Annotated in this window: 72 protein-coding genes (2 of these 72 only partly in view); 61 read left to right on the forward strand and 11 right to left on the reverse strand. The window is 45.4% G+C overall.

The genetic code is table 11. The features are described 5' to 3' along the window. From rpsJ to ICN35_RS00770, 32 genes are all read left to right on the forward strand, one after another. A protein-coding gene (gene rpsJ / locus ICN35_RS00615) for a 30S ribosomal protein S10 (protein WP_011901899.1) crosses the window boundary here: on the forward strand, positions 1-194 show its 3' portion. Its footprint begins 118 nt before the window's first position; the window shows 194 of its 312 coding nt (coding positions 119-312); the start codon falls outside the window, past its left edge; its stop codon occupies positions 192-194. A 197-nt stretch (positions 195-391) separates the two neighbouring features. After that, positions 392-1,048: a 50S ribosomal protein L3 gene (gene rplC / locus ICN35_RS00620; RefSeq protein WP_215320696.1), complete on the forward strand. Its 657-nt coding sequence runs from the start codon at positions 392-394 to the stop codon at positions 1,046-1,048. Between the two features lie 11 nt (positions 1,049-1,059). After that, positions 1,060-1,680 (forward strand): 50S ribosomal protein L4, encoded by a 621-nt coding sequence (gene rplD, locus ICN35_RS00625; protein ID WP_087908798.1) that lies wholly within the window; start codon positions 1,060-1,062, stop codon positions 1,678-1,680. Beyond that, complete coding sequence (rplW, locus tag ICN35_RS00630) at positions 1,677-1,991, forward strand: 50S ribosomal protein L23 (RefSeq protein ID WP_068947693.1); 315 nt, start codon at positions 1,677-1,679, stop codon at positions 1,989-1,991. The genes rplD and rplW overlap by 4 nt, the downstream gene beginning before the upstream one ends. Positions 1,992-1,993: 2 nt before the next feature. Beyond that, on the forward strand, positions 1,994-2,824 hold the full coding sequence (rplB, locus tag ICN35_RS00635) for a 50S ribosomal protein L2 (protein WP_087908799.1): 831 nt from the start codon (positions 1,994-1,996) through the stop codon (positions 2,822-2,824). A 19-nt stretch (positions 2,825-2,843) separates the two neighbouring features. Further along, positions 2,844-3,122: a 30S ribosomal protein S19 gene (gene rpsS, locus ICN35_RS00640; RefSeq protein WP_087908800.1), complete on the forward strand. Its 279-nt coding sequence runs from the start codon at positions 2,844-2,846 to the stop codon at positions 3,120-3,122. 7 nt (positions 3,123-3,129) lie between these two features. Next, complete coding sequence (rplV, locus tag ICN35_RS00645; RefSeq protein ID WP_197712017.1) at positions 3,130-3,462, forward strand: 50S ribosomal protein L22; 333 nt, start codon at positions 3,130-3,132, stop codon at positions 3,460-3,462. 8 nt (positions 3,463-3,470) lie between these two features. Further along, the gene (rpsC, locus tag ICN35_RS00650) at positions 3,471-4,298 is read left to right on the forward strand and encodes a 30S ribosomal protein S3 (protein ID WP_215296100.1); all 828 of its coding nucleotides are present in this window, start codon (positions 3,471-3,473) and stop codon (positions 4,296-4,298) included. 2 nt (positions 4,299-4,300) lie between these two features. Then, positions 4,301-4,714 carry a 50S ribosomal protein L16 gene (gene rplP, locus ICN35_RS00655; RefSeq protein ID WP_071464443.1) on the forward strand — a complete coding sequence of 138 codons (414 nt, stop codon included), beginning with the start codon at positions 4,301-4,303 and terminating at the stop codon, positions 4,712-4,714. A gap of 14 nt (positions 4,715-4,728) precedes the next feature. Next, a complete protein-coding gene (gene rpmC / locus ICN35_RS00660) occupies positions 4,729-4,923 on the forward strand; it encodes a 50S ribosomal protein L29 (protein WP_215296101.1) in 195 nt (64 codons plus the stop codon). 12 nt (positions 4,924-4,935) lie between these two features. Next, positions 4,936-5,205, forward strand: a complete 270-nt coding sequence (gene rpsQ / locus ICN35_RS00665) for a 30S ribosomal protein S17 (RefSeq protein ID WP_215296102.1) — start codon at positions 4,936-4,938, stop codon at positions 5,203-5,205. 184 nt (positions 5,206-5,389) lie between these two features. Beyond that, positions 5,390-5,758 carry a 50S ribosomal protein L14 gene (rplN, locus tag ICN35_RS00670; protein WP_087908804.1) on the forward strand — a complete coding sequence of 123 codons (369 nt, stop codon included), beginning with the start codon at positions 5,390-5,392 and terminating at the stop codon, positions 5,756-5,758. A 9-nt stretch (positions 5,759-5,767) separates the two neighbouring features. Next, positions 5,768-6,076, forward strand: a complete 309-nt coding sequence (rplX, locus tag ICN35_RS00675) for a 50S ribosomal protein L24 (RefSeq protein ID WP_215296103.1) — start codon at positions 5,768-5,770, stop codon at positions 6,074-6,076. 16 nt (positions 6,077-6,092) lie between these two features. Then, complete coding sequence (gene rplE / locus ICN35_RS00680) at positions 6,093-6,635, forward strand: 50S ribosomal protein L5 (protein WP_216123457.1); 543 nt, start codon at positions 6,093-6,095, stop codon at positions 6,633-6,635. 9 nt (positions 6,636-6,644) lie between these two features. Then, positions 6,645-6,950 (forward strand): 30S ribosomal protein S14, encoded by a 306-nt coding sequence (rpsN, locus tag ICN35_RS00685; protein ID WP_011901913.1) that lies wholly within the window; start codon positions 6,645-6,647, stop codon positions 6,948-6,950. A 24-nt stretch (positions 6,951-6,974) separates the two neighbouring features. Next, a complete protein-coding gene (gene rpsH, locus ICN35_RS00690; RefSeq protein WP_215296105.1) occupies positions 6,975-7,370 on the forward strand; it encodes a 30S ribosomal protein S8 in 396 nt (131 codons plus the stop codon). Between the two features lie 10 nt (positions 7,371-7,380). After that, positions 7,381-7,914 (forward strand): 50S ribosomal protein L6, encoded by a 534-nt coding sequence (rplF, locus tag ICN35_RS00695; RefSeq protein WP_215296106.1) that lies wholly within the window; start codon positions 7,381-7,383, stop codon positions 7,912-7,914. Between the two features lie 13 nt (positions 7,915-7,927). Then, positions 7,928-8,281, forward strand: coding sequence for a 50S ribosomal protein L18 (rplR, locus tag ICN35_RS00700; protein WP_216123460.1), 354 nt, complete (start codon positions 7,928-7,930; stop codon positions 8,279-8,281). 18 nt (positions 8,282-8,299) lie between these two features. After that, a complete protein-coding gene (rpsE, locus tag ICN35_RS00705; RefSeq protein ID WP_068947703.1) occupies positions 8,300-8,818 on the forward strand; it encodes a 30S ribosomal protein S5 in 519 nt (172 codons plus the stop codon). Between the two features lie 24 nt (positions 8,819-8,842). Further along, positions 8,843-9,031, forward strand: a complete 189-nt coding sequence (gene rpmD / locus ICN35_RS00710; RefSeq protein WP_216123461.1) for a 50S ribosomal protein L30 — start codon at positions 8,843-8,845, stop codon at positions 9,029-9,031. 27 nt (positions 9,032-9,058) lie between these two features. Beyond that, positions 9,059-9,499, forward strand: a complete 441-nt coding sequence (gene rplO, locus ICN35_RS00715) for a 50S ribosomal protein L15 (RefSeq protein ID WP_216123464.1) — start codon at positions 9,059-9,061, stop codon at positions 9,497-9,499. A gap of 18 nt (positions 9,500-9,517) precedes the next feature. Then, positions 9,518-10,855: a preprotein translocase subunit SecY gene (secY, locus tag ICN35_RS00720; RefSeq protein WP_216123465.1), complete on the forward strand. Its 1,338-nt coding sequence runs from the start codon at positions 9,518-9,520 to the stop codon at positions 10,853-10,855. Between the two features lie 4 nt (positions 10,856-10,859). After that, positions 10,860-11,078, forward strand: coding sequence for a translation initiation factor IF-1 (gene infA / locus ICN35_RS00725; protein ID WP_015420252.1), 219 nt, complete (start codon positions 10,860-10,862; stop codon positions 11,076-11,078). Between the two features lie 34 nt (positions 11,079-11,112). Continuing rightward, positions 11,113-11,229, forward strand: a complete 117-nt coding sequence (gene rpmJ, locus ICN35_RS00730) for a 50S ribosomal protein L36 (protein ID WP_012357167.1) — start codon at positions 11,113-11,115, stop codon at positions 11,227-11,229. 24 nt (positions 11,230-11,253) lie between these two features. Continuing rightward, complete coding sequence (gene rpsM, locus ICN35_RS00735) at positions 11,254-11,619, forward strand: 30S ribosomal protein S13 (RefSeq protein WP_215296111.1); 366 nt, start codon at positions 11,254-11,256, stop codon at positions 11,617-11,619. Between the two features lie 18 nt (positions 11,620-11,637). Continuing rightward, positions 11,638-12,045 carry a 30S ribosomal protein S11 gene (gene rpsK / locus ICN35_RS00740; RefSeq protein ID WP_088525623.1) on the forward strand — a complete coding sequence of 136 codons (408 nt, stop codon included), beginning with the start codon at positions 11,638-11,640 and terminating at the stop codon, positions 12,043-12,045. Positions 12,046-12,161: 116 nt separating this feature from the next. Next, complete coding sequence (gene rpsD / locus ICN35_RS00745; protein WP_173954863.1) at positions 12,162-12,785, forward strand: 30S ribosomal protein S4; 624 nt, start codon at positions 12,162-12,164, stop codon at positions 12,783-12,785. A gap of 23 nt (positions 12,786-12,808) precedes the next feature. After that, positions 12,809-13,789 carry a DNA-directed RNA polymerase subunit alpha gene (gene rpoA, locus ICN35_RS00750; RefSeq protein WP_215319470.1) on the forward strand — a complete coding sequence of 327 codons (981 nt, stop codon included), beginning with the start codon at positions 12,809-12,811 and terminating at the stop codon, positions 13,787-13,789. A gap of 16 nt (positions 13,790-13,805) precedes the next feature. Further along, positions 13,806-14,201, forward strand: coding sequence for a 50S ribosomal protein L17 (gene rplQ / locus ICN35_RS00755; RefSeq protein WP_087908811.1), 396 nt, complete (start codon positions 13,806-13,808; stop codon positions 14,199-14,201). Positions 14,202-14,269: 68 nt separating this feature from the next. After that, on the forward strand, positions 14,270-14,632 hold the full coding sequence (cutA, locus tag ICN35_RS00760) for a divalent-cation tolerance protein CutA (RefSeq protein ID WP_216123466.1): 363 nt from the start codon (positions 14,270-14,272) through the stop codon (positions 14,630-14,632). A gap of 2 nt (positions 14,633-14,634) precedes the next feature. Continuing rightward, positions 14,635-16,302 (forward strand): protein-disulfide reductase DsbD, encoded by a 1,668-nt coding sequence (dsbD, locus tag ICN35_RS00765; RefSeq protein WP_255535650.1) that lies wholly within the window; start codon positions 14,635-14,637, stop codon positions 16,300-16,302. Between the two features lie 5 nt (positions 16,303-16,307). After that, positions 16,308-16,688: a hypothetical protein gene (locus ICN35_RS00770; RefSeq protein WP_255535651.1), complete on the forward strand. Its 381-nt coding sequence runs from the start codon at positions 16,308-16,310 to the stop codon at positions 16,686-16,688. A gap of 104 nt (positions 16,689-16,792) precedes the next feature. On the opposite strand, the gene hemB is transcribed toward ICN35_RS00770, so the two are convergent. Together hemB and yihA are read right to left on the reverse strand one after the other, a co-directional pair. Continuing rightward, complete coding sequence (gene hemB / locus ICN35_RS00775; protein WP_216123535.1) at positions 16,793-17,812, reverse strand: porphobilinogen synthase; 1,020 nt, start codon at positions 17,810-17,812, stop codon at positions 16,793-16,795. After that, positions 17,796-18,461 carry a ribosome biogenesis GTP-binding protein YihA/YsxC gene (yihA, locus tag ICN35_RS00780; protein WP_216123468.1) on the reverse strand — a complete coding sequence of 222 codons (666 nt, stop codon included), beginning with the start codon at positions 18,459-18,461 and terminating at the stop codon, positions 17,796-17,798. Before yihA ends, hemB begins: the two co-directional genes overlap by 17 nt. A 115-nt stretch (positions 18,462-18,576) precedes the next feature. Here yihA and ICN35_RS00785 point away from each other — a divergent pair, with 115 nt between their 5' ends. Beyond that, on the forward strand, positions 18,577-19,302 hold the full coding sequence (locus tag ICN35_RS00785; RefSeq protein ID WP_216123470.1) for a cytochrome c: 726 nt from the start codon (positions 18,577-18,579) through the stop codon (positions 19,300-19,302). 93 nt (positions 19,303-19,395) lie between these two features. Here ICN35_RS00785 and lysA read toward each other — a convergent pair whose 3' ends face one another. Both lysA and ICN35_RS11460 read right to left on the reverse strand, forming a co-directional pair. Beyond that, complete coding sequence (gene lysA / locus ICN35_RS00790; protein WP_216860784.1) at positions 19,396-20,694, reverse strand: diaminopimelate decarboxylase; 1,299 nt, start codon at positions 20,692-20,694, stop codon at positions 19,396-19,398. Continuing rightward, a complete protein-coding gene (locus ICN35_RS11460; protein WP_223146553.1) occupies positions 20,691-20,870 on the reverse strand; it encodes a lipoprotein in 180 nt (59 codons plus the stop codon). Before ICN35_RS11460 ends, lysA begins: the two co-directional genes overlap by 4 nt. A 47-nt stretch (positions 20,871-20,917) precedes the next feature. Between ICN35_RS11460 and cyaY the strand changes: the two genes are divergently transcribed. Beyond that, the gene (cyaY, locus tag ICN35_RS00795) at positions 20,918-21,301 is read left to right on the forward strand and encodes an iron donor protein CyaY (RefSeq protein WP_215296118.1); all 384 of its coding nucleotides are present in this window, start codon (positions 20,918-20,920) and stop codon (positions 21,299-21,301) included. Here cyaY and aroB read toward each other — a convergent pair. From aroB to ICN35_RS00815, 4 genes are read right to left on the reverse strand one after another with little or no spacing between them, the layout of a single operon-like run. Continuing rightward, positions 21,298-22,380, reverse strand: coding sequence for a 3-dehydroquinate synthase (gene aroB, locus ICN35_RS00800; RefSeq protein ID WP_255535654.1), 1,083 nt, complete (start codon positions 22,378-22,380; stop codon positions 21,298-21,300). The genes cyaY and aroB overlap by 4 nt on opposite strands. Before the next feature lie 8 nt (positions 22,381-22,388). Beyond that, on the reverse strand, positions 22,389-22,913 hold the full coding sequence (locus tag ICN35_RS00805) for a shikimate kinase (RefSeq protein ID WP_216123474.1): 525 nt from the start codon (positions 22,911-22,913) through the stop codon (positions 22,389-22,391). A 12-nt stretch (positions 22,914-22,925) separates the two neighbouring features. Beyond that, positions 22,926-24,026: a secretin and TonB N-terminal domain-containing protein gene (locus tag ICN35_RS00810; protein ID WP_255535656.1), complete on the reverse strand. Its 1,101-nt coding sequence runs from the start codon at positions 24,024-24,026 to the stop codon at positions 22,926-22,928. Beyond that, positions 24,023-24,682, reverse strand: a complete 660-nt coding sequence (locus tag ICN35_RS00815; protein WP_216123476.1) for a hypothetical protein — start codon at positions 24,680-24,682, stop codon at positions 24,023-24,025. The genes ICN35_RS00810 and ICN35_RS00815 overlap by 4 nt, the downstream gene beginning before the upstream one ends. A gap of 119 nt (positions 24,683-24,801) precedes the next feature. Here ICN35_RS00815 and ICN35_RS00820 point away from each other — a divergent pair, with 119 nt between their 5' ends. The 16 genes from ICN35_RS00820 (at position 24,802) to hisD (ending at position 43,384) form a co-directional block, all read left to right on the forward strand. Beyond that, positions 24,802-27,138 carry a penicillin-binding protein 1A gene (locus ICN35_RS00820; protein ID WP_216123478.1) on the forward strand — a complete coding sequence of 779 codons (2,337 nt, stop codon included), beginning with the start codon at positions 24,802-24,804 and terminating at the stop codon, positions 27,136-27,138. A 12-nt stretch (positions 27,139-27,150) separates the two neighbouring features. Next, positions 27,151-27,855 (forward strand): transposase, encoded by a 705-nt coding sequence (locus tag ICN35_RS00825; protein WP_216123481.1) that lies wholly within the window; start codon positions 27,151-27,153, stop codon positions 27,853-27,855. A gap of 183 nt (positions 27,856-28,038) precedes the next feature. Further along, positions 28,039-32,784 (forward strand): glutamate synthase-related protein, encoded by a 4,746-nt coding sequence (locus tag ICN35_RS00830; RefSeq protein WP_216123482.1) that lies wholly within the window; start codon positions 28,039-28,041, stop codon positions 32,782-32,784. 54 nt (positions 32,785-32,838) lie between these two features. After that, positions 32,839-34,302 carry a glutamate synthase subunit beta gene (locus ICN35_RS00835; RefSeq protein WP_216123484.1) on the forward strand — a complete coding sequence of 488 codons (1,464 nt, stop codon included), beginning with the start codon at positions 32,839-32,841 and terminating at the stop codon, positions 34,300-34,302. Positions 34,303-34,312: 10 nt separating this feature from the next. Continuing rightward, entirely contained in the window at positions 34,313-35,161 is an 849-nt protein-coding gene (locus ICN35_RS00840; protein ID WP_216123486.1) for an ABC transporter ATP-binding protein, read from the forward strand. Then, on the forward strand, positions 35,161-35,949 hold the full coding sequence (mlaE, locus tag ICN35_RS00845) for a lipid asymmetry maintenance ABC transporter permease subunit MlaE (RefSeq protein WP_215319484.1): 789 nt from the start codon (positions 35,161-35,163) through the stop codon (positions 35,947-35,949). The genes ICN35_RS00840 and mlaE overlap by 1 nt, the downstream gene beginning before the upstream one ends. Positions 35,950-35,970: 21 nt before the next feature. Next, entirely contained in the window at positions 35,971-36,453 is a 483-nt protein-coding gene (mlaD, locus tag ICN35_RS00850) for an outer membrane lipid asymmetry maintenance protein MlaD (protein ID WP_215296128.1), read from the forward strand. A gap of 53 nt (positions 36,454-36,506) precedes the next feature. Further along, on the forward strand, positions 36,507-37,211 hold the full coding sequence (locus tag ICN35_RS00855) for a VacJ family lipoprotein (RefSeq protein ID WP_255535658.1): 705 nt from the start codon (positions 36,507-36,509) through the stop codon (positions 37,209-37,211). Between the two features lie 86 nt (positions 37,212-37,297). Then, positions 37,298-37,939 carry a phospholipid-binding protein MlaC gene (locus tag ICN35_RS00860; protein ID WP_216123490.1) on the forward strand — a complete coding sequence of 214 codons (642 nt, stop codon included), beginning with the start codon at positions 37,298-37,300 and terminating at the stop codon, positions 37,937-37,939. A gap of 16 nt (positions 37,940-37,955) precedes the next feature. Further along, positions 37,956-38,213 (forward strand): lipid asymmetry maintenance protein MlaB, encoded by a 258-nt coding sequence (locus ICN35_RS00865; RefSeq protein ID WP_216123492.1) that lies wholly within the window; start codon positions 37,956-37,958, stop codon positions 38,211-38,213. A gap of 4 nt (positions 38,214-38,217) precedes the next feature. Further along, on the forward strand, positions 38,218-38,970 hold the full coding sequence (locus tag ICN35_RS00870; RefSeq protein WP_216123493.1) for an ABC transporter ATP-binding protein: 753 nt from the start codon (positions 38,218-38,220) through the stop codon (positions 38,968-38,970). Then, on the forward strand, positions 38,967-39,767 hold the full coding sequence (locus tag ICN35_RS00875) for an ABC transporter permease (RefSeq protein WP_216123494.1): 801 nt from the start codon (positions 38,967-38,969) through the stop codon (positions 39,765-39,767). The genes ICN35_RS00870 and ICN35_RS00875 overlap by 4 nt, the downstream gene beginning before the upstream one ends. A gap of 34 nt (positions 39,768-39,801) precedes the next feature. Then, positions 39,802-40,050 (forward strand): BolA family protein, encoded by a 249-nt coding sequence (locus ICN35_RS00880; protein ID WP_215296134.1) that lies wholly within the window; start codon positions 39,802-39,804, stop codon positions 40,048-40,050. Between the two features lie 62 nt (positions 40,051-40,112). Further along, on the forward strand, positions 40,113-41,387 hold the full coding sequence (gene murA / locus ICN35_RS00885) for a UDP-N-acetylglucosamine 1-carboxyvinyltransferase (protein WP_216123497.1): 1,275 nt from the start codon (positions 40,113-40,115) through the stop codon (positions 41,385-41,387). 31 nt (positions 41,388-41,418) lie between these two features. Then, complete coding sequence (gene hisG, locus ICN35_RS00890) at positions 41,419-42,045, forward strand: ATP phosphoribosyltransferase (protein ID WP_216123498.1); 627 nt, start codon at positions 41,419-41,421, stop codon at positions 42,043-42,045. 16 nt (positions 42,046-42,061) lie between these two features. Continuing rightward, on the forward strand, positions 42,062-43,384 hold the full coding sequence (gene hisD / locus ICN35_RS00895) for a histidinol dehydrogenase (RefSeq protein WP_216123499.1): 1,323 nt from the start codon (positions 42,062-42,064) through the stop codon (positions 43,382-43,384). A gap of 8 nt (positions 43,385-43,392) precedes the next feature. On the opposite strand, the gene hisC is transcribed toward hisD, so the two are convergent. Then, entirely contained in the window at positions 43,393-44,460 is a 1,068-nt protein-coding gene (gene hisC / locus ICN35_RS00900) for a histidinol-phosphate transaminase (protein ID WP_216123500.1), read from the reverse strand. A 116-nt stretch (positions 44,461-44,576) separates the two neighbouring features. Between hisC and hisB the strand changes: the two genes are divergently transcribed. From hisB to tatC, 10 genes are read left to right on the forward strand one after another with little or no spacing between them, the layout of a single operon-like run. Next, entirely contained in the window at positions 44,577-45,164 is a 588-nt protein-coding gene (gene hisB / locus ICN35_RS00905) for an imidazoleglycerol-phosphate dehydratase HisB (protein ID WP_215296139.1), read from the forward strand. A gap of 50 nt (positions 45,165-45,214) precedes the next feature. Further along, entirely contained in the window at positions 45,215-45,871 is a 657-nt protein-coding gene (hisH, locus tag ICN35_RS00910; RefSeq protein ID WP_216123501.1) for an imidazole glycerol phosphate synthase subunit HisH, read from the forward strand. A 21-nt stretch (positions 45,872-45,892) separates the two neighbouring features. Further along, a complete protein-coding gene (hisA, locus tag ICN35_RS00915) occupies positions 45,893-46,654 on the forward strand; it encodes a 1-(5-phosphoribosyl)-5-[(5-phosphoribosylamino)methylideneamino]imidazole-4-carboxamide isomerase (protein ID WP_216123503.1) in 762 nt (253 codons plus the stop codon). Beyond that, a complete protein-coding gene (gene hisF, locus ICN35_RS00920; protein ID WP_215319493.1) occupies positions 46,654-47,412 on the forward strand; it encodes an imidazole glycerol phosphate synthase subunit HisF in 759 nt (252 codons plus the stop codon). Before hisA ends, hisF begins: the two co-directional genes overlap by 1 nt. Positions 47,413-47,453: 41 nt before the next feature. Beyond that, entirely contained in the window at positions 47,454-47,864 is a 411-nt protein-coding gene (gene hisI, locus ICN35_RS00925) for a phosphoribosyl-AMP cyclohydrolase (RefSeq protein ID WP_216123504.1), read from the forward strand. 31 nt (positions 47,865-47,895) lie between these two features. Further along, positions 47,896-48,297: a phosphoribosyl-ATP diphosphatase gene (locus tag ICN35_RS00930; protein ID WP_216123505.1), complete on the forward strand. Its 402-nt coding sequence runs from the start codon at positions 47,896-47,898 to the stop codon at positions 48,295-48,297. Positions 48,298-48,313: 16 nt separating this feature from the next. Beyond that, a complete protein-coding gene (locus ICN35_RS00935) occupies positions 48,314-48,670 on the forward strand; it encodes a histidine triad nucleotide-binding protein (RefSeq protein WP_216123506.1) in 357 nt (118 codons plus the stop codon). 38 nt (positions 48,671-48,708) lie between these two features. Then, the gene (gene tatA, locus ICN35_RS00940) at positions 48,709-48,930 is read left to right on the forward strand and encodes a Sec-independent protein translocase subunit TatA (RefSeq protein WP_215296145.1); all 222 of its coding nucleotides are present in this window, start codon (positions 48,709-48,711) and stop codon (positions 48,928-48,930) included. 60 nt (positions 48,931-48,990) lie between these two features. Continuing rightward, positions 48,991-49,467, forward strand: a complete 477-nt coding sequence (gene tatB, locus ICN35_RS00945) for a Sec-independent protein translocase protein TatB (protein WP_215319497.1) — start codon at positions 48,991-48,993, stop codon at positions 49,465-49,467. Between the two features lie 13 nt (positions 49,468-49,480). Then, entirely contained in the window at positions 49,481-50,260 is a 780-nt protein-coding gene (gene tatC / locus ICN35_RS00950) for a twin-arginine translocase subunit TatC (protein ID WP_216123508.1), read from the forward strand. Here the strand turns inward: tatC and ICN35_RS00955 are convergent. After that, positions 50,257-51,720, reverse strand: coding sequence for a tetratricopeptide repeat protein (locus tag ICN35_RS00955; protein ID WP_216123511.1), 1,464 nt, complete (start codon positions 51,718-51,720; stop codon positions 50,257-50,259). The two genes, tatC and ICN35_RS00955, sit on opposite strands and share 4 nt — an antisense overlap. 208 nt (positions 51,721-51,928) lie before the next feature. Here ICN35_RS00955 and ICN35_RS00960 point away from each other — a divergent pair, with 208 nt between their 5' ends. Continuing rightward, entirely contained in the window at positions 51,929-53,275 is a 1,347-nt protein-coding gene (locus ICN35_RS00960; protein WP_216123513.1) for a porin, read from the forward strand. A gap of 40 nt (positions 53,276-53,315) precedes the next feature. On the opposite strand, the gene ICN35_RS00965 is transcribed toward ICN35_RS00960, so the two are convergent. Then, positions 53,316-54,205, reverse strand: partial view of a tetratricopeptide repeat protein gene (locus ICN35_RS00965; protein ID WP_216123515.1) — the 3' portion only. The gene runs 628 nt beyond the window's last position; the window shows 890 of its 1,518 coding nt (coding positions 629-1,518); its start codon lies off the right edge, out of view; its stop codon occupies positions 53,316-53,318.

Genomic DNA, 54,205 nt, shown 5'->3' on the forward strand with positions numbered 1-54,205 from the left:
TTCCTTTGCCAACTCGTATTGAGCGTTTTGATATCTTGCGTTCACCACACGTGAACAAGACATCTCGTGATCAGTTAGAGATCCGTACCCATCTCCGTTTAATGGATATTGTTGATCCTACAGAGAAAACGGTAGATGCTTTGATGAAATTAGACCTTCCAGCAGGTGTGGACGTCGAAATTAAGTTGCAGTAATTTGTAGTTTCCGGTCTTTTTGCTTGTCAAGATCGGCATTTCAGGATAGAATCTAAGTCTTCGCTCAATTATTTGGGTGAATTTTTAGGCTGTATCAGCATTAAAAATGTTGTAAGTTATTGATTTAGAAGTACTTTTACTTGTAAATCACTTAAATTAATTTTGCCGACCAATCGTAGTCGGCGTGGAGCATGAATATGAGCTTAGGCTTAATCGGCCGCAAGGTCGGCATGACCCGTCTATTTACGGACGAAGGGGATTCAATTCCTGTGACCGTAATCGACGTGAGCGACAACAGAATCGCTCAAATCAAGACCCAGGCAACTGATGGCTATGATGCTATCCAGTTGGCACATGGCACACGTAGAGCTACTCGCGTTACCAAAGCAATGGCTGGTCACTTCGCTAAAGCAGGGGTGATGGCTGGTAATGGTCTCAACGAATTCCAATTAGACGCAGCAAAAATTGCAGAAATGACACCAGGACAAGTAATTCCTGCTGACGCTGCATTTACGGCTGGTCAAAAAGTGGACGTGCAAGGCGTATCGATCGGTAAAGGTTACGCCGGTACCATCAAGCGTTATCACTTTGCTTCTGGTCGCGCATCCCACGGTAACTCACGTTCACATAACGTACCAGGTTCAATCGGTATGGCGCAAGATCCAGGTCGTGTTTTCCCAGGTAAGCGCATGACTGGTCACCTTGGTGACGTTACCCGTACCGTACAAAATTTAGTCATCGCACGCATTGATGCAGAACGCAATCTCATCATGGTTAAAGGCGCTATTCCAGGTGCCCCAGGCGGTAAAGTGATTGTTACTCCAGCGGTGAAGACACCGTTGAAGAAGAAATAAGGAGAGCGAATATGGAACTTAAGCTTCTCCAAGACAACGGTACTTTAGGTGCAGGCGTACAAGCTTCACCAGAAGTATTCGAACGCGAATATAACGAAGCATTGGTACACCAAGTTGTAGTGGCTTATCAAGCAAATGCACGTAGCGGTAACCGTGCACAAAAAGACCGTGAGCAAGTTAAGCACACCACCAAGAAACCTTGGCGTCAAAAAGGTACTGGTCGTGCACGTGCTGGTATGAGCTCTTCCCCGCTGTGGCGTGGAGGTGGTCGTATATTCCCGAATTCTCCAGAAGAGAATTTCAGCCAAAAAGTAAATAAGAAAATGTACCGCGCTGGTATGAGATCTATCTTGTCTCAGTTAGCTCGCGAAGGTCGTTTGAATGTCGTTGATCAATTTAATCTTGATGCTCCAAAGACTAAAGTTTTGGCTGACAAAGTTAAGGCAATGGGCTTGGATTCAGTCTTGATTATTGTTGATCAGGTTAGCGAGAATTTGTACTTGGCATCACGTAACTTGCATAAAGTTGCCGTGGTTGAGCCACAGCACGCTGATCCATTAGCTTTGGTTCAATACAAAAAAGTATTGGTCAGCAAAGCAGCGATCGCAAAAATTGAGGAGTTGCTGAAATGAGCCAAGTCCGTAAAAACGATCACAACCTGATGAAGGTTCTGCTTGGTCCTGTTATCTCTGAGAAAGCCACTATGGTTGCAGAGAAAAACGAACAAGTAGTTTTCCAAGTAGCTCGCGATGCAAACAAGAGCGATGTAAAACAAGCAGTTGAATTGCTCTTCAAAGTGCAAGTTGACTCAGTTCAAATCGTGAATCAAAAGGGTAAGCCTAAGCGGTATGGCCGTTTTGAAGGTCGTCGTGACCACACTAAGAAGGCCTATGTGAATTTGAAGCCAGGTCAAGAAATTAACTTTGAAGCGGAGGCGAATTAATCATGCCTTTGATGAAGACAAAACCGACCTCACCAGGTCGTCGTTCAATGGTCAAGGTGGTCAATCCTGACCTGCATAAAGGTAAGCCTTTTGCAGCGTTGGTAGAGCCACAATTCCAAAAAGCGGGTCGCAACAATAATGGTCATATCACTACCCGTCATAAAGGTGGTGGTCATAAGCATCACTATCGTGTTGTTGATTTCAAACGCAACGACAAAGATGGCATTCCAGCAAAAGTTGAACGCTTGGAATACGATCCAAACCGCAGTGCAAATATTGCATTGATCGTGTTTGCTGATGGTGAGCGTCGCTACATTCCTGCTGCTAAAGGCATGACTGTTGGTCAAGCAATCATGAATGGCTCTGAGGCACCAATCAAATCTGGTAATAATTTGCCAATTCGCAACATTCCAGTTGGTAGCACTATTCACTGTGTTGAAATCCTCCCAGGCAAAGGTGCTCAAGTAGCGCGCTCTGCTGGTGGTTCAGCAGTATTGCTGGCTCGTGAAGGCGTATACGCTCAAGTGCGTTTGCGCTCCGGTGAAGTTCGCCGTGTTCTGATTGAGTGCCGTGCCACTATTGGTGAAGTTGGTAACGAAGAGCACAGCTTGCGTCAAATTGGTAAAGCAGGTGCAAATCGCTGGCGTGGTATTCGCCCAACCGTTCGCGGTGTGGCAATGAACCCAGTAGATCACCCACACGGTGGTGGTGAAGGTAGAACTGGCGAAGGCCGTGTACCTGTATCTCCATGGGGCACTCCAACCAAAGGTTATCGCACACGTCGCAATAAGCGCACAACTTCGATGATCGTTCAACGTCGTCAAAAACGTTAAGCGATAAGGATAAATAGATATGACACGTTCAGCTAAAAAAGGCCCATTCTGCGACGCCAGCTTAGTAAAAAAAGTTGAAGTTGCACAAGCCAACAAAGACAAAAAGCCGATCAAAACTTGGTCTCGCCGTTCAACAATTCTTCCAGACTTTATCGGTCTGACAATTGCTGTTCATAACGGTCGTCAACACGTTCCGGTTTATGTATCAGAAAACATGGTGGGTCATAAGTTAGGCGAATTTGCCTTGACCCGTACTTTCAAAGGTCACGCTGCTGACAAGAAAGTTGTGAAGAAGTAAGGGGATGATGATGGAAGTTAAAGCTATTCACAAGGGCGCCCGCATTTCTGCGCAAAAGACACGTTTGGTTGCAGACCAAATTCGTGGTTTGCCAATTGCACGCGCATTGAACATTTTGAATTTCAGCCCCAAAAAAGCTGCCTTCATTGTGAAGAAAGTAGTTGAATCAGCGATTGCAAATGCTGAACACAATAAAGGTGCCGACATTGATGAGCTCAAGGTATCGGCGGTAATCGTTGATAAAGGAACTTCCTTGAAGCGCTTCACTGCACGTGCTAAGGGTCGTGGCAATCAAATCGAAAAACAAACTTGTCACATTAGCGTGACCTTGAGTAACTAAGGAAAGATATGGGCCAAAAGATTAATCCCACCGGATTCCGACTCGCGGTAACGAAGAATTGGACATCACGTTGGTATGCAAATAACACTGACTTCGCAAAGATGCTGAAAGAGGACGTAGATGTCCGCAGCTATTTGAAGAAGAAGTTGAAGAATGCATCCGTTAGTAAAGTGGTAATCGAGCGTCCTGCTAAGAACGCCCGCATCACTATCTATAGCTCACGTCCAGGTGTTGTGATTGGTAAAAAAGGCGAAGATATTGAAGTTCTCCGTCGTGAATTACAAAAACGTATGGGTGTTCCAGTTCACGTGAACATTGAAGAAATTCGTAAGCCTGAAGTAGATGCACAATTGATTGCTGACTCTATTACTCAGCAGTTAGAAAAGCGCATCATGTTCCGTCGCGCTATGAAGCGTGCAATGCAAAGCGCAATGCGTCTTGGCGCACAAGGCATCAAGATCATGTCGTCTGGTCGTTTGAACGGTGCAGAAATTGCTCGTCGCGAATGGTACCGTGAAGGTCGTGTTCCACTTCATACATTGAAGGCTGATATTGATTACGCAACATCAGAGGCTGAAACAACCTACGGCATCATCGGTGTAAAAGTTTGGGTATACAAAGGCGATACATTGGGTCGCGGTGCAGAAGCTCAAGTGGCTGCTCCATCTGCTGAACCAGCTGCCGAAGAAAAGAAAACTCGTCGTGCTCCAAGCAAAACAGCTGCTCGTAAACCAGCTGCAGGTGCTGACAAGCCATTAGTTGCTGCTAAACCAGCAGTAAAGCGTGTGCGTAAGGTTGAAGCACCTGCCGCAGATACGCAGAAGTCAGGAGAGTAAGCATGCTACAACCAAAGCGTCGTAAGTATCGTAAGGAACAAAAAGGCCGTAACACTGGCGTGGCAACACGCGGTAGTTCTGTAGCCTTTGGTGACTTTGGCTTGAAGGCCGTTGGCCGTGGCCGTCTGACTGCTCGTCAAATCGAGTCAGCACGTCGCGCAATGACCCGCCACATTAAACGTGGTGGTCGTATCTGGATTCGTATTTTCCCAGATAAGCCAATTTCACAAAAACCTGCTGAAGTACGTATGGGTAACGGTAAAGGTAATCCAGAGTACTACGTAGCTGAAATTCAACCAGGCAAAGTGCTTTACGAAATGGATGGTGTGGATGAGACTTTGGCGCGCGAAGCTTTCAAGCTTGCTGCCGCTAAGTTGCCTTTGCAGACCACTTTCGTGATTCGCCACTTAGGTTGATCGGGATAGAGATTATGAAAAATAAAGAATTAGCAACCAAAGATCTGACTGGCTTGAACGCAGAATTGACAGAGCTCTTAAAGACTAACTTTAAGCTCCGTATGCAAAAAGGCACTCAGCAACTCACCAATACCAGCCAATTGGGTAAAACGAAGCGCGACATTGCTCGTGTTAAGACTTTTATTGCCCAAAAGACTGCGCAGAAATAAGGAAAAAGGGATATGACTGAATTATCTAAACCCTTACGCCGCACCCTCGTGGGCCGCGTTGTTAGCGACAAAATGCAAAAAACTGTGACCGTGTTGGTTGAGCGTCAAGTCAAGCATCCCGTGATTGGTAAGTATGTTGGCCAGTCCAAAAAGTACCACGCTCATGACGAAACTAGCACCTACAAGATGGGTGATACGGTTGAAATTGCTGAATCTAAGCCAATTTCACGCACCAAATCTTGGGTTGTAACCCGTTTGGTTGAGGCTTCAAAGGGTATTTAAGGTATTTTTAAGGGATTTTGGCGAAGTTTCTTACCAAATCCCTGTTTTACGTAGTAGAATAGATGGCTTCTCTGGTTTTATTGGAGAAGCAGTGTTTTTCATTAATTCCGGGTTTTAATTTTCGTTAAAGCCCATAGACGGAACCAAGACTGTTTGCCTTTGGCCAATAAGTTGGGGATTAGAAATGATACAAACCGAAAGTAGATTGCAGGTCGCCGATAACACTGGCGCCAGTGAAGTTTTGTGCATCAAGGTATTGGGCGGCTCTAAGCGTCGTTACGCCAGTATTGGTGATGTCATTAAGGTGACTGTTAAGTCAGCCGCTCCACGTGGCCGTGTAAAAAAAGGTGATATTTATAACGCTGTTGTAGTGAGAACAGCTAAGGGTGTTCGCCGTCCAGACGGTTCATTGATTAAGTTCGATGCAAACGCTGCGGTATTGCTCAACGCTAAGTTAGAGCCAATTGGCACACGTATCTTTGGACCAGTTACACGCGAATTGCGTACTGAAAAGTTCATGAAGATCGTTTCTCTCGCCCCCGAAGTGATTTAAGAGGCTGATATGAAAAAGATTCGTAAAGGTGATTCCGTAGTTCTGTTGACTGGCCGTGATAAAGGCAAGCAAGGAACTGTTACAGCCATTCTCGATGAGAAGTTAGTCATCGAAGGCGTGAATATTTATAAAAAGAGCGTTAAGCCAAACCCAGCTGCTGGTGTAACCGGCGGCATGATTGACAAGACTATGCCTGTTCACATTTCTAATGTGGCTTTGGTTGACGGTAACGGCAAACCATCACGTGTTGGTATCAAACTCGTTGACGGTAAAAAACAGCGTTTCCTCAAAACCACTGGCGCGACATTAAGCGCATAAGGGGCACGGAGAAATTATGAGCACACGTTTTCAAGAACACTATCAACAAAAAGTTGTTGCTGATTTGATTACCAAGTTTGGTTACAAGTCTGTAATGGAAGTTCCACGTATCACCAAAGTGACCCTGAATATGGGCTTGGGCGATGCAGTGAACGACAAGAAAATTATCGAAAATGCAGTTGGCGATTTAACTAAAGTTGCAGGCCAAAAGCCAGTGGTAACTAAAGCTAAAAAAGCGATTGCTGGTTTCAAAATTCGTCAAGGCTACCCAATTGGTTCCATGGTGACATTGCGTGGTCAACGCATGTACGAATTCTTGGATCGTTTCGTGACTGTTGCATTACCACGCGTACGTGACTTCCGCGGCATCTCCGGCAAAGCATTTGATGGTCGTGGCAACTACAACATCGGCGTTAAAGAACAAATCATTTTCCCTGAAATCGAATACGACAAGATTGATGCTCTGCGTGGTCTCAATATCAGTATTACGACGACTGCTAAAACCGACGAAGAAGCAAAAGCTTTGTTGGCAGCATTCAAATTCCCTTTCCGCAATTAAGAGGCTAACGTGGCAAAACTATCCCTGATTGAGCGCGAGAATAAGCGCGCAAAAACTGTAGAGAAGTACGCTGTTAAGCGTGCTGAACTCAAAGCGATCATTGCTGATCAATCGCGCAGCGATGAAGAGCGCTATGAAGCTCGCTTGAAGCTACAGGCACTTCCACGTAACGCAAGCCCGATTCGTCAAAGAAATCGTTGTTCATTAACCGGTCGCCCACGCGGCACATTCCGTAAGTTCGGTTTGGCTCGTAGCAAGATTCGTGAAATCGCCTTCCGTGGCGAAATCCCCGGTTTAACCAAGGCCAGCTGGTAAGCGGCGAAAGAATTAGGAGAACTCATGAGTATCAGCGATCCAATCGCCGACATGTTGACCCGGATCCGCAATGCGCAAGCAGTGCAGAAGCCTTTGGTCGCAATGCCGTCGTCAAAAGTTAAAGTAGCTATTGCAAAAGTTTTGCAAGATGAAGGCTATATCGAAAGTTTCGAAATCAAAGGTGAAGCAGCTAAACCAGTGCTCCACATTGATCTCAAATACTATGCAGGCCGTCCTGTTATCGAGCGTATTGACCGTGTATCTACACCAAGTCTACGTATCTATAAAGGACGTCATGACATTCCAGAAGTAATGAATGGCTTGGGCATTGCAATTATTTCAACCCCTCAAGGCGTAATGACAGACCGTAAAGCACGTGCAACAGGCGTGGGCGGCGAAGTTATTTGCTACGTAGCTTAAGGAGCGAAATATGTCACGCGTAGGTAAATCACCAATTACAGTTCCTAAGGGCGCTGAAATCAGCATCAACGGTGCAAACATTACTGTTAAAGGTCCTTTGGGCACATTGACACACAACTTGCATCCTGCTGTTGGTTTGAAACAAGCAGATGGCGTATTGACAGTGGTTGTCAACAACGACTCACCAGAAGCTGGTGCACAGTCAGGTACGGCACGTGCTTTGGTCAATAACATGGTTGTTGGCGTTACTGCTGGCTTTGAGCGCAAACTCAGCTTGGTAGGAGTTGGTTACCGTGCTCAAGCCCAAGGCGAAACATTGAAGTTGCAGCTTGGTTTCTCACACGACATTATTTACAACCTGCCAAAGGGCGTAAAAGCTGAGACTCCATCGCAAACTGAAATCATTATTAAAGGCTCCAACAAGCAGCAAGTTGGCCAGGTCGCAGCGGAAGTTCGCGCATACCGTTCACCAGAGCCATACAAAGGCAAAGGTGTTCGCTACGTGGATGAGGTTGTGCATCTGAAAGAAACTAAGAAGAAGTAAGCGAGATTAGAAAATGAATAAAGACGAATCCAGACAAAGACGTGCTCGGCAGACTCGTATTCGCATTGCCGAAGCAAAGGCAAATCGCTTAACAGTCATCCGTAGCAATACTCATATTTCTGCTCAGGTATATAGCCCATGCGGAACCAAAGTTGTGGCAGCTGCTTCAACAATGGAAAAAGAATTGCGCCAAGCGATCAAAAACGGCGGCAACGCTGATGCAGCGAAACAAATCGGCAAGTTAGTTGCTGAGCGTGCTGTTAAGGCAGGCATTGTTGATGTTGCTTTTGATCGTTCCGGTCATCGTTACCACGGCCGTATTAAGGCCTTAGCTGAAGCTGCGCGTGAAGCCGGCCTGAAGTTCTAATAGGGTTTAGGAAAAAACATGGCAAAAATGCAAACTAAGATGCAAAACGAAGAGCGTGATGATGGTCTTCGCGAGAAGATGATCGCTGTTAATCGTGTAACTAAAGTGGTTAAGGGTGGTCGTATTCTTGGCTTTGCCGCACTCACTGTAGTTGGCGATGGCGATGGCCGCATCGGCATGGGTAAAGGCAAATCAAAAGAAGTTCCAGTGGCTGTTCAAAAAGCAATGGATGAAGCTCGTCGCAAGATGATCAAAGTTTCCTTACGTAAAGGTACTTTGCAGCATACCGTTACTGGTCAACATGGCGCCTCACGCGTTTTGATTTCTCCAGCTAAAGACGGTACTGGAATTATTGCTGGCGGCCCAATGCGCGCAATTTTCGACGTAATGGGTGTAACCAACGTAGTTGCTAAGTCCCTGGGCTCTACAAACCCGTACAACTTGGTTCGCGCAACGATTGATGGTTTGAGCAAGATGAGTACTCCTGCTGAGATTGCTGCTAAGCGCGGTAAGTCAGTTGAAGAGATTCTCGGCTAAGACCAAAAGATTAGGACTCTACAAATGACAAAATCAAACTCCAAAGTCAAACTGCAATTAGTGCGCAGCTTGATCGGTACTCGTGAAAGCCACCGTGCAACTGTGCGTGGCTTAGGCCTTGGTCGTATTAATTCAGTTTCTGAATTGGAAGATACGCCAGCTGTTCGCGGCATGATTAATAAAGTTTCTTATCTAGTTAAAGTCGTTAGCTGATAACTAGCAAGTAAATAGGCGAAGAATATGGAACTCAATACACTCAAGCCCGCAGAGGGCTCCAAGAAAAACCGTCGTCGCGTAGGTCGCGGCATTGGTTCTGGCCTTGGTAAAACTGCTGGCCGTGGTCACAAAGGTCAAAAATCTCGTTCCGGCGGATTCCACAAGGTTGGATTCGAAGGCGGCCAGATGCCTATGTATCGTCGTTTGCCAAAACGCGGTTTCGTGTCTTTGACACGTCGTCATGTTGGCCAAATTACTTTGAACGACTTAGCAAAAATCAACTTGCCAGAAGTGGACTTGTTGACATTGAAGGCTCATGGCTTTGCTGGCGAACAAATTAATGCTGTGAAGGTAATTAAGACTGGTGAAATCAACATTGCTGTAACCCTTAAGGGTATTACAGCAACTGCTGGCGCAAAAGCAGCCATTGAAGCGGCTGGCGGCAAATTGGTTGAAGCAGCGTAATAGGTCTTTTTATTCAAAATGGCATTAGCACCTACCAATAACCCAGGGACTGCAACAGCAGGAGGCAAGTTTGGCGAATTACGTCAACGCTTGATTTTCTTGGTGTTGGCTTTGCTCGTGTTCCGTTTAGGTGCCCATATTCCAGTTCCGGGTATTGATCCAGACCAGCTCGCGCAGTTATTTGCTGGCCAAAAAGACGGCATCTTGGGAATGTTTAACTTGTTCTCAGGCGGTGCGTTATCTCGCTTTACTGTATTTGCCCTGGGAATCATGCCTTATATTTCTGCATCGATCATCATGCAGTTAATGACTATTGTTGTGCCATCATTAGAGTCTTTGAAAAAAGAAGGCCAAGCTGGTCAGCGCAAGATCACTCAGTACACCCGTTACGGCACTGTGCTTTTAGCAACCTTCCAGGCATTAGGAATCTCTGTTGCTTTGCAAGCTCAGCCAGGACTAGTGGTTAATCCAGGTTTGATGTTTGAAATCAATACTGTAGTAACTCTGGTAACTGGCACGATGTTCTTGATGTGGCTTGGTGAGCAAATCACTGAGCGTGGTTTGGGTAACGGTATTTCCATCATTATTTTTGGCGGCATCGTCTCTGGTTTGCCAAACGCTTTAGCTAGCTTATTAGAGTTAGTTCGTACTGGCTCGATGAATATTATTTCTGCATTACTCATCGTTGTCATTTGCGTAGCAGTGACTTATTTTGTGGTATTCGTAGAGCGCGGTCAGCGTCGTATCTTAGTGAGCTACGCTAAGCGCCAGGTTGGCAATAAGGTTTACGGTGGCCAATCTTCTTACTTCCCATTGAAGTTAAACATGGCAGGCGTTATTCCTCCAATTTTTGCGTCTTCAATTATTTTGTTCCCTGCAACGATTGCTGGCTGGTTTACTTCAGGTGAGCCAACCAACATGTTTAGCAGAATCATTAAAGACTTGGCAGCAACATTAGCTCCTGGCCAGCCTGTATACACAATTTTGTATGCTGCAGCGATCATCTTCTTCTGTTTCTTCTACACCGCATTGGTATTTAACAGTCGTGAGACAGCAGATAACTTGAAGAAGAGCGGTGCATTTGTTCCGGGTATTCGTCCAGGCGATCAAACAGCACGATATATTGATAAGATCCTGGTGCGCTTAACTTTGGCTGGTGCAATTTACATGGTCTTGGTTTGTTTATTACCAGAATTTTTAGTGTTGAAGTACAACGTGCCGTTCTATTTTGGCGGTACTTCATTGTTGATTATTGTGGTTGTTGCAATGGATTTCATGGCTCAAGTTCAGTCATACGTGATGCAACAGCAGTACGGCTCTTTGATGAAAAAAGCCAATTTTAAGATGGGCGCTTAACTGAATGTCTAAAGACGATGTTATTCAGATGGCGGGAGAGATTATTGAGAATTTGCCGAACGCGATGTTTCGCGTGAAGCTAGAAAACGGACATGTGGTTCTAGGGCACATTTCTGGAAAGATGCGGATGCACTACATTCGTATTTTGCCGGGAGATAAGGTAACGGTGGAGATGACTCCTTACGACCTGACGCGCGCCAGAATCATTTTCCGAGCGAAGTAAAGATTAAGTAGTACCTATTTTTAAGAGGTGAGTTATGAAAGTTTTAGCATCCGTTAAGTGTATTTGCAGAAATTGCAAGATCATTAAGCGCAAACGCGTTGTGCGCGTGATCTGTTCTTCAGACGCACGTCATAAGCAGCGTCAAGGCTGATCTGGTTAATTAAGAGGAAATCTCATGGCACGTATCGCTGGGGTAAACATCCCAAATCATCAACATACTGTTATCGGTTTAACAGCAATTTTTGGCATTGGCACAACTCGTGCTCACAAAATTTGCCAAACCACAGGTGTTGCAATCGATAAAAAAGTTAAAGATCTTACTGACGCTGACTTGGAAAAGTTGCGTGATGAAGTAGGTAAGTTCATCACCGAAGGTGACCTTCGTCGTGAAGTAACTATGAGCATCAAGCGTTTGATGGACTTAGGTTGCTACCGTGGCGTGCGTCATCGTAAGGGCTTGCCTGTTCGTGGTCAACGTACTAAGACCAATGCGCGTACCCGTAAGGGCCCACGTAAGTCCGGCATCGCACTGAAGAAATAATCAAGAAAGTTTATTGACATGGCAAAACAACAATCCGCTTCCGCCGCTTCACAGCGCACTCGTAAGAAGGTTAAAAAGAACGTTGCTGACGGTATTGCACACGTTCATGCTTCTTTTAATAACACCATTATTACGATCACTGATCGTCAAGGAAATGCGCTTTCATGGGCAACTTCTGGCGGCCAAGGCTTCAAAGGCTCACGTAAGTCAACACCTTTTGCTGCTCAAGTAGCGGCTGAAGTTGCTGGTAAAGCTGCCGTTGAATGCGGTATCAAGAACTTGGAAGTTCAGATCAAAGGCCCAGGCCCAGGTCGTGAATCAGCAGTTCGTGCATTGAACTCATTGGGGATCAAGATCACTGAGATTCAAGACGTCACTCCAGTCCCTCACAACGGTTGCCGTCCTCCTAAGCGTCGTCGTATCTAAGCTAGGAAGTTGGCAGTACAAGTTTTAGTAGTTTTTTATTAAAGCCCACCGTTCATCTGATTTAAAGGATGAACTCACCGCCGGTCGCAAGACTGCGGCAAAGAAAGGAAAGCATCGTGGCACGTTACTTAGGGCCTAAGGCCAAATTAGCACGTCGGGAAGGTACCGACTTATTTTTAAAGAGCGCACGTCGCGCACTGTCAGACAAGTGCAAGTTAGATACTAAGCCTGGTCAACATGGCCGTACATCTGGCTCAAGAACATCAGACTACGGTAATCAGTTGCGTGAAAAGCAAAAGGTTAAGCGTATCTATGGCGTATTAGAGCGTCAATTTCGTCGTTACTTCGCAGAAGCTGAGCGTCGTAAGGGCAATACTGGCGAAACATTGCTCCAATTGCTAGAGTCACGTCTCGACAACGTGGTGTATCGCATGGGCTTTGGTTCAACACGTGCTGAAGCACGTCAGTTAGTTTCTCATGGCGCCATCATGCTCAATGGCAGCGCAGTGAATATTCCATCCATCCAAGTTAAGCCTGGTGATGTGGTTGCAATTCGTGAAAAAGCGAAGAAGCAAGCGCGTATTACAGAATCACTCAATTTGGTTCAGCAAATGTCTGCAGTTACCTGGGTTTCAGTTGATGCGGCTAAGCTGGAAGGAACATTTAAGCAAGTGCCCGACCGCGAAGATATTAGCGGTGAAATTAATGAAAGTTTGATCGTCGAATTGTATTCACGCTAATTAGGCACTATCAAGGAAAAAATATGCAAACAAATTTGCTCAAGCCAAAAATTATTTCTGTTGAAGCGCTTTCCGCCAACCAAGCTAAGGTTGTTATGGAGCCGTTCGAGCGTGGCTATGGCCACACACTCGGAAATGCATTACGTCGCGTACTCTTGTCCTCGATGGTTGGTTATGCACCAACTGAAGTAGCTATTGCAGGTGTAGTTCATGAATATTCCACATTGGATGGCGTGCAAGAAGACGTTGTAAACCTCTTGCTCAACCTCAAGGGAATCGTATTTAAGTTGCAATCCCGTGACGAAGTCACTATCAATTTGCGTAAAGAAGGTCCAGGTGTTGTTACTGCAAAAGATATCGATTTGCCACATGATGTAGAAATCATCAATCCTGATCACGTGATCGCTCACTTGTCTGCTGGTGGCAAGTTAGATATGCAGATTAAGGTTGAAAAAGGTCGTGGTTATGTTCCTGGTAACGTGCGTCAATACAACGACGAGACTACTAAGATCATTGGCCGTATCGTATTGGATGCCTCATTTAGTCCAGTAAGCCGCGTTAGCTATGCTGTTGAATCTGCTCGTGTTGAGCAACGTACCGACCTCGATCGTCTCGTAATGACTATCGAAACAAACGGTGTGTTGTCTCCTGAAGAAGCAATTCGTCAAGCGGCTAGCATCTTGGTGGATCAGTTAGTTGTATTCGCAGCTCTTGAGAGCAGTGAAGTGTCTGGTGATCTTGCACCAAGTCGCTCTTCAATGGTTGATCCAATGTTGATGCGTCCAGTTGATGATCTCGAACTCACAGTTCGCTCTGCAAACTGCTTGAAGGCTGAGAACATTTACTACATCGGTGACTTGATTCAACGTACAGAGAATGAATTGTTGAAGACGCCTAATTTGGGTCGTAAGTCTTTGAATGAAATCAAAGATGTATTGGCTGCTCGTGGCTTAAGTCTTGGCATGAAACTCGAAAGCTGGCCTCCAGCTAACCTCGAGAAATAATTAGAAAGGAAGCATCATGCGTCACGGAAACGGCTTACGCAAACTAAATAGAACATCTTCACATCGTCTGGCGATGTTGCGCAATATGTCCAATTCTCTTTTGGAGCATGAAGTGATTAAAACCACTTTGCCAAAAGCAAAAGAATTGCGCATGGTTGTTGAGCCTTTGATTACCTTGGGTAAAAAAGACAACTTAGCAAACCGTCGCTTGGCATTTAATCGCACTCGTGATCGCGATATCGTGGCCAAACTCTTCACAGAGCTCGGCCCACGTTACGCAACACGTCCAGGTGGCTATCTTCGTATTTTGAAGTTTGGCTTCCGTCATGGCGACAATGCGCCTATGGCATTGGTTGAGTTGGTTGACCGTCCAGAAGTTGAAGAAACAGCAGTTGTAGCTGAAGAGGCTTAAGTCTCTTAGATACGCAAAAAGCCAGGCTTCGGTCTGGCTTTTTTCATTGATAGGTTTATAAATACGGTATGCCTCAAAACCCCTCAGTTACCGCCCCTGTTAATCCCAATCAGCTTCTGGTGGTGGTCACAAGCCTGCCTAATATGGAGATTGCCAAAAGCTTAGCTTGCGCTTTAGTGGAGCAAAAGATTGCTGCGTGCGTGCAACTGATTGATGGCGTCCATTCTATTTACCGCTGGGAAGGGAAGGTTTGTGAAGAACAAGAAATTCTTCTATCAGCGAAAACTATCAGTAGTAAATGGTCAGAGATCTCAAGCTTTATTCGAGCTCAACATCCTTATGACCTTCCCGAAATTCTGGCTTTTTCACCAGCACAATATGCACAGCAATACGGTGAGTGGGTAGAAGCTGAGGTAAATTCGAAGATATGAGAATGCAATCCTTTCTGAGAATGGTTATCACAGCACTTTCGCTGTTAATGACACCAGTTTTTGCTGCAACTGATTTTTTACCACCAGAAAAAGCATTTCGGGTCGAGGCTACTTGGTTGGAAAACTCCAAGCAAGTTGAGATTGAGTTTATGCCTGCTAAGGGCTATTACCTCTATCAAGAATCACTCCAATTTCAAGTGGGAACTGAGCTCGGAAAGCTATATATAACAAGGCCTGCATTGCCAAAGGGTATAGAAAAGTTTGATGAAACTTTTCAGAAAAAACTGCAAGTGTATAAGCAGCCTTTTATCGTTCTATTAGATGTCAATCCAGCCCCTGCTAGGCCTATTCATATTGAGCTAGGTTTGCAAGGTTGTGCAGAGGCTGGTATTTGCTATCCACCGATGACTCTAAAATTTCTATTGGCAGGCCCTGGTGTTAGAGCAGCGCCAATACCTGAAGTGCTTGGTGGTGCCCAGGCTGCTGTCAACACTCAAGCTAAATTGAGCTTGACTGATTTATGGCGCGAACGAGACGACGTTAATGCGATTACCCGTTTTTTAGAGGGCACATCAACTGGTTATTTATTTCTTGCTTTCTTTGTTTTAGGGCTCGCTTTAGCTTTTACGCCCTGTGTTTTACCAATGCTGCCAATTCTCTCTAGTGTCATCTTCGGAACGCAGGGCGGTAAGGCGATCTCTAAGGGCCGTGCGAGCCTACTTGCACTTGCATATGTCTTGGGTATGGCCTTGGTGTATTCCTTGGCTGGGGTCCTCATGGCAGCCCTTGGCGGTAGTGTACAAAGGGCACTACAAAGTCCACTTGCACTAGCCGCCTTCGCAATCTTGCTACTAGCTTTGTCGGGTAGCCTGTTCGGTCTCTATGATCTACGATTGCCTCAGTCATGGCATCACCATATTGATCGTTTAGCTGGGCGCCAAAAGGGAGGTAGCATTTTAGGCGCCTTTATCTTAGGCGGCATTTCTACTTTGGTTGCCAGCCCATGTATTACAGCGCCATTAGCAGGCGTTTTAGCGTTTATCGCCCAGACAGGTTCTATGAGTCTAGGCGCAGGATTGCTATTTGTGATGGCCTTAGGCATGGGCTTGCCACTCCTCTTTATTGCAATTGAGGCGCGTATTTTGATTCCCTCGACTGGTATCTGGATGGTCTGGTTACAGCGCACCTTGGGTGTCTTGTTGGTAGCTACCGCAGCGTGGATTGCCTCTCCTTTAATTCAGAAAAATGAACCTATTGGATCTGTCAAAACAATCAATGGCCAACGCATCCATCAGGTAGGAGAGCTATCTTTTGTGGTGATTCATTCACCAGCAGAATTAGATGCACAGCTTGCGAAAGCGCAGCAAGAGAAAAAATGGGTCTTGTTAGATTTCTATGCAGACTGGTGTATTAGTTGCAAAGAAATGGAAGTGAACACCTTTACAAATCCAGAGGTCAGTAAAGAATTGAAGCAGTTGGTGCTATTGCAAGCCGATGTTACTGCTAACAGCCCAGAAAATCAGGCGCTACTAAAACGTTTTGGATTATTTGGTCCGCCGGGGATTTTGATCTTTAACCCAAACTCAGAAGAACAAAAAGAGCAACGTGTGATTGGCTATATGCCGCCTCAGCGTTTCATTGAGCGTTTGCAAAAGTTGCTGCGGAACTAATCACTATGATCAAAATACACTCGATTTATATTGCCTCTCAGGCCGGTGAGCCCATGATTAAAAGGGATGCTGCGAGACTTAGTCCTGGCGTAGGAATTGAGGGCGATAGATACGCGCTTGGTATCGGCGCATTCTCTGACTCTGTTCCAGCAAAAATCAGGGATGTTTCTCTGATTGCGCTTTCAGAAATTGAAGTTGCTAACGAAGAGTTGGCGGCGGGCGGATTAAAGGCCTATCTTTCGAGTGAAACAAGAAGAAATATCGTGATTGAGGGTGTGAGCGCAGAAGGTCTCAATCAGTTGGTTGGAAGAGAATTTTTTTTCTGGGCTCAATTCGACTTAAAGCTACAGAATTATGTATCCCTTGTGAGCGCCCGGCGAGCTTAAGCAAGAAGTCTGATTTTATTTCTGCATTTAAAAACAGGGGTGGTATTAGGGCCCAAATTTTAGACTCTGGCCAAATCAGAATTGGCGATCAATTCAAAGAAGCTTCACCTACCTGATTTCATGAGTCTTGCTGCTTCCAGCGCAAAGTAAGTCAGCACACCATCGGCACCAGCACGTTTAAATGCAAGTAAAGATTCCATCATGACAGCATCGTGATCTAGCCAACCATTTTGTGCAGCAGCTTTGAGCATCGCGTATTCACCGCTCACTTGATAGGCATAAGTGGGGTAATCAAACTCTTCTCTCACGCGACGCACGATATCTAAATAAGGCATCCCAGGCTTGACCATGACCATATCTGCACCTTCGCTAATATCTAGTGCAACCTCCCGCAAAGCCTCGTCACCATTGGCGCAATCCATTTGATAGATTTTCTTATCAGCCTTACCAAGATTCTTGGCGGAACCTACTGCATCTCTAAATGGGCCATAAAAGGCGGATGCATATTTGGCTGAGTACGCCATGATGCGCGTATGAATTAAATTCTTTTGCTCAAGTGCTTCCCGAATTTTTCCAATACGACCATCCATCATGTCTGATGGTGCGACGATATCGACACCAGCTTCTGCTTGTGCAACTGCCTGCTTTACTAAGATCGCTGAAGTCTCATCATTCAGAATACGGCCTTGCTCATCGAGAACGCCATCTTGACCATGGCTTGTATACGGATCAAGCGCAACGTCCGTCATGATGCCTAAATTCGGGAAACGTTTTTTGAGTTCACGAACTGCATTAGGGATGAGGCCATTTGGATTGAATGCTTCTTTACCATCAGGTGTTTTTAACGAAGCATCTATTACTGGAAAAAGTGCTAGCACTGGAATACCTAGATCAACACACTCTTGCGCAACAGGCAATAACAAATCTAATGAAACACGATTGACGCCGGGCATGGAAGCAACAGCCTCAGATTTGCCTTGGCCTTCTAGTAAGAAGACTGGATAGATCAAGTCGTTCGCAGACACGCTATTTTCTTGCATGAGTCGACGTGACCAATCATCGCGACGCATACGACGAGGGCGATGTTCTGGAAAGTTAAGTAAAGAGCTAGCTTGTGATTTCATCTTCATGGGTTTCTGCTTCAAATAGCCATTTAATAATTAAATTATCTGCCTCTTCAAGGCCAATACGCTTGGTGCTTGAGAACAATTGTGCCGTAAGTTGCTTGGAGTCACCAGTGCCCTCTGGAAGCGCAGGGTCGTATTGTTGGAGTTGTTTGCGGACGGCTTCCAGAGCATGTTTGCATTCGCTTTTATTGAGTTTGTCGCACTTACTGAGCAAGATATGAATCGGTTTGCCTGTTGGAACAAACCATTGAATCATTTGCTCATCAAGATCGGTAATGCCGCGCCGCGCATCGACAATCAGGACCATGCCAACTAATTGCTCGCGCTCTTGTAAATAGTCACTGAGAAGGGTGTTCCAGTGGTATTTGGTCTCATGATTCACGGCGGCATAGCCATAGCCTGGTAAGTCCACTAAATAGGCTAAAAGGTCGTCTTTTGAGAAAAGACCAAAATAGTTGATGTGTTGGGTCCGACCAGGGGTCTTGCTGGCAAAAGCAAGCCTTTTTTGGTTACAAAGGACGTTAATTGCGCTCGATTTACCCGCATTTGAGCGACCAGCAAAGGCTACCTCACGCAGGGGTGTGGCAGGCAGGCAATGGGTGTCATTGACTGTGGTGGCGAATCGGGCTTGAAAGAGTTTAGACATGTCCTGAAGCTATTGTAAAATCACGCCAAATCATGAAATATCTCATGGTGTTGGGTAAAAAGGTTGTAAATGTAGGGCCCAAACACTTTTAGGAATTTTTGCCAAGGTAAACATAATGCGTCAAACCTCCCAAATCTCCAAATTCACTAGCTTGCGTGCTGGTTTTGTAGCCCTTTCCATTTTCGCCCTAGTTGGCGCTTCTGGCGTGGCAATTGCAGCTGATGCTGCACCTATGGCTCCAGCTGCTGAAGCTAAGGCTGCGGTTCCAGGCAAGCCAAAAACTGATCCAGCTGTTGGTGAGACTTTATATTCAAACGGCGATGTAACGCGTGGCGTTACTGCTTGTATCACTTGCCATGGCCCTAAAGGCCAAAGCGCAGTCGGTGCATGGCCAAAACTCTCTGCTCAGCATGCGGCCTATACAGCCAAGCAGTTGAAGAACTTTAAAGAAGGTAGTCGTGCTAACCCAATCATGATGGGTATGGCTGCCACTTTGACCGAACAAGATATGCAAAATATTGCTGCCTATTTAGCCAAGCAATCGATTTCACAAGGTGTTGCACAAAACAAAGACACGATTGAGTTAGGTCAAAGTATTTATCGTGGTGGTATTGCAGCAAAAGGCGTTCCTGCTTGTGCAGCATGCCACAGCCCAACGGGTGCTGGTATTCCTGCGCAGTATCCGCTCTTGGGTGGCCAGTGGGCTGAATACACCAATGCACAGTTGCTAGCTTTCCGCGAAGGTGTTCGTAAAAACAGCAGCCAAATGACGACGATTGCTACTAAGCTGTCTGATCAAGAAATGAAAGCGGTTGCTGACTACATGGCTGGTTTGCACTAAGTTATTTTCCAAGCTTTAAATAAAAACCCCGCTCATGTAGCGGGGTTTTTATTTGTCCAACACTTTTAAAGCAGTAGTAATTTTTCTCGTAAATTATTTTGGTAAAACACTTTCACTTGTAAACAAGTCCGTCGTTTTTTCACGAGCACGAATCACATAAGCATTATTTCCATCAACCATAATCTCTGCTGGTTTGGGGCGCGTGTTGTAGTTCGAGGCCATCACAAATCCATAAGCACCAGCAGAAAGAATAGCTAGAAGATCACCCTCTTCAACGGCAAGATAACGATCTCTTCCAAGCCAATCACCTGATTCGCATACAGGACCCACGATGTCATAAGTGAGTGCCTTGGCTTCTTTAGCTTGTACTGGAACGATGCCATGGTGAGCCTCATACAGGGCAGGGCGCATGAGTTCAGTCATGGCTGCGTCAACGATGCAAAAGTTTTTCTCAGCACCGGGCTTGAGGTATTCAACGGTGGTCAAAAGCACGCCAGCATTGCCTACTAGGGATCTGCCAGGCTCAAGGACAACATCTAAATGCCCAAACCCGCGTTCTGCCACTCGATTTAATAAGGTATTAGTGAAGTCGGTGATATCAGGAGGCGTTTCATCACTATAGGAAATTCCAAGACCACCACCGAGATCAAGATGATGAATAACGATGCCTTCTTTCTTTAGTTCCGCTACCAGATCCAATACTTTATCAAGCGCATCTAGGTAAGGCGCAGTCGTGGTAATTTGAGAGCCAATATGACAATCAATTCCAACGACATCAATTTGAGAGAGTTGTGCCGCTTCACGATAAGTTTTTAATACTTCGTGATACGCGATGCCAAACTTATTTCCTTTTAAACCTGTAGAGATATAGGGATGTGTTTGCGCATCGACATCAGGATTGACGCGTAAGGAAATCGGGGCACGTAGCTTAAGTTCGGTTGCAACGTGATTAATTTTGTGAAGCTCAGCAATCGATTCCACATTGATGCATTTGACACCAGCTTTGAGTGCAGTTGCAATTTCAGAAGCGGATTTACCAACGCCAGCAAATACCAAGCTCTTAGGGTCTGCGCCAATCGCTAATGCACGAGCTAATTCGCCTCCACTAACCAAATCAAAACCGGCACCAAGTTGTTTAAAGCAATCAATGACGGCTAAATTACTGTTGGCCTTCATGGCGTAGTGAACGCGTGCGCGACGATTACCTTTGTTATCCATGCAAGCTTTGTCGTACGCTTGGTATGCCTCAGTCAGTGCTTTTTTACTGTAAACGTAAAGTGGGGTACCAAATTCTTTTGCTAAATCCGCCAGCGCAATGTCTTCGGCATACCAATTGCCACTACGCTCAGTAAATCCAGATAATTTAGGAAGAGGAATTACTTTGCTTGTCATTGCTGGACCGATGATGAAGTGGCGGGTGGCGGGTAGAGTTTGCCCTTAGGCTCAGGCTCAGAAGGGGCTGTAGGAGCAGGCGGCACATTTGGTATGAACAGGGGACCTCTAACCCCACATCCCACAAGGGATATTAGGAGGCTAATACCAAGGGCTCTGTTAAGAATCGCTATCATGAATGTCTCTAAAACGAATGATTGAATATAGCATGCAGGACTCTGTTATGAATCCAAATAATTCAGGTGTGGAAACCATTGACGACAAGCAGTTTTACCAGTTGGGCAGCAATCTATTGCAGTCGATCGAAGTGGCATTAGAATCTGCCGATGATGAGTTGGATCTCGATCTGGATGTGGAGCGCCAAGGAGGCAATGTCATCAATATTCGGTTTCGGGATAAAAGCGTGATTGTGGTCAATACCCAAGCCCCGCTCCATGAAATTTGGGTAGCTGCGAAATCAGGCGGATATCACTATCGCTGGGCAGGAACCATGTCGCAGCCCCTATGGCTGGACACTAAGACTGGCAAAGAGCTTTTGAGCGATCTTTCAGAATTTGCTAGCACCCAAGCGGGGCAGCCAGTCAAGATTCAACTAATCAAGGCTTAAGCAGCCCCAGTTGCTATTAAGGTATCAATAACCTGTGCATCTGGCACACTTTTAATTTGCGCCTTACCAATTTTTTCTAGAACTACGTAGCGGATTTGCCCGCCCTCCGTTTTTTTATCAACTTGCATGAGTTCTATATAACGCTCGGTACCAAATTTTGGCGGGGCGATTGGAAGATTCATTGACTGAATAATGTTGGTTAGACGCTCAGCCTCTGCCTTGGTAATGAAATTGAGTCGGCAAGATAAGTCTGCACCAAGTACCATGCCGCATCCAACCGCTTCACCATGTAACCATTCACCGTAACCCATACCTGCCTCAATCGCATGACCAAAGGTATGCCCAAAGTTCAAGGTAGCACGAATGCCACCTTCTCTCTCGTCAGCAGAAACCACTGCGGATTTAATTTCACAAGAACGCAGGACTGCATGACCCATTGCAGCGGTATCACAGTTTAGTAATGATTTTGCATTTGCTTCAATCCAATCTAAAAATTGAGAATCTGCAATCGCACCATGTTTCACTACTTCAGCAAGGCCTGCAGATAGTTCGCGTGGTGGCAGTGTCTTCAAAGTATTCAGGTCAGCAATGACGGCAACCGGCTGATGAAAGGCGCCAATCATATTTTTACCTAAAGGATGATTGATGCCCGTTTTGCCGCCAACGGAAGAATCTACTTGAGCTAAAAGAGTGGTGGGTACTTGAATAAAGCGAATACCACGCATGAAGCTAGCAGCTGCGAAGCCAGTCATATCTCCAATTACACCGCCACCTAATGCCACCAACATGGTTTGACGATCAGCGCCGAATTTTAGAAGGTCATCAAAAATCAATTGAAGATTTTTCCAATCTTTATATGACTCACCATCTGGCAGGGTGATAGTTCTTACCGGCTTGCCAAAAGTTTCTAGAGTTTTGGTAAGGCGCTGGGCATATAGGGGGGCCACTGTTGTATTGGTGACGATGTAAATCGAGCTTGATTTTTCGCAGGCGCTAAATAACTGAGGCTGATCAATTAAGTCAGTGCCAATATAAATTGGATAGCTGCGATTACCAAGATCAACTTCAAGTGTTTTCATCATAAATTTCAAGTGGAAAGTTCAAGTTGCATGATTAAGGTGTTCACCAGCTGATTGACGCTGGGCTTACCAGTTTCAATGACATGATCAGCAATCTCGCGATATAAAGGATCACGAATGACGTATAAATTTTCTAGAATTTTTTTTGCATCCCCGTTGAGAAGCAGGGGGCGACCTTCGCCACTCTTGGTACGATGCCACAACTCAATTGGGTTAGCATGTAGATAAATGACAGTGCCTCGTTCACTCAGGGCCTTGCGATTCTCTGGCAGCAATACAGCGCCACCACCAGTAGCAAGCACGATATTTTTTTCATTCGTGACCTCACGGATGGCTTGAGCTTCGCGCTTGCGAAAGCCTTCTTCACCTTCCATCTCAAAGATGACGGGAATTTTTACACCACAACGCTCTTCAATAACATGATCAGCATCTAAAAATCGACGCCCTAATTTTTTTGCTAGAACTTTACCAACGGTCGACTTTCCGGCGCCCATGAGGCCGATTAGAAAGATATTGTTCTTTATAGAGTTCACTCTTTGATTTTATTAGGGTTTATCTAGAACGGTAGGAGTTAGGAAGACTAGGAGTTCAGTTTTATCTTTTAATTTGGATTTATGACGAAATAAATGGCCAATCAGGGGGATATCTCCCAATAGAGGCACCTTGACCTCATCCTCTCTCTCAGTTGTCTGAAATATCCCGCCAATAATCGCGGTGCCACCATTCTCAACGGTTACTTCGGAACTGAGGCTTTTGGTATCGATGGCGTAACCCTGCTCTGTTTTCATACCAATAGTGTCTTTATTGATCCCAACCAACATAGAAATTTTTCCATCAGGGTGGATTTTGGGCAAAACCTCTAAACGCAAGTTGGCTTTTCTGAACTGCAGCTTGCTACCATTTTGTGAGGTGGTTTGGTATGGCAGTTCGGTTCCTTGCTCAATTGTGGCCTTCACCTGATCTCCTGTCATGATGCGCGGATTAGAGAGAATCTTGCCCTGACCTTCCGACTCGAGTGCTGAGAGCTCCATCTGTAAAAGGCGGCTAGCGTTCTTAGAAACTAAGGTTGCCGCAACTGCTGCGGGGTTAAAGCCATTTAAGCCGGTGCCAGCCAAATCAAAGCTACTACTAATTTTGTTATCTGGAATTCCGCCTAGGGAATTTACTTGGTAACCCAGTTTGGCGCCAAGCTCACGGGCAAAGCGCTCATCCGCTTCTACAATGCGAGCCTCAATCAAGATCTGTTGTGGACTATTGATGTGATCCCCGCCAAAAGGAAGTGCAGCATCTTCGCGGCGATATTTCTGAAATGCAGCAATTTCCGCATGTGGACCAATCCAGTAGATGTCACCATTTCTGACTAAGCGCAAACCTCGGCTAGCCAAAATGGAGTGGAGGGCAGTTTGCCAAGGCGTGTTGTGAAGATCGACCGTGATCTTGCCTTTAATGGATTCGCTTAATAAAAAATTGGTGCTGCCAAGTTTGGCAAGAATTTGTAAAAGCTCAACCACATCAATATCAGTAAATTGCAAACTGATAGGCACTTCCAGCTCCTTATTTTGCACAAGCGTTCCAGCTGCGGGGGTGCTTAAAACAATCGTCAATAGGACCAGGCATAGGATGTGGTTTTTGAGTGGAAAGATCATTCAGTTTTGGCGGGTTTGAGAGTAAAAGATTTGCCTTGAGAATGGGTAAGGATGGCAAGCTCTTTATCGAGCTGGCTAAGCCTCCAATCACCCAGTGCGAGTGATCCTTTTTCAAGCATGACCGTTCCTTCCCCATTGTGGAAAAAGGCTCGCTGGGATGAGCCAATTTGGCTGAGTCCCATGTAACGCCAACGGCGAAGCTCAGCCTCGAAAGGAATTGTTTGAGGTTTAGGTTTTGTGGTTATTGATGGCTTATTGTAGTTTAATGAGTGAATGCTTACTTCTAATAAATCAATTGCATCATATAGCTCATCCTCAATTTCTAGAATTTCTTCACGTACATTAGTCAATTCTTTTTTGAGTTCTGAAATCTGGTTTTGTGCCATTGCTAGATTCGATTCCTCGGAGGCTTGCGAAGAATCGTAGGCGGTAAATAAGACAATCCCTAGACCAATTAAGCCGACAACCACTGCAATTAATATGCCAATTTTCTTGAGATCGGCTACAGATGGAATCTGACTTGGGACCTGTACTTTTGGCTGGGTTTTGGGGCTACCAGATTTACGGATTCCATGGGGGTCTGGGATCGCAGGATCATCCCCAAGTTCAGTCAAAATTTCATCAAAGGACTGCGGGGATATTTGGCGTGAAGGCATGCCCATATTCTGAAAATGTGGGAGACAAAAAACTATCAGCCTTTATTGAACTAGTGGTCGGAAAATGAGGGTTTTGGAGCTTTCGGTGGAATTGCCTAGGCACCCTATAATTTAAGCTTATGGCGCTTCCCCCAAAAGACAAGCCGACGTTTAATCAACGTCCTATTCGTCAGCCCGACAGACGTCCACGTCAGCCTCGAGTCGATCCAGGCGCGCCACGTAAATCTTCTGGTAGCCCCCTTGTTAAAGCACTGCTCATTATTGGTGTAGCCGCGGCATTCGTGGTGACGCTGATATTGGGATACGCCTTTCTGATAGCTAAACCCAATTTGCCAAAAATTTCTGCATTAACGGATTACAACCCCAAAACACCTTTGCGTATATATACGGCTGATAAGGTATTAATCGGCGAGTTTGGTGAAGAACGCCGCAAAGTCATTCCGCTGAGTGAAATTCCAGCGAGCATGAAAAACGCTGTATTGGCCATTGAGGATGATCGCTTCTACTCTCATGGTGGCGTAGATTATGTGGGAATCATTCGGGCGGCAGCAACTAATTTGCGAGGCAACCTTTCACAGGGTGCCTCGACTATTACGATGCAGGTTGCTCGCAATTTCTTCTTGAGTAATGAGAAAACTTTTAGCAGGAAAATTTATGAAGTCTTGTTAGCCTGGGAAATTGAATCTCAGTTAACCAAGGATAAGATCCTTGAAATCTATATGAACCAAATTTTCTTGGGCCAGCGGGCATATGGATTTTCTAGTGCAGCACAGATTTATTTCGGCAAGGACTTAAAAGATATCTCGATTGCAGAATCGGCGATGTTGGCCGGATTACCTAAAGCCCCTTCGGCATACAACCCAGTGACTAATTACAGGCGCGCAAAGATTCGTCAAGAATATATTTTGCAGCGCATGCGCGATCTTGGCTACATCAGTACTGAGCAATACCAAAAAGCAATGGCCGAGGAGTTGCGCATCCGTGGACTAGGTAATGAGTTTGCAGTGCGCGCAGATTTCCCTGCCGAGATGGTCCGCCAATTACTGTTTAGTCAATACGGCGAAGCAATCTATTCTCAAGGGATCGATGTATACACCACCATCTTGAAGGCCGACCAAGACGCCGCTTATAAAGCAGTGCGTCGTGGAATATTCGAGTATGACCTGCGCCACGCATACCGCGGTCCAGAAGGCTTTATCGATTTACCTCAAGAGCAGGTGAAACGTCAGCGCGCTATCGACGAAGCCTTGTTAGCCTATCCTCAGTTGGATGACTTGCAGTCTGGTGTTGTGTTGGATGTAAAGCCAAAGGAAATGCAGGTGATGATTTCTACTGGCGACACTATTACGCTCAAGGGCGATGGCATGAAGTTAGCCGCAGCTTCTTTGACTGACAGTACTCAGCCCAAAAAGCGTCTACGTTCAGGCGCAGTGGTGAGATTGCTATCGGACGGTGGTGTATGGAAACTGGCGCAATTGCCACAGGTTGAAGCTGCCTTTGTATCCATGAATGCAAATACGGGCGCGATTCTCTCCTTGGTAGGAGGGTTTGATTTCCGTCGCAATCAATTTAATCACGTGACCCAGGCCTTACGTCAGCCAGGCTCTTCATTCAAGCCGTTTATTTATGCTGCAGCAATTGAAAAAGGTTTTACGCCAAGCACGATGGTCAATGACGCACCTTTATCCATAGGCAGCTTAGAGACCGGCAGCCAAGCGTGGGAGCCAAAAAACTACGATGGTAAATATGACGGCATGATGCGTTTGCGTAATGCTTTGGCCAAATCTAAGAACTTAGTATCCGTCCGTATTATTCGAGCGATTGGTCCCTCATATGCTCAGGAATTTATTCAACGATTTGGTTTTGAGCCAGAGAAACATCCACCTTATCTGACCATGGCTTTGGGTGCGGGATCAGTAACACCTTTGCAAATGGCTTCCGCATATAGTGTGTTTGCAAATGGCGGTTATCGGGTAGATCCATTCTTGATCGATAAGATGGTTGATGCGAAAGGCACTATTTTGTTTGACGCTAAACCAACACGCGTAGGTGATGGCGCCCCTCGTGTTTTAGATGCTCGTACTGCCTTCGTGATGGATAGCATGCTGCAAGAAGTGACCAAGACAGGTACTGCTGCATCGGCCCGCGTCAAGCTTGGGCGTAACGATATTGCTGGTAAGACGGGCACTACTAATGAATCCCATGATGCCTGGTTTGCAGGTTACAACCCTCAAGTTGTTGCCATTGCTTGGATTGGTTTTGATAAGCCAGCCAGTTTGGGTGATCGTGAAACAGGTGGCGGCCTTGCTTTACCAATATGGATTGCTTACATGACGACCGCTTTGAGAGATTCTCCACAAGAATCACGTCCTGTTCCAGAGGGTGTAACGCAAGCGGATGGCGATTGGTTTATTCCTGAGTTCTCTCGCAGTGGTGGAGTACGCGAACTACAGTAGTTCGTCATCACCATGGCTCGGCAAGCTCGCACTGTCATACCTGGCCAAGCAATGCATGTGATGGTGCGTGGCAATAATCGCGAAACACTTTTCTTTAGCGATGATGATCGACGGATTTATTTGGAATGGTTGCGTCAAGCAGCAAAACAGTTTGCTTGCGCTGTTCATGCGTTTGCATTAATGCCAAATCATGTGCATTTATTAATGACCCCCCAAAATGACGATTCATTGGCAAAGACAATGCAGTCTTTAGGTCGTCGCTATGCCCAGTACTTTAATCAACAGCATCATCGCTCTGGAACAATTTGGGAGGGGAGGTATCGCTCATCTCTCATTGACCCCAATTATTTTTTGCGTTGCCAGCGCTATATTGAGTTGAATCCAGTAAGGGCTGGATATGAATCTAATCCTCAGGATTCAGTCTGGACTAGCTTTACCACTCATATTGGGGGAAATGCAGAACCGTGGTTGGTTGATCATCAGCATTTTTGGAAGTTGGGCAATACCCCCTTTGAGAGACAAATGAAGTGGGCCGAGTTTGTCAAAGAGGGCGCCCCTCACTGGGAAGACCAACAAATCACCGAATCTTTGGTCCGTTCAAAGCCTTGGATAAGCGATATTTATGCCAAAAAGCTATTCAAAGATGCTCCTGAGTTGGTTCAGATCCGAACTCGAGGACGTCCAAAGAAAATAAACCCTTTAAATACAAAAGGATAGGGTTTATTGAGTAGTATTTGAAGTTCTGCTTACCTCGAGTCTGTCCCTAATTAAAAAACGGATTATGGTTTCGCCTGAAAATAAATGGGACAGAGTCATTTTATTTCTATTGCATCGGTATGGGTATTCCCCTATATTTGATCCTCCAAAAGTTATTAGGCCTTTGTCGCCCTCGGAAATACTATGACCACACAACTCAATTCAGTTCTTCGTCCTATTGCTCAAGGTTTATATGACCCACGCAATGAGCATGACGCTTGCGGCGTAGGTTTTGTTGCCCACATCAAGGGTAAGAAATCACACGAGATTGTTTCTCAGGGCCTCCAGATTTTGGAGAACTTAGATCACCGTGGCGCAGTTGGCGCTGACCCACTGATGGGTGACGGTGCAGGAATTTTGATTCAGATCCCGGATACTTTGTATCGCGAGGAGATGGCCAAGCAAGGAGTCGCATTGCCTCCATACGGTGAGTATGGTGTTGGCATGATTTTCTTGCCAAAAGAAAATGCATCACGTTTAGCATGCGAACAAGAGTTAGAGCGCACCGTGCGTTTAGAAGGTCAGGTTGTTTTAGGCTGGAGAGATGTGCCGGTAGATGTGAAGTTGCCGATGTCTCCAACGGTGCAAATGACAGAGCCATTCATTCGTCAAATTTTTATCGGTCGCGGGCGTGACATCATGACAACGGATGCACTGGAGCGCAAGTTATATGTGATTCGTAAAACAGCAAGTCATGCTATTCAAGATTTGCATTTGAAGCATGGCAAAGAATATTTCGTAGCATCGATGTCTGCACGGACGATTGTGTACAAAGGTTTGTTATTAGCAAATCAAGTAGGTGCGTACTATCAAGATTTACAGGATCAGCGGACTGTATCTGCTTTAGCCCTAGTACATCAACGCTTCTCTACCAACACCTTCCCAGCTTGGGAGTTGGCTCACCCATACCGCATGATTGCGCACAATGGTGAGATCAATACAGTTAAGGGTAACGTGAATTGGGTTAATGCACGTGAAGGTGCAATCAGCTCCCCAGTGCTCGGTGATGACTTAAAAAAACTCTGGCCACTCATTTATCCAGGTCAGTCGGATACTGCCTGCTTTGATAACTGCTTAGAGTTATTGGTAATGTCTGGCTATCCATTGGCACAAGCCATGATGATGATGATTCCTGAGGCATGGGAACAACATACCTTGATGGATGACAACCGCCGCGCATTTTATGAATACCACGCAGCCATGATGGAGCCATGGGATGGCCCTGCTGCAATGGCATTTACTGATGGTCGTCAAATTGGTGCAACTTTGGATCGCAATGGTTTGCGCCCAGCACGTTATTACGTAACGGATGATGACTTGGTCATCATGGCTTCTGAGGCTGGCGTGTTAGCAATTCCTGAAAGCAAGATTGTTCAAAAATGGCGTCTGCAACCAGGCAAGATGTTCATGATCGATATGGAACAAGGTCGCATCATTGATGACATTGAACTTAAGAATGCTGTCTCTAAAGCCAAGCCCTATAAGAGCTGGATTGATGCAGTGCGCGTGAAGTTGGATGAAGTGGATGCCAGCAAGGCAGATCTAATTGATGAGAAGACAACCATTCGTCCAGCAGCAAAATTACTCGATCGCCAACAAGCATTTGGTTATACCCAAGAAGATATCAAATACCTGATGGCTCCAATGGCCATGAATGGTGAAGAGGCAATCGGATCAATGGGTAATGACAGTCCGTTGGCTGTTCTCTCAAACAAGAACAAGCCTCTCTATAGCTACTTCAAACAATTGTTTGCGCAGGTCACCAATCCGCCGATTGATCCAATCCGCGAAAACATGGTGATGTCTTTGGTTTCTTTCATTGGGCCTAAGCCTAATTTGTTAGATACCAACAATATCAATCCTCCAATGCGCTTAGAGGTGAGTCAGCCGATTTTGGATTTTGATGACATCACTAAGATTCGTCACATTGGTCACTACACCAATGGTAAATTCCGTTCTTACGAGTTAGACATTTGCTATCCAGCAGTATGGGGTAAAGCCGGTATCGAAGCGCGCTTAGCATCTTTGTGTGCGGAAGCTGCTGACGCTGTTCGTTCTGGCTACAACATCTTGATCGTCAGTGATCGTCAAGTGGATGAGAGGCACGTTGCTATTCCTGCATTGTTGGCGACTTCAGCAATTCACCAGCACTTGGTTCAAAAAGGTTTGCGTACCAGCGTTGGTCTCGTAGTAGAGACCGGCAGTGCGCGCGAGACCCACCACTTTGCGCTCTTGGCAGGTTATGGTGCGGAAGCTATTCATCCATACCTCGCACTGGAAACTTTGGCTGAGATGGCTAAAGGCTTGTCAGGAGATTTATCTGCTGAAAAAGCCGTGAAGAATTTCGTGAAAGCAGTTGGTAAGGGCTTGCAAAAAGTCATGTCCAAAATGGGCATCTCTACCTACATGTCTTATACCGGCTCACAGATTTTCGAAGCAATCGGCCTAAACCACGACATCATCGATCAGTACTTTGAAGGGACTCCATCTAATGTTGGTGGTATCGGCGTATTTGAAGTGGCTGAAGAAGCCTTGCGCATGCACGGTGCTGCATTTGGTAATGATCCAGTATTGACCAATATGTTAGATGCTGGTGGTGAATATGCATTCCGTATTCGTGGTGAGGACCATATGTGGACACCTGACACGATTGCGAAGTTGCAACACTCTACTCGCACTGGTGCGGAGAAGGGCTACCAGACTTATAAAGAGTACGCCAACATTATTAATGACCAAACTAAGCGTCAGATGACTTTGCGTGGTTTGTTTGAGTTCAAGCTTGATCCAAGTAAAGCTATTCCACTGGATGAAGTTGAGTCTGCAAAAGAAATCGTTAAACGTTTTGCAACAGGTGCGATGTCTTTGGGTTCGATCTCTACTGAAGCGCACGCTACTCTAGCGATTGCGATGAATCGTATTGGCGGTAAATCCAATACGGGAGAAGGTGGCGAAGATCCCAATCGTTATGTAAATGAACTCAAAGGTATCCCAATTAAGAAGGGCGAAACCCTCTCTAGCATCTTAGGCAGTGATGTCGTTGAAGCTAATATTCCATTGCTTGATGGCGACTCATTACGCTCTAAGATTAAACAAGTAGCTTCTGGTCGTTTTGGCGTCACTACTGAGTATCTCCGTTCGGCTGATCAGATTCAGATCAAAATGGCGCAAGGTGCAAAGCCAGGTGAGGGTGGTCAATTACCAGGCGGAAAAGTATCTGACTACATTGGTAAGTTGCGTTTCTCTGTACCGGGCGTTGGTTTGATTTCTCCTCCTCCACACCATGACATTTATTCAATTGAAGATATCGCCCAGTTGATTCACGATTTGAAAAACGTCAATCCAAAAGCCGACGTTTCAGTCAAGTTGGTTTCTGAAGTAGGTGTTGGTACAGTTGCTGCTGGCGTTGCTAAGGCCAAAGCAGATCACGTTGTGATTGCTGGTCATGATGGCGGTACTGGCGCTTCACCGCTCTCCTCAATCAAGCATGCTGGTTCACCATGGGAACTTGGGTTAGCTGAAACTCAGCAAACCTTGGTTCTAAATGGTTTGCGTAGCCGTATTCGTGTTCAGGCTGACGGCCAAATGAAGACGGGTCGCGATGTGGTAATCGGCGCTTTATTGGGAGCGGATGAGTTCGGTTTTGCAACAGCTCCATTGGTAGTTGAGGGTTGCATCATGATGCGTAAGTGTCATTTGAATACCTGCCCAGTAGGTGTTGCTACTCAAGACCCAGAACTCCGTAAGAAGTTTTCTGGTAAACCTGAGCATGTTGTGAACTTCTTCTTCTTTATCGCAGAAGAAGCGCGCGAGATCATGGCGCAATTGGGTATTCGTAAGTTCGATGACTTGATTGGTCGAGTTGATTTGTTAGATACCCGTAAGGGCATTGAGAATTGGAAGGTGCATGGCCTAGACTTCAGCAGGATCTTTGCTGAACCTCAAGTGGCTGCAGACGTTCCACGTTATCAAGTGCTCACCCAAGATCATGGTTTGGCAAGTGCGCTTGACAATATTTTGATTGAGAAGAGTGAGCCTGCCTTAGAGCGTGGTGAGAAAGTCTCTTTCATTGTTCCAGTCAAGAACGTGAACCGCACAGTAGGCGCAATGCTCTCTGGTGAAGTAGCGCAGCGCTATGGTCATGCAGGTTTGCCTGATGACACTATCCACATTCAATTAAATGGCACTGCTGGTCAAAGCTTCGCAGCCTTCTTGGCACGCGGCATCACTTTAGATTTAGTTGGCGATGGAAATGACTACGTGGGTAAAGGTTTATCCGGCGGTCGCGTCATTGTTCGTGCTCCACATGAGTTCCGTGGCGATACGGCGAAGAACATCATTGTTGGCAACACTGTTCTGTACGGTGCAATCGCTGGTGAAGCATTCTTTAATGGCGTTGCTGGTGAACGTTTCGCAGTTCGCAACTCTGGCGCGACTACTGTTGTTGAAGGCACTGGTGACCATGGTTGCGAGTACATGACTGGTGGAACCGTAGTCGTGTTGGGTACAACTGGTCGTAACTTTGCTGCTGGTATGAGCGGCGGTATTGCTTATGTCTATGACGAAGATGGTTTATTCGATAAGCGTTGCAATACCAGCATGGCGACTTTGGAAAAAGTCCTGCCTTCTGCCGAACAGAGCGCCAAGATGCCGAAGTCTGAGTGGCATGCTCCTGTCGATGTTAAAGATGGCGGCGAGCGTTTAACCGACGAACAAATCTTGAAGAGCTTTATTGAGCGTCATTTCCGCTATACCGGTTCAGAGCGCGCTAAAGCAATCTTGGCTGATTGGGAAAATGCCCGCGGTCGTTTTATGAAGGTTCTCCCCACTGAGTACAAGCGTGCTTTAGGTGAGTTGTGGGAAAAGGCTCAGAAGAAAACGGTCGCTGCTTAAGTAGCTTAAGTAAACAGATAGACGGATATTAAGAAAAGATACTAAGGATTAGATATGGGTAAGGTCACTGGATTTATGGAGTTTGAGCGCGTCGATGAGACATACGAAGCGCCCACTAAACGCCTCCACCACTATAAAGAATTCGTTGTAGCGTTAACTGACGAAGAAGCCAGAGTTCAGGGCGCGCGTTGTATGGACTGTGGTATTCCGTTCTGTAATAACGGCTGCCCAGTGAATAACATCATTCCAGACTTCAATGACTTGGTGTTTCATAACGATTGGAAGAATGCCTTAGATGTTTTGCAGTCTACTAATAACTTCCCAGAATTTACGGGTCGTATTTGTCCGGCACCTTGCGAAGCTGCTTGTACATTAGGCATTAATCGTGCACCCGTTGGCATTAAGTCCATTGAGCACGCCATTATTGATAAGGGCTGGGAAAGCGGCTGGGTAAAGCCACAGCCCTCTAAAACGAAGACTGGCAAGAAGGTAGCGATTGTTGGTGGTGGTCCTGCAGGTATGGCAGCCGCCCAACAATTAGCGCGCGTTGGTCATGACGTGACCGTGTTTGAGAAGAACGATCGTGTTGGTGGTTTACTGCGCTACGGTATTCCAGATTTCAAAATGGAGAAGTGGCTGATTGATCGCCGTGTAGAGCAGATGCAAGCCGAAGGCGTGAAATTTGAAACAGGCGTTTTTGTTGGTAAAGAAGCCATGGGTGCAGAAGTAAAAAATTACTCTACCAAGACTGTTTCGCCTGAGCAGTTAATGAAAGATTTTGATGCAGTGGTCATTACTGGTGGCGCTGAGCAACCACGTGATCTGCCAGTACCGGGTCGTGAATTGGCTGGTGTGCACTATGCATTGGATTTCTTGATTCCCCAAAACAAAGAAAATGCAGGCGACTTTAAGAACGAAATTCGTGCAACTGATAAACACGTTGTCGTGATTGGTGGCGGTGATACGGGTTCTGATTGCGTGGGGACATCGAACCGTCATGGCGCGACCAAGATCACGCAGTTTGAGCTGCTTCCTCAGCCACCAGAAGAAGAGAACAAGCCATTGGTATGGCCTTATTGGCCAACCAAGTTGCGTACCTCCTCTTCGCACGAAGAAGGTTGTGATCGCGATTGGTCAGTGGGAACCAAACGTTTTGAAGGTAAAAACGGTAAGGTAGAAAAATTGATTGGTGTTCGTTTGGAATGGAAAGACGGCAAGATGACCGAAGTTCCCAATTCTGAATTTGAGATCAAGGCAGATTTGGTGCTTTTAGCTATGGGCTTTGTATCACCAGTTCAGCAGGTGCTCAATGCATTTGGCGTTGACAAAGATGCTCGTGGCAATGCTAAAGCCACGGTAGATGGTCAAAATGCCTATCAAACTAACGTTTCCAAGGTTTTTGCTGCGGGGGATATGCGCCGCGGTCAATCCTTAGTAGTTTGGGCAATTCGTGAAGGTCGCCAATGCGCCCAAGCAGTAGACCAGTACTTAATGGGGTCATCTGTTTTACCCCGATAATATTGGGGATATGAATAGTCCTCGGCCAAGCTCATTGGATGTCAAAAAATCTCTAGGTGAAGTTGTCGTCTCTATTAAAGACGTCAACTTTTCCTATGCCCCTGGCGAGCGACAAATTTTGTCAGGGCTTAATATGGAGTTCCGTCGTGGCCAGGTAGTTGCCGTAATGGGCGGATCTGGCTGTGGTAAGACGACGATTCTGCGTTTAATTGGTGGTCAATTCACCGCCCAATCTGGACAGGTCTTATTCGAAGGTCAGGATATTGGCAAGATGAGTAGCAAGGAATTAATGGCTGCCCGTCGTCGCATGGGAATGCTTTTTCAATTCGGCGCCTTGTTTACCGATCTGAGTGTTTTTGAAAACGTCGCGTTTCCATTACGTGAACATACCGATTTAAGTGAAGAGCTTTTGCGCTCACTCGTACTCATGAAATTAAATGCAGTCGGTTTGCGTGGCGCACGCGATTTAATGCCCTCGCAAATTTCGGGTGGTATGGCAAGACGAGTAGCCCTGGCTAGAGCAATTGCATTAGATCCTCCACTCATCATGTACGACGAGCCCTTTGCAGGCTTGGATCCCATTTCTTTGGGCATTACAGCCAGGCTCATTCGCGATCTGAACAATGCCCTAGGGGCCACGAGCCTATTGGTCACGCACGATGTTGAAGAAACCTTTGAGATTGCAGATTATGTATATTTCATTGCGAATGGCAGCATTGGTGCACAAGGTACACCTGAGGAATTAAGTCGTTCCACAGATCCTTTTGTCAGACAGTTTTTAGACGCCGCGCCTGATGGTCCGGTGCCATTTCATTACCCGGGCCAAAGCTTGGAAGAAGATTTTGGAGTGAGGGCTTGATGACTGCAATCCTCAATCTTTTTGGTGACCTCGGATTTTTTATTCGTCGTAACTTAATTAGTCTTGGACTAGCTACGCGCATGTTTGCTGCAGTCATTTGGCGCTCAGGTTTTTTATTGAAAAGACCACGCTTAGTTGTGGATCAAATTTTATTTGTTGGCAATCACTCATTTGTGATTATTGCTGTCTCCGGTTTGTTTGTTGGGTTTGTTTTGGGTCTCCAGGGTTACTACACCTTAAACCGCTATGGCTCAGAACAAGCTTTAGGTTTATTGGTTGCTTTGTCCCTTACGCGTGAGTTGGGCCCAGTCATTACGGCCTTATTGTTTGCGGGGCGTGCCGGCACTTCTTTAACTGCAGAAATTGGGCTAATGAAAGCGGGTGAACAGTTAAGTGCCATGGAGATGATGGCGGTAGACCCATTGGGCCGTGTGATTGCCCCGCGTCTGTGGGCTGGCATTATTTCTATGCCGATCTTGGCAACGATTTTTACGGCTGTGGGCGTGATGGGCGGTTATTTTGTTGGCGTTCCTTTAATTGGGGTCGATTCGGGGGCGTTTTGGTCACAAATGCAGGGTGGGGTGGATCTCTTTTCCGATATTGGAAATGGCTTAATTAAAAGCTTGGTATTCGGTGTGGCAGTGACTTTCATAGCCCTGTATCAAGGCTATGAGGCAAAACCAACGCCTGAAGGTGTTTCACAGGCAACCACACGTACCGTGGTGATTTCTTCTTTGTCGGTTTTAGCGTTGGATTTCTTGCTCACCGCAATGATGTTCTCAAATTAGAAAGAATAAACTAGGGTTCTTATGAGAAAAAGTGCAATTGATATCTGGGTAGGAATTTTTGTTGCCATTGGTTTGCTGGCAGCGTTATTTCTTGCATTAAAAGTTGGCAATATGAATGCTGTTTCATTTGCGCCGACATATAAAATTTCTGCGCGCTTTGACAATATCGGTGGACTCAAACCACGTGCGCCTGTCAAGAGTGCTGGTGTCGTAGTGGGGCGCATCGCCAATATTTCATTCGATGATAAAACCTATCAAGCAACTGTTGTGATGACGATAGAAGATTCTTATAAGTTTCCCAAAGATTCATCGGCAAAGATTTTGACTTCAGGTCTATTGGGTGAGCAGTACATTGGGCTAGAAGCTGGCGGGTCAGATGATATGTTAACTAATGGTGAAAAGATTTCACAAACCCAATCAGCGATTGTTTTAGAAAATCTGATTAGTCAGTTCCTCTACAACAAGGCTGCTGATAGCGGCCAAGAGAAGAGCACAGCAAAATAATGTTGTCAGCAGTCAGGTTCATCAGCAAGCTTAGGCAATGCATCTTGCTTTGCATGGCTGTTGCATTGGTGGGCTGCGCTTCTATTCCTGCGGGAGTTGAGCCTTCTCCCCATGATCCATGGGAGCCTTTCAATCGCTCTGTCTTTGAATTTAACGAAGGCCTAGATGCTTATTTGTTAAAGCCGGTGGTTGCTGGTTATCGTTTTGTATTGCCTGAGTTTGTTCGCGACGGTATCTATAACTTCTTTAGTAACTACGGCGATATCTATAACATTTTCTATAACTTATTACAGGGTAAGCCTGGTTATGCTTTCAATGATTTCATGCGTGTCGCTGTGAATACAACGATGGGTTTTGGAGGCTTTATAGATTTAGCTACTCCAGGTGGTCTTGAGAAGCATAAAGAAGACTGGGGTCAAACCTTTGGTGTATGGGGTGTGCCTGCTGGTCCTTATGTTGTTCTGCCTTTCTTTGGTCCAAGTAACATACGCGATACCTTCGGTACAGTCGCTGATCTAGAGTCTGATTACCTATTTAAGTATGTAAAAGATGTGGGTCTACGTAATAGCATCACTGGTTTGCGTGTATTAAATGCACGTAATACCTATTATGAGGCGGGCGATCTTTTGGATGGAGCTGCTATTGATAAGTACAGCTTCATGCGAGATGCCTATATTCAAAGGCGTCAATATCAGATTAATGAGGGGCGTGATGACGAAGAGCCTCAGATGCCGGTTTACGAAAACCCTTACCAGTAAGCACAGCGCTCAAGGGTTGGTGTAAAGGGCTAAAATGAGCCCTCAATGAGTTCAATGTTTTAGTTAAATCTAGCGAGTTGGAATATATGAAAAGTTGCAATATGTTTTCCAGATGCTTAGCAATCGGATTGCTGTTGATTTCTGGCCCCCTCTTTGCGCAAGTGCCTGATCAGGCAACCCCTCCAGATGCCTTAATCAAGATGGTGGTGACCGATGTCATGGCTTCAGTCAAGGCTGATGCAGAAATTCAAAAAGGCAATATTCCGAAGATTATAGATTTGGTCGAAAAGAAAATTGTGCCCTATACCGATATGCGCCGCACTACCGAAATGGCGATGGGCCCTAACTGGAAAAAAGCGACTCCTGAGCAACAGGTGCAACTTACTTCTGAATTTAAGAATCTGTTGATCCGTACTTACTCTGGCGCACTCAGTCAATTGCGCGATCAGACTGTGCAATTTAAAGCGTTGCGTGCTGCACCAGATGACAAAGAGGTCGTTGTTAAAACTGTAGTGCTTGGTCGTGGCGATCCAGTACCTTTAGATTACCGTTTAGAAAAAACGGATAAGGGCTGGAAAGTTTACGACATGAACATCATGGGCGTTTGGTTGGTGGAAGCCTATCGTAATCAGTTTACAAACCAGATTAGCCAAAATGGCGTTGAAGGTCTTGTGAAATTCTTGCAAGATCGTAACAAGCAGCTCGCAACTGCAAAGCCAGCGAATTAATTTAAGCCCCCAAACTATGCCCTTTCTTTTGCCTCAGACGGTTACACAAGAAAATGCTCTGCAGTTGCAAAAAGAGGGCTTATTAAATAGCGCAATGTTGACAAAAGTTGATTGCTCAGCCCTGACAGATTTTGATTCAACGGTTTTGACAGTCTTATTGGCATGGCAAAAAAAGTTACAAGCTGATGGACAGTCTTTAATAGTTGAGCGTCCTCCTGAAAAGCTCAAAGTATTAGCCAATGTCTATGGTGTCTCTGCATTGCTGGGTTTGTAGCAGCATGCATTCAGCGATCTCGATTCAAAATATTTCAAAGCAATACGGCGCCCTTCAAGCGCTAGATGATGTTTCTTTGGAAATTGAGCCTGGAGAGTTTTTTGGACTGCTCGGACCCAATGGTGCGGGTAAGACCACGCTGATTTCGATTCTTGCAGGTCTGGTAAGGGCCGATAAAGGACATGCGGCCATCTTGGGGGCAGATGTTCAGAGTTCATTTCGTGAAGCGCGTCGCATGCTCGGCGTTGTGCCACAAGAATTAGTCTTTGACCCATTCTTTACAGTTCGCGAGACTTTGCGTTTTCAGTCAGGCTATTTTGGTATCCGCAACAACGATGCCTGGATCGATGAAATCATGGCAAATTTAGATCTCACAGGAAAAGCTGATAGCAATATGCGCGCTTTGTCTGGTGGTATGAAGCGTCGCGTATTGGTTGCCCAAGCCTTAGTCCATCGCCCACCCGTCATTATTTTGGATGAGCCTACTGCTGGCGTTGATGTCGAGCTACGTCAATCTTTGTGGCAATTTATTAGCAGACTCAATCAGGATGGTCACACGATTGTATTAACCACCCATTACTTGGAAGAAGCTGAGGCTTTGTGTCAGCGTATTGCGATGCTCAAGCAGGGCAAGATTGTTGCCTTAGATACAACTGCAAATTTACTCACCCGCTATGGCTCAGTGAAAAAAGATGGTGAAGGTAAAACTGATCTTGAAGATGTATTTGTCAACATCATGTCAGGAGGTGCATTTTGAGTAAGGCCCCAAATCAGGCTCTCAATAAACCCGCCCTCGAATATGGCAGCGGTTTTCCGACTTTGTTGTTTAAAGAGGTGAAGCGTTTCTATAAGGTGGCTTTTCAGACAGTGGCTGCGCCAGTCTTAACCGCAGTTCTCTATCTCATGATTTTTGGCCATGTATTAGAGGGTAGGGAAGTCTATGGACGCTTGAATTACACCGCTTTCTTAATTCCAGGTTTGGTCATGATGAGCGTATTGCAAAATGCCTTCGCAAATACTTCTTCATCTCTGATTCAATCAAAGGTTACCGGCAACTTGGTATTTGTATTGCTTGCCCCTTTGAGTCACTTTGAATTTTATGCAGCGTATATTTTGGCCGCTGTATTTCGTGGAATTGTTGTTGGCTTAGGTGTATTTTTAATTACGCTCTGGTTTGGATTGCCCTCCTTAGAACATCCGCTATGGATTTTGGCGTTTGCCTTTCTAGGTGCTGCCATTCTTGGTAGCTTAGGCTTGATAGCAGGTATTTGGGCAGATAAATACGATCAACTGGCTGCTTTTCAAAACTTTATCATCATGCCTGCCACAATGTTATCGGGGGTTTTCTATTCGATTCATTCTCTGCCTCCCGCTTGGCAGGTTGTATCCCATTTCAATCCATTCTTTTATATGATTGATGGTTTTCGCTTTGGATTCTTTGGCGTCTCTGATGTTTCCCCATGGAGTAGCTTAGCCATCGTTCTGTGTTTCTTTGCGGTAGTTTCAGCCGTTGCTTTGCGCTTATTGCAAAAGGGTTATAAGCTGCGCCATTAATGATTTGCACTATATCGATTTTGAGGAGAGAAGTATGTTTCCAACCCCCGAGCAGATTGAGGGCTATATCAAACAAGGTATTAACTGTACCCACGTTCAGGTTGAGGGTGACGGCCAACATTTTTTTGCAACGATTGTTAGTCCTGAGTTTGAAGGTAAGCGTCTCGTACAGCGTCATCAATTGGTTTATGGTGCGATGGGCGATCGTATGAAAGCTGAAGTACATGCTTTATCAATGAAGGTATTTACACCAGAAGAGTTTGCTCAGAATTCAGCTGCCTAGTAGAAAACCCAGAACAGCAACAAGATTAAATCACATATACAAGTTTTTACTGGAAGCGTTTCATGGATAAATTACGAATGGTAGGCGGGACCCCCCTCAAGGGTGAGGTCAAGATAGCTGGTGCTAAAAATGCCGCTTTACCCATTTTGTGTGCTTGCCTATTAACCGATGAACCTGTGGTCTTGCGTAATGTGCCAGATCTCCAAGATGTTCGTACCATGCTTAAACTCTTGCAAGAGATTGGTGTGGTGGTGAGCTTTCCTGATGCAGAAAATCGTAACCATGTGGTATTGAATGCTGCAGCCATCAAGAGCTCAGAAGCTACCTATGAGATGGTAAAAACCATGCGCGCTTCTATCTTGGTGCTAGGCCCGCTTCTTACTAGAATGCATAGCGCCAAGGTTTCTTTGCCAGGCGGTTGTGCAATTGGTGCCCGCCCTGTGGATCAGCATATTAAAGGCTTAAAGGCCATGGGCGCAAGCATCAAAATTAAGAGTGGTTACATTCAGGCTGAAACAAATCCGTCAACTGATCGCCTAAAAGGCGCTTCAATTTTGACAGACATGATTACTGTCACTGGTACAGAAAATTTATTGATGGCGGCAACTTTAGCTTCAGGCACAACCATTTTAGAAAATGCTGCACGCGAACCAGAGGTTGGTGATTTAGCTGAACTATTAGTGAAGATGGGCGCGAAGATTTCGGGAATTGGTAGTGATCGTTTAGTGATTGAGGGTGTCGAGAAATTACACGGCGCTGAACACTCTGTGATTCCGGATAGGATTGAAGCGGGCACCTTCCTTTGTGCAGTCGCTGCCGCTGGTGGCGAGGTGCTAGTCAAGCACTGTCGTCCCGATACGCTCGATGCAGTGATGGTGAAGTTGAAAGAGGCTGGCTTACAAATGGAGGTGGGTCCTGATTGGGTCAAAGCTTCCATGCGGGCTCGTCCAAAAGCAGTGAGTTTCCGTACTTCTGAGTACCCCGCATTTCCAACGGATATGCAGGCGCAACTGATGGCGGTCAATGCAGTAGCTAGTGGCAGTTCAACTATTACCGAGACTATTTTTGAGAACCGCTTTATGCATGTTCAGGAACTCAATCGTCTAGGCGCTGATATTGCAATTGAAGGCAACACCGCGATTGCTCGGGGTGTAGAAAAGCTTTCTGGTGCCATTGTTATGGCGACTGACCTACGCGCCTCTGCCAGCCTAGTGATTGCGGGGCTTGCAGCCCAAGGCGAAACCCAGGTAGACCGAATTTACCATTTAGATCGTGGATATGACCGTATGGAGCAAAAGTTGACCCTCTTGGGCGCCAACATTGAACGAGTGAAGTAACTCAGCGGCATAACTGAGTGATAATTAAGTCATGAAATTGACTTTAGCCCTCTCTAAAGGGCGTATCTTCGAAGAGACTGCTGAGATCCTGTCTAAGGTTGGCATTGTGCCAAAAGAGGATCCTGAGAAGTCTCGCAAACTTATTATTGAGACATCTAACCCTGATGTGCGTTTGATTATTGTGCGTGCTTCAGATGTGCCGACTTACGTGCAATTTGGTGGCGCTGATTTTGGTGTCGCAGGTTTAGATGTCTTGATGGAAAAAGGTACAGATGGTTTATATGTGCCTTTTGATTTAAATATTGCCAAGTGCCGTATGTCAGTTGCAGTTCGTGAAGGCTTTGACTACGCAGCAGCAGTAAAGCAAGGCTCTCGTTTAAAAGTGGCAACGAAGTATGTCAATTGCGCGCGTGATCACTTTGCTAATAAAGGTGTTCATATTGATACGATTCATCTTTACGGCTCGATGGAGCTTGCTCCCTTGGTAGGCTTGGCTGATGCTATTGTGGACTTAGTCTCGACAGGCAATACGCTTAAAGCCAACGGCCTAGTTGAGGTTGAGCCTATTGCTGATATCAGTGCACGTTTAGTGGTGAATCAAGCTTCGTACAAACGAAAGCGCACTCAGCTACAACCTATTTTTGATTTGTTGAAATAAGCTAAAAACACATTCAATGTCTTCACAGGTCAAAGTTAAGCGTCTCAATAGTAAAGATGCGGGTTTCAAAGAAACACTGCTCTCTAGTCTTTCTTTGCCCATGGCTGATGACGAGGCAATTGATGCTGCTGTTGTCAAAATCTTATCAGTTGTTAAAGAGCAGGGCGATGAAGCAGTTCTCAGTTTTACTAAGCAATTTGATCGCTTAAATGTTTCTCATGTTTCTGAATTAGAAATTCCTCGTAAAGATTTGGAGCAAGCCTACAACTCTTTATCTATCGAGCAAAAGAATGCTCTGGACATTGCTGCTAAACGAGTGCGTGCGTATCACGAGAAACAAAAGATTGAAGCAGGCTGCCACTCTTGGGAATATGAAGAAGCTGATGGCACCCGTCTTGGTCAGAAAGTAACGGCCTTAGATCGTGTTGGTATTTATGTACCTGGTGGCAAAGCCGCGTATCCATCATCTGTTTTAATGAATGCGATTCCTGCAAAAGTAGCAGGTGTTACCGAAGTCATCATGGTGGTACCAACTCCTGATGGCGCGCGCAACCCTTTGGTGTTGGCTGCAGCTTATTTGGCTGGCGTAGATCGCGTCTTCACCATTGGTGGTGCTCAAGCAGTTGGTGCTTTAGCCTTTGGTACAAAGAGTATTCCATCCGTAGACAAGATTGTTGGTCCAGGCAATGCCTATGTTGCTGCTGCTAAGCGCAGAGTATTTGGTACGGTTGGCATCGATATGATTGCTGGGCCTTCAGAGATTTTGGTTTTATGCGATGGCTCTAGTAATCCCGATTGGGTTGCAATGGATTTGTTTTCTCAAGCAGAGCATGATGAGCAAGCGCAATCCATTTTGCTATCCCCTGATGCAGCATTTATTGAGCAAGTGCAGGCAAGCATCAATAAATTACTTCCTGAGATGCCAAGAGCAAAAGTGATTGAGACTTCTTTAGCCAATCGCGCTCTTCTGATTCAGGTTAAAGATATGAATGAGGCTTGCGATATTGCCAATGAAATTGCTGCTGAGCACTTAGAGATTTGTGCTGTAGATCCGCGTAAGTGGGCTGAACAGATTCGTCATGCTGGGGCTATCTTCATGGGTAATTACACTAGTGAGTCACTTGGCGATTACTGTGCTGGTCCTAACCATGTCTTACCTACTGCGCGCACCGCCCGCTTCTCGTCACCATTGGGTGTGTATGACTTCATTAAGCGCTCAAGCATGATTGAGGTTAGTGAGGCTGGCGCACAAACCTTGGGTGCTGTAGCTAGCACCCTGGCCCACGGCGAAGGCTTGCAAGCTCACGCACGTGCGGCTGAGATGCGTTTGAACAAATAATAACGAAGTTAAGAAAGTATTTCTTTTAAAGCGGCGATGAGTTCGCCGCTTTGTTCGTCTGTACCAATCGTAATGCGCAAGAATTCTTCAATACGCGCAGATTGGAAATGACGTACGATGATCCCGCGATCTCTTAAGGCTTGGTACATTTTTGCGCCAGAATGTTTTGGGTGACGAGTAAAAATAAAGTTTGCGGTTGATGGCAAGGTATCAAAACCCAAAGTATTCAATTGCTCAACTAATTTTGTACGTGTCTGAATCACTTTTGCACTGGTTGCTTCTAAGTGCGCTTGATCCTCAATGGCTGCAATGGCACCTGCTTGAGCAAGGCGCCCTAATGGATAAGAGTTAAAACTATTTTTTACCCGCTCTAAGCCTTCAATCAAGGTGGGGTGACCAAGAGCAAAGCCAACTCGTAGGCCGGCAAGGGCTCTAGATTTAGAAAGCGTATGCACTACTAAAAGATTTTCAGGACACTGATTACCGCGCAAGAGGGGAATGCAGGACTCTGTTCCGTAATCTACGTAGGCTTCATCAATTACTACTACAGAGTCTTTATTCTTCGCGAGTAGTTTTTCAATCTCTGACCTGGCAATAGATCTGCCAGTGGGGGCATTGGGATTGGGGAAAATAACGCCACCATTGGGTTTGCTGAAATCGCTAGTATTGATTTCAAAATCGTTTCCTAGTGGAATCGTTTGATATTCGATGCCAAAGAGCTTGCAGTAAACCGGATAGAAGCTATAAGTAATATCTGGAAAATGAACTGGTTTGTTTTGCTTCAATAAACCCGCAAAAACGTGAGCTAAAACCTCATCCGAACCATTTCCTAAAAATACTTGGTTTGGATTTAGGCCATGCAATTTGGCAATAGCTTGTTTTAGGGCCACACCTTCTGGATCTGGGTAGAGGCGCAAGTCATCGTTTGTTTGACTATTGATCGCTGCCAACGCTTTTGGTGATGGGCCATAAGGACTCTCGTTCGTATTGAGCTTTACCAGCCGCTGCATTTGCGGTTGCTCCCCAGGAACATAGGGGGTCAAAGTTTGAACAACGGGGCTCCAAAAACGGCTCATGAGGGTACTCAGGTCAAAAATCAGAAAAAAAGTGAAGTAATTTCAGCATTTATATATCTTCTAGGAATGATATTATGAGGCTTCAATCAACACTTCGCCTCGCGGCGCAATGAAGCATGCGGCAAGCCGACGTTACCCGAAACACTTCGGAAACCAAAATTCAAATTTCCATCAATTTAGATGGTACTGGGAAGGCCGAACTAGCTTCAGGCGTCCCTTTCTTAGACCATATGCTCGATCAGATTGCCCGTCACGGCATGATTGACTTGAAAGTAGTGGCGCAGGGCGATACCCATATTGATGATCATCACACCGTTGAGGATGTGGGGATTACATTGGGCCAAGCATTTGCAAAGGCAGTGGGCGATAAAGCAGGTATTACCCGTTATGGCCACTCCTATGTTCCTTTGGATGAAACCCTTTCACGCGTAGTGGTCGATTTCTCTGGGCGCCCAGGCCTGGAATTCAATGTCCCATTTACCCGTGCGCGGGTTGGTGATTTTGACGTTGATCTAAGCATCGAGTTCTTCCGTGGTTTTGTAAACCATGCAGGAGTGACTTTGCACATTGATAATTTGCGCGGTATCAACGCGCACCACCAGATTGAGACGGTCTTTAAAGCCTTTGGGCGTGCGCTTCGGATGGCTTTAGCAATTGATCCACGCGCCTCTGGTTCGGTTCCCTCAACCAAAGGTAGTCTCTAATCTAGATACTTCTAGTTGCCCGATAGATAACAGCAAAGATAGGCTAAATTTTGGCGCAAACTATTGCGATCGTTGATTACGGAATGGGTAACCTTCGTTCTGTATATCAGGCTTGTCATCATGTTGCGCTTGATGACAAGATATTGATTGCTCACAAGCCAGAAGAAATTCGTACTGCCGATCGTGTGGTGTTACCTGGTCAAGGCGCCATGCCTGATTGCATGAAACATCTTGAGGAGTCAGGTCTCCTCGAAGCATTGCTAGAAGCCGCCAAAAACAAGCCATTGTTAGGGGTTTGTGTAGGTGAGCAAATGCTCTTTGATAAAAGTGCAGAAGTTCGGACTAATGAACAATGGACACCTTGTTTGGGGCTCATTTCCGGGGAAGTACGTCGCTTTGATTTAAACGGTAAAAAGCAAGCCGACGGCTCAGCTTACAAAGTGCCCCACATGGGCTGGAATCAAGTCCGTCAAGACCGTCAGCATCCGATTTGGGAGGGAATCCCAGATTTAACAAGTTTTTATTTTGTGCATAGCTACTATGTTGTGCCGCAACGTAAAGAAGATTCTGCTGGATCTACTGAATACGGCGATTGGTTTACATCTGCGGTTGCAAGAGATAATATTTTTGCAACGCAATTTCATCCGGAAAAAAGTGCAGAATACGGGTTAAAGCTTTATCAAAACTTTCTTTCTTGGCAACCTTAATTAATTTATTAACGTTTCACTATGCTGCTCATCCCTGCAATTGATCTTAAAGACGGCCACTGCGTTCGACTAGAACAAGGTGATATGGACAAAGCCACGGTATTTTCTGAAGATCCAGGGGCTATGGCTGCGCATTGGATTAGCAAAGGCGCGCGACGGTTGCACTTAGTTGATCTGAATGGCGCGTTTGCTGGAAAACTCAAAAATGAGTCCGCTATCAAATCGATTTTGAAAGCAGTCGGAGATGAAATTCCGGTTCAACTTGGTGGTGGTATTCGGGATCTGGAAACAATTGAACGTTTATTGGATGATGGTATTAGCACAGTGATTATTGGCACTGCTGCAGTAAAAAATCCCGGCTTTGTGCAGGATGCTTGCACAGCATTTCCTGGACAGGTGATGGTAGGCCTTGACGCTCGCGACGGCAAAGTAGCCACTGATGGTTGGAGCAAGATTACCGGCCATGAAGTAATTGATCTCGCTAAGAAGTTTGAAGATTGGGGTGTAGAGGCCATTATCTATACCGACATTGGTCGCGATGGCATGCTCCAAGGCGTTAACATTGGTGCCACGATGAAGTTGGCTCAAGCAATTCGTATTCCAGTGATTGCCAGTGGCGGCCTTTCCAATAATAAAGATATTGAAGCGCTCTGCAAAGCTGAAGAAGAGGGTGTGATGGGCGTGATTGCTGGCCGCTCTATTTATGCTGGTGACCTTGATCTAGCAGCTGCTCAAAAATATGCTGATGAGTTAACACTCAAATACAAAAAGAACATTATCTAGTGTTAACCAAAAGAATTATTCCTTGTTTGGATGTCACAGCAGGGCGCGTTGTTAAAGGGGTGAACTTTGTTGGTTTGCGTGATGCAGGCGATCCTGTAGAAATCGCCAAACGTTACGACACACAAGGCGCTGATGAGTTAACTTTCTTAGACATTACTGCAACGTCCGATGGGCGTGATTTGATCCTGCACATTATTGAAGATGTCGCTTCACAAGTATTTATTCCGCTTACTGTTGGTGGTGGTGTACGTGCAGTCGCTGATGTGCGTCGCTTACTTAATGCTGGTGCTGATAAAGTGAGCATCAATTCTTCCGCCATCACTAATCCAGATTTAGTTTCAGATGCGGCAGCCTATTACGGCTCTCAATGCATCGTTGTTGCAATTGATGCCAAACAAACTGAGGCAGGAAATTGGGAAGTGTTTACGCATGGCGGCAGAACCGCTACTGGAATCGATGTGGTGGCATGGGCTATTGAAGTTGCCAAACGCGGTGCTGGAGAAATTCTCCTGACGAGTATGAATCGCGATGGTAGTAAAGATGGCTTTGACTTAGCCCTCACTGCTGCAGTAAGCGATGCGGTCTCCGTTCCAGTAATTGCTTCTGGCGGCGTGGGCAATTTGCAGCATTTGGTTGATGGTATTACCCAAGGTCATGCAGACGCTGTCTTGGCCGCAAGTATTTTTCACTATGGCGAGTACACCGTTGGTCAGGCAAAAGAATATATGGCTGCCCAGGGAATTCCGGTTCGTATTTAGTCGAATTTCAGAATTCACCACTTTCACGGTAAAGTTTAGGTATGAACAAGCCTAAGAGCACATTTACCCCAATTGAATCTATTCAAGTAGGGCCCTGGCTCGATGCCGTCGCTTGGAATGAGCAAGGCTTGGTTCCAGTGATTGCGCAAGAGTTTGGTAGTAAAGATATCCTGATGATGGCCTGGATGAATCGCGATGCCTTGTTGGCTACTTTGCGTTTAGGCGAGGCGGTCTACTGGACGCGCTCACGTCAAAAACTTTGGCACAAGGGCGAGGAATCTGGCCATACCCAGAGGGTGAAAGAAATTCGCTTGGATTGTGATGGAGACACGATTTTGCTCATTGTTGAGCAAAAAGATGGAATTGCTTGTCATACCGGTGAGCACAGCTGTTTTTTCCAGCAGTGGGACTCAGGTAATTTGACTTGGGTGGACGAGTCCAAGCCAAAATAAAAGTCTTTCATAAAAGACATAAAATGAAGCTATGAGTAGCTCAGTAAATAAACCTTCTAATTTAGATTCTGCATTAGCTCATTTGGCTGATGTGGTGGATCAACGTCGGGATGCGTTTAAGGCTGGCAATGCTGACCCAAAAACCTCTTATACCGCCCTACTTTTTTCAAAGGGTGATGACGGCATCCTCAAAAAGATTGGCGAGGAGGCAACCGAGGCTGTCATGGCTGCTAAAGATGCGCGCAGTTCAAATCTAGCGGCTGAACAGCAAAAGCTCTTGGTTGGGGAGATGGCGGATCTTTGGTTTCACTGTTTAATTGCGCTGTCTCAGTTCAATTTGCGCCCTGAAGACGTGATTGCTGAGCTTGATCGTCGCCTGGGTACCTCAGGAATTGAAGAAAAAGCTGCCAGAAAAGCAGCGAATAAGGAATAAGGAAGAATAGGAAAAGATGAGCCACGATCCTAATTGCCTATTTTGTAAGATTTCTCAGGGCTTGATTCCGTCTCAAAAGGTGTATGAGGATGAAGAGATCTATGCCTTTAAGGATATTAATCCTGCTGCTCCAGTGCATTTTTTAATGATTCCGAAGAAACATATCCCCATGCTGGAGTTGGCGGAAAGCATCGATGCCCCTTTGCTAGGTAGAATGATGGAATTAGCGCCTCGTCTTGCCAAAGAGCAGGGTTGCCGACCTGGAATAGACGGCGGCTTTAGATTGATGGTCAATAACGGGGTAGATGGTGGGCAGGAGGTTTATCACTTGCACTTGCATGTGATGGGCGGTCCGCGTCCCTGGAAAAAGTAAGATAAAGAAGAAGTTTAGGAATTCCAAGGAGATTAGAGATGGGTTCATTTAGCATTTGGCATTGGTTAATTGTTTTGGTCATCGTAATGTTGGTATTCGGTACCAAGAAATTGCGCAATATCGGTCAAGATTTGGGCGGTGCTGTTAAGGGATTTAAGGACGGCATGAAGCCATCTGATGAGCCTAAGGAACAAATCCAGCAAGCTGCTGCATCAACAGAAAAAACTGTGGATGTGCAGGCTAAAGACCTTAATAAATAATTCACATCATTTGTTCATAGCGCAAAGAGAAATCGTGCGGTCCTCATTTAGCTCCCTAAGATGATTGATTTAGGGGTTTCAAAACTTGCGCTGATTGCAGTTGTAGCTCTGGTGGTGGTTGGTCCAGAGCGCTTGCCAAAAGTAGCTCGTATGGCTGGTAATTTATTTGGTCGTGCGCAACGTTATATGGCAGACCTTAAATCCGAAGTAAATCGGCAGATGGAAGTTGAGGAATTTAAAAAGTTCCGCGAAGAAAGTGCATCTGCCTTAAAAGAAGTTGAAAACAGTATTAGCTCGGTAGCAAGCGAAGCAAACGCAAATCTCACAGATCAGGCGGATATTTTTGAAACCAATTTTGAGAAGTTGCCTCTTGATGAAAGAGCTGTTTTAGATAAGACTAAGCGGCAGGGGCGCAATAGCTGGGGCGTTAGGCGTGCAGCAAGACCTATTTGGTTTAAACGTTCAGCTGGCGTACGTACTCGTGTGCAATCTGGTGCCGCAAGAATGAAGCGCTTTCATCATAGTGCTGGCAAATAAAAATTAGATTGGCATGACAGAAAATAACTCTACCGAAGATTCAGGTTTGCAAGAATCTTTTCTATCGCATTTATTTGAACTGCGTGATCGCGTGATCAAGTCTGCATTAGCGATTATTGTGGTGTTTGTTTGCTTGGTTTATTGGGCGCCAGATATTTTTCATTTGTTCTCGCAGCCGCTGCTTGATTCATTGCCTGCGGGCGGCAAGATGATTGTGACGGATGTAACGGGCTCTTTCTTTGTGCCCATGAAGGTCACGATGTTGGTGGCTTTCATCATTGCTTTGCCGATAGTGATTTATCAACTATGGGCTTTTATTGCCCCCGGCCTATATCAACATGAGCGCAAGTTGGTTATTCCATTAGTTGTGAGTAGCTACAGTCTATTTATCTTTGGTATGGCATTTGCCTATTTTTTGGTATTTCCGACTGTGTTTAATTTTATGGCAAGTTATAACGCACCATTGGGCGCAGAGATGTCTACTGATATTGATAAGTACCTTGGTTTTGCTATGAATACTTTCTTAGCGTTTGGTATTACCTTTGAAGTTCCGGTGGTAGTTGTCGTTTTAGTTCGTATGGGTATTGTCTCTTTGGCAAAATTAAAAGAGATTCGACCCTACGTGATTGTTGGTGCTTTTGTTATCTCTGCAGTAGTGACTCCGCCAGATGTTCTTTCTCAGTTATTGCTGGCAGTGCCTATGACTCTGCTGTATGAGTTGGGTTTATTAGTGGCGCGCTTCTACATGCCAAAGACGTCCGATGATGAAGAAGAAAGTAAAACCGCAAGCTAAGCGAGTTCAGTATCGGTTTGAATTTTCAGATTTTTAGAAAACGTCGCGCTTAACCAGTCAGTCACCTGATCAAAGCGATAACGTCTCTGGCGTAAATTGCCTTCAATATCTGGGTCAGTGCCCGCAAAGACTTTTCCAGCAGCTAGTAAAGCGCGACGCTGTTGAGTCGTCTCAATTTGAATGAGTCTTGGCAATATCTTTGGAAGCTCCCAGCGAATATCCACTACTACGCAATGTTCATGCTGAAGTTGGCTTACTTCAGATAGCAATAACTCTGCTTTACTAAGGTTAAATTGATTAGCAATGACAATGCGGTGACAGAGCATTAGCCATTCGAGGTCTAATTTATGTTCCGCATGATGATTGATAGCATGATCTGCGCATTGAGCCAGTTTATGCCAATCATTTTTCTCGGGATGGGGGCAGCTGACTAATATTTTTCTCAGCAATTCTTTTGCTTCAGGAACGTCTTGCTGACTTGCTTGCCAAACCCAATAGGATGCTTGTAGCCCAAGAACTTTTTCTTCGATTTTTTCACGCTTGCGCCAGAGGTTTGCACCTTTTCGTAATTGTGCTTGTGGATGCCCAAGATCAGCTGCACGATCAAAGCAGCGATCGCTTTCCGCGGCGCTATATCCAGAAAATTGGGGGCGACGATAAATTTCACCGAGCGTATACCAGGCATTACGATCACCATCTTTTGCTGCAAGTTGAAGCCAATACGCCGCTTTTTTAAGAGATGCATTTGACTTACTCTCTTTATTGCCCTCAAATTGAGCGAGCCGCAGACCTAAAGTGAGTTTTGCAGCCGTTAGACCCAATTCAGCAGCCTGAGCTAAGGCATATTCATTCTGGCTGTCTAACCATGTATTCCATAGCCCAGAAAGAGCCTCATTTTTGGGTTGCAGTTTAATGAGTAAATCTTTGGCTTGTTTTTCAAACTCAGAGCTTCCATCTGCCAGTTCTTGTAAATAATGCCGAGCAATTTTTTGAAGTCCATTGAATTCAAGACTCGCTAATTTTTCACCCAAAGTGGTCGAGTTATTTTTCTTTAGCCAATCCACAAGCTGCAATTGAACTTCTTGATTACTTGGATTAATAAGTAAGTCTGCTAATTGCCATTTGGCTGCAAAAGTTAAGCTTGACTCGCTCTTGGCTTCGGCCAGTTGCCAAAAGGATTTCCAGCCAAAATGAAATGCGGGGGAGTTAAAAGTTTGAGCGAGTGGAATGGTGGCTAATTGCTGAAATACTTTAAGAATTTCAGGGCTTTTTGAGTTAACCCTCTCTGAGATTTGATTTTGAATCAGCAAATAGGATTTTTCTAACCAAATCAAAGCGTTAGCAGGTTGAATGGGGGTTTTGAATGCACCGGTCAGGTATGCATCGGTTAACTTTTGTTGCGCTAATACATCACCAAGACGTGCTGAGCTAAGGATTTTTAAGAATTCGCGACTTGCCATATGACAATTTTGGCATCTAGAGATCTTAAAAGGCAGAAATCTAAGCTCTTGTTGTCGAGATACAACGAAGAAAGCCAAAAAACTACCTTTTGACAAGCAAAAAGAGCCTGTAAATACCTTTACGACTAGCCTAGTAAGGCAAAGGACTGAAAATTCAATTGTCCCGGTCTTACTAGGGCATTACTTTTAATTTATGGAGATTTACAGAATGAAAAAATCGCTATTTGCAGTTGCAGCGGTAACAGCTTTTGCTGGTGCTGCTCAGGCTCAGTCCAGCGTCACCGTTTACGGTATTTTGGACGTTGGTTATGTTGGTTCAAATGCTAAAGAAGTAGCAGCACCATCCGCGACCAATGCTGGCATTAACGTTGCTAATACACAAACAACTAAGATTGTTAAAAATGCATTTGGTGCAGGTAACGAGCAAACATCTCGCTTGGGCTTCAAAGGTACTGAAGATTTAGGTGGTGGCTCTTCTGCATTCTTTACCGTTGAACTTGGTTTGACACCTACAAATTCTTCATTGTCTGGCAGTACCGATAAAGATTCTATTCAAGGAACTACCCAAGCTGGTGGTTCTGGTGTTGATAACCGCCAATCATTTGTTGGTATCAAGAAAAATGGTCTAGGTCAAGTTGCAATGGGTCGTCAATACACCCTAATCTTTAACTCTGGCGCAGCAACTAACCCAGGTCAGTACAACAGCATCGCTGGTGACGTTATTTACAACGCCGGTTCTGTTTATACAGCGGATAACAATGCCTCTGGTACTAACAACAGCGTAGGTTTTACTAACCGCGCTTCTAATGCTTTGACTTTTTCTTCTGAGGTAGTTGCTGGCTTCAAATTGAACGGTATGTATGCATTGAATAATGCAAATTCATCACAGTTAGCCGCAACTAGCAACTCTTCTGGTGGCGGTGGTAACGTTAACTGGAACGGTTGGGGCGCTGGTCTTGACTACACTTGGAACAAGTTGTTTGTAACTGCTGCTTATCAGTCCTTTAAGTCACAGTTGACAAACGGTGTTTACGCTTCAAGTGGTACATTAATGAATACAGGTAGCACAGGTCCTTTAGCTGGTCAATTGTCTGCAACCGGACTTCTTTTAGCTCCTACACTGCTTTCTGACAAGCAAATGTTTGCAGGTGCTACATATGACTTCGGTATTTTGAAGGCTTATGCTCAGTGGGTTGGTCGTAAGGTACAAAACGATGTAACTTCATCTTTTACCATTGGTAACGGCACTTCTGCAACGTCAGTAGTTGCTGGTCAGCAGTTAAATCGTAACGCCCAGCAGATCGGTGTTCGTAGCTACATCACTCCTGTAATTGAGTCTTGGGGCAGTATTGGCCAGGGTAACTACAAAACTACTGAAGCTTCTGCAAACGTACGTTTTGTTGGCTGGCAGTTAGGTAGCAACTACTACCTAAGCAAGCGCACAAACTTGTACGCTATTTATGGTCAGCAACAATCTACTTCCGGCACGCCTTCTACTGCTGGATCTGGTGCAAGTGCTAACCAGTACGCTTTAGGTCTTCGCCACACTTTCTAATATCGTTAACTTAACGATTCTAGAAATTAAAAACCACCGCTTATGCGGTGGTTTTTTTTTGCCTATTTAAATGTTGCATGAGTTTTGTAATCACTGAAGTCCAATCTCCAGGCTTGTCTTGCCTTATTAGAAGAGTGCTGGGATACCAAGGCGTGTCCTCTCTATCAATGAGAGACATAAAGTCTGGTGGGTCCGGGAGAAGTAAATAAGTTAGCTTATTTAATGCGCCGGACAGATGGCCTACTGCAGTATCAATCGAAATCACGATATCCAGCTCATTAATTAGGTAGGCAGTTTGCAGGAAATCGCTTAAGTCATTTTGGTGAACATAAAGACCTAAATCTTTTACGATTTGTATATCCTGCAAATCTAAATCTGCTTGAAGTGAGTGCAATTGAACATTTTGATCTTTGAGCTTTGAGACTAGCAATTCAAGGGATTGACTGTTGAGGTCTCGTCTTGCATTTGCTTGTCCTGCATACTTCCCTGAGCCACGCCAGCAAATACCAATTTGTAAGGTAGGATTCCAGGACTTGGTATTTGCCGATTCAGAGATTCTCTCGCGCCACTTAAGAGAAAAATCTGGAGGGAGAAAAAAATATGGGGTATTAGCAGGGATGTTGCTTAGGTCTGTCCCAAATAAGTAAGGAAGACTCATAATTGGGATTTGGTATTCAATATTTGGTGGCAAACCAATTAGATTGCTAACTACTTTAATTTTTGGGTGCAATGTTTGCATTAGTGTACAAAGCGCTTTAGGACTGTAAAATTGAACATTGAATCCATATTTTTCAGTTAGCAGCGGAAGGTAACGGGCAAGTTGAATATTGTCTCCAAAGCCTTGCTCGCTTAAGACAAGAATCGTTTTTTTATCGCCACCATATTCACCATTCCATGTTGGAATATTAGCTTGCCAGCCATAGCGTTTTA

It is taken from the genome of Polynucleobacter sp. es-GGE-1, from assembly GCF_018882005.1.
Taxonomy (GTDB): Bacteria; Pseudomonadota; Gammaproteobacteria; order Burkholderiales; family Burkholderiaceae; genus Polynucleobacter.

Coding starts and splice junctions, on each gene's coding strand:
- rplC (WP_215320696.1), top strand. CDS start 392: ATGAGCTTAGGCTTAATCGGCCGCAAGGTCGGCATGACCCGTCTATTT.
- rplD (WP_087908798.1), top strand. CDS start 1,060: ATGGAACTTAAGCTTCTCCAAGACAACGGTACTTTAGGTGCAGGCGTA.
- rplW (WP_068947693.1), top strand. CDS start 1,677: ATGAGCCAAGTCCGTAAAAACGATCACAACCTGATGAAGGTTCTGCTT.
- rplB (WP_087908799.1), top strand. CDS start 1,994: ATGCCTTTGATGAAGACAAAACCGACCTCACCAGGTCGTCGTTCAATG.
- rpsS (WP_087908800.1), top strand. CDS start 2,844: ATGACACGTTCAGCTAAAAAAGGCCCATTCTGCGACGCCAGCTTAGTA.
- rplV (WP_197712017.1), top strand. CDS start 3,130: ATGATGGAAGTTAAAGCTATTCACAAGGGCGCCCGCATTTCTGCGCAA.
- rpsC (WP_215296100.1), top strand. CDS start 3,471: ATGGGCCAAAAGATTAATCCCACCGGATTCCGACTCGCGGTAACGAAG.
- rplP (WP_071464443.1), top strand. CDS start 4,301: ATGCTACAACCAAAGCGTCGTAAGTATCGTAAGGAACAAAAAGGCCGT.
- rpmC (WP_215296101.1), top strand. CDS start 4,729: ATGAAAAATAAAGAATTAGCAACCAAAGATCTGACTGGCTTGAACGCA.
- rpsQ (WP_215296102.1), top strand. CDS start 4,936: ATGACTGAATTATCTAAACCCTTACGCCGCACCCTCGTGGGCCGCGTT.
- rplN (WP_087908804.1), top strand. CDS start 5,390: ATGATACAAACCGAAAGTAGATTGCAGGTCGCCGATAACACTGGCGCC.
- rplX (WP_215296103.1), top strand. CDS start 5,768: ATGAAAAAGATTCGTAAAGGTGATTCCGTAGTTCTGTTGACTGGCCGT.
- rplE (WP_216123457.1), top strand. CDS start 6,093: ATGAGCACACGTTTTCAAGAACACTATCAACAAAAAGTTGTTGCTGAT.
- rpsH (WP_215296105.1), top strand. CDS start 6,975: ATGAGTATCAGCGATCCAATCGCCGACATGTTGACCCGGATCCGCAAT.
- rplF (WP_215296106.1), top strand. CDS start 7,381: ATGTCACGCGTAGGTAAATCACCAATTACAGTTCCTAAGGGCGCTGAA.
- rplR (WP_216123460.1), top strand. CDS start 7,928: ATGAATAAAGACGAATCCAGACAAAGACGTGCTCGGCAGACTCGTATT.
- rpsE (WP_068947703.1), top strand. CDS start 8,300: ATGGCAAAAATGCAAACTAAGATGCAAAACGAAGAGCGTGATGATGGT.
- rpmD (WP_216123461.1), top strand. CDS start 8,843: ATGACAAAATCAAACTCCAAAGTCAAACTGCAATTAGTGCGCAGCTTG.
- rplO (WP_216123464.1), top strand. CDS start 9,059: ATGGAACTCAATACACTCAAGCCCGCAGAGGGCTCCAAGAAAAACCGT.
- secY (WP_216123465.1), top strand. CDS start 9,518: ATGGCATTAGCACCTACCAATAACCCAGGGACTGCAACAGCAGGAGGC.
- infA (WP_015420252.1), top strand. CDS start 10,860: ATGTCTAAAGACGATGTTATTCAGATGGCGGGAGAGATTATTGAGAAT.
- rpmJ (WP_012357167.1), top strand. CDS start 11,113: ATGAAAGTTTTAGCATCCGTTAAGTGTATTTGCAGAAATTGCAAGATC.
- rpsM (WP_215296111.1), top strand. CDS start 11,254: ATGGCACGTATCGCTGGGGTAAACATCCCAAATCATCAACATACTGTT.
- rpsK (WP_088525623.1), top strand. CDS start 11,638: ATGGCAAAACAACAATCCGCTTCCGCCGCTTCACAGCGCACTCGTAAG.
- rpoA (WP_215319470.1), top strand. CDS start 12,809: ATGCAAACAAATTTGCTCAAGCCAAAAATTATTTCTGTTGAAGCGCTT.
- rplQ (WP_087908811.1), top strand. CDS start 13,806: ATGCGTCACGGAAACGGCTTACGCAAACTAAATAGAACATCTTCACAT.
- cutA (WP_216123466.1), top strand. CDS start 14,270: ATGCCTCAAAACCCCTCAGTTACCGCCCCTGTTAATCCCAATCAGCTT.
- dsbD (WP_255535650.1), top strand. CDS start 14,635: ATGCAATCCTTTCTGAGAATGGTTATCACAGCACTTTCGCTGTTAATG.
- ICN35_RS00770 (WP_255535651.1), top strand. CDS start 16,308: ATGATCAAAATACACTCGATTTATATTGCCTCTCAGGCCGGTGAGCCC.
- hemB (WP_216123535.1), bottom strand. CDS start 17,812: ATGAAATCACAAGCTAGCTCTTTACTTAACTTTCCAGAACATCGCCCT.
- yihA (WP_216123468.1), bottom strand. CDS start 18,461: ATGTCTAAACTCTTTCAAGCCCGATTCGCCACCACAGTCAATGACACC.
- ICN35_RS00785 (WP_216123470.1), top strand. CDS start 18,577: ATGCGTCAAACCTCCCAAATCTCCAAATTCACTAGCTTGCGTGCTGGT.
- lysA (WP_216860784.1), bottom strand. CDS start 20,694: ATGACAAGCAAAGTAATTCCTCTTCCTAAATTATCTGGATTTACTGAG.
- ICN35_RS11460 (WP_223146553.1), bottom strand. CDS start 20,870: ATGATAGCGATTCTTAACAGAGCCCTTGGTATTAGCCTCCTAATATCC.
- cyaY (WP_215296118.1), top strand. CDS start 20,918: ATGAATCCAAATAATTCAGGTGTGGAAACCATTGACGACAAGCAGTTT.
- aroB (WP_255535654.1), bottom strand. CDS start 22,380: ATGAAAACACTTGAAGTTGATCTTGGTAATCGCAGCTATCCAATTTAT.
- ICN35_RS00810 (WP_255535656.1), bottom strand. CDS start 24,026: ATGATCTTTCCACTCAAAAACCACATCCTATGCCTGGTCCTATTGACG.
- ICN35_RS00815 (WP_216123476.1), bottom strand. CDS start 24,682: ATGCCTTCACGCCAAATATCCCCGCAGTCCTTTGATGAAATTTTGACT.
- ICN35_RS00820 (WP_216123478.1), top strand. CDS start 24,802: ATGGCGCTTCCCCCAAAAGACAAGCCGACGTTTAATCAACGTCCTATT.
- ICN35_RS00825 (WP_216123481.1), top strand. CDS start 27,151: ATGGCTCGGCAAGCTCGCACTGTCATACCTGGCCAAGCAATGCATGTG.
- ICN35_RS00830 (WP_216123482.1), top strand. CDS start 28,039: ATGACCACACAACTCAATTCAGTTCTTCGTCCTATTGCTCAAGGTTTA.
- ICN35_RS00835 (WP_216123484.1), top strand. CDS start 32,839: ATGGGTAAGGTCACTGGATTTATGGAGTTTGAGCGCGTCGATGAGACA.
- ICN35_RS00840 (WP_216123486.1), top strand. CDS start 34,313: ATGAATAGTCCTCGGCCAAGCTCATTGGATGTCAAAAAATCTCTAGGT.
- mlaE (WP_215319484.1), top strand. CDS start 35,161: ATGACTGCAATCCTCAATCTTTTTGGTGACCTCGGATTTTTTATTCGT.
- mlaD (WP_215296128.1), top strand. CDS start 35,971: ATGAGAAAAAGTGCAATTGATATCTGGGTAGGAATTTTTGTTGCCATT.
- ICN35_RS00855 (WP_255535658.1), top strand. CDS start 36,507: ATGGCTGTTGCATTGGTGGGCTGCGCTTCTATTCCTGCGGGAGTTGAG.
- ICN35_RS00860 (WP_216123490.1), top strand. CDS start 37,298: ATGAAAAGTTGCAATATGTTTTCCAGATGCTTAGCAATCGGATTGCTG.
- ICN35_RS00865 (WP_216123492.1), top strand. CDS start 37,956: ATGCCCTTTCTTTTGCCTCAGACGGTTACACAAGAAAATGCTCTGCAG.
- ICN35_RS00870 (WP_216123493.1), top strand. CDS start 38,218: ATGCATTCAGCGATCTCGATTCAAAATATTTCAAAGCAATACGGCGCC.
- ICN35_RS00880 (WP_215296134.1), top strand. CDS start 39,802: ATGTTTCCAACCCCCGAGCAGATTGAGGGCTATATCAAACAAGGTATT.
- murA (WP_216123497.1), top strand. CDS start 40,113: ATGGATAAATTACGAATGGTAGGCGGGACCCCCCTCAAGGGTGAGGTC.
- hisG (WP_216123498.1), top strand. CDS start 41,419: ATGAAATTGACTTTAGCCCTCTCTAAAGGGCGTATCTTCGAAGAGACT.
- hisD (WP_216123499.1), top strand. CDS start 42,062: ATGTCTTCACAGGTCAAAGTTAAGCGTCTCAATAGTAAAGATGCGGGT.
- hisC (WP_216123500.1), bottom strand. CDS start 44,460: ATGAGCCGTTTTTGGAGCCCCGTTGTTCAAACTTTGACCCCCTATGTT.
- hisB (WP_215296139.1), top strand. CDS start 44,577: ATGCGGCAAGCCGACGTTACCCGAAACACTTCGGAAACCAAAATTCAA.
- hisA (WP_216123503.1), top strand. CDS start 45,893: ATGCTGCTCATCCCTGCAATTGATCTTAAAGACGGCCACTGCGTTCGA.
- hisI (WP_216123504.1), top strand. CDS start 47,454: ATGAACAAGCCTAAGAGCACATTTACCCCAATTGAATCTATTCAAGTA.
- ICN35_RS00930 (WP_216123505.1), top strand. CDS start 47,896: ATGAGTAGCTCAGTAAATAAACCTTCTAATTTAGATTCTGCATTAGCT.
- ICN35_RS00935 (WP_216123506.1), top strand. CDS start 48,314: ATGAGCCACGATCCTAATTGCCTATTTTGTAAGATTTCTCAGGGCTTG.
- tatA (WP_215296145.1), top strand. CDS start 48,709: ATGGGTTCATTTAGCATTTGGCATTGGTTAATTGTTTTGGTCATCGTA.
- tatB (WP_215319497.1), top strand. CDS start 48,991: ATGATTGATTTAGGGGTTTCAAAACTTGCGCTGATTGCAGTTGTAGCT.
- tatC (WP_216123508.1), top strand. CDS start 49,481: ATGACAGAAAATAACTCTACCGAAGATTCAGGTTTGCAAGAATCTTTT.
- ICN35_RS00955 (WP_216123511.1), bottom strand. CDS start 51,720: ATGGCAAGTCGCGAATTCTTAAAAATCCTTAGCTCAGCACGTCTTGGT.
- ICN35_RS00960 (WP_216123513.1), top strand. CDS start 51,929: ATGAAAAAATCGCTATTTGCAGTTGCAGCGGTAACAGCTTTTGCTGGT.